This window comes from Scytonema sp. PRP1 (genome assembly GCF_036697665.2).
GTDB classification, from domain to species: domain Bacteria; phylum Cyanobacteriota; class Cyanobacteriia; order Cyanobacteriales; family Nostocaceae; genus Kalymmatonema; species Kalymmatonema gypsitolerans.
Genome location: NZ_JBAHYJ020000098.1, coordinates 1 through 51124 on the forward strand (window position 1 = coordinate 1; position 51124 = coordinate 51124).

At 43.0% G+C, this 51124-nt stretch carries 33 protein-coding genes and 4 pseudogenes; 15 read left to right on the forward strand and 22 right to left on the reverse strand.

Annotated features, from left to right (window positions below):
• From V5G28_RS26110 to V5G28_RS26120, 3 genes and pseudogenes are all read left to right on the forward strand, one after another.
• Positions 1–694 (forward strand): DUF2730 family protein (locus tag V5G28_RS26110; RefSeq protein WP_336231341.1); only part of this gene is annotated, 694 nt, incomplete at its 5' end.
• A gap of 176 nt (positions 695–870) precedes the next feature.
• The gene (locus tag V5G28_RS26115) at positions 871–1047 is read left to right on the forward strand and encodes a hypothetical protein (RefSeq protein WP_332991734.1); all 177 of its coding nucleotides are present in this window, start codon (positions 871–873) and stop codon (positions 1045–1047) included.
• Between the two features lie 492 nt (positions 1048–1539).
• A pseudogene (locus tag V5G28_RS26120) lies at positions 1540–1802 on the forward strand (IS701 family transposase); the annotation flags it as partial.
• Here the strand turns inward: V5G28_RS26120 and V5G28_RS26125 are convergent.
• The 4 genes and pseudogenes from V5G28_RS26125 to V5G28_RS26140 all read right to left on the reverse strand — a co-directional run.
• A complete protein-coding gene (locus V5G28_RS26125; protein WP_332991736.1) occupies positions 1793–2620 on the reverse strand; it encodes an S-layer family protein in 828 nt (275 codons plus the stop codon). The pseudogene V5G28_RS26120 and the gene V5G28_RS26125 sit on opposite strands and share 10 nt — an antisense overlap.
• Before the next feature lie 10 nt (positions 2621–2630).
• The gene (locus V5G28_RS26130) at positions 2631–3566 is read right to left on the reverse strand and encodes an ATP adenylyltransferase family protein (RefSeq protein ID WP_332991738.1); all 936 of its coding nucleotides are present in this window, start codon (positions 3564–3566) and stop codon (positions 2631–2633) included.
• A 277-nt stretch (positions 3567–3843) separates the two neighbouring features.
• Positions 3844–6344: pseudogene (gene pbpC, locus V5G28_RS26135) on the reverse strand (penicillin-binding protein 1C).
• 150 nt (positions 6345–6494) lie between these two features.
• Positions 6495–6716, reverse strand: a pseudogene (locus V5G28_RS26140) (SidA/IucD/PvdA family monooxygenase); the annotation flags it as partial.
• A gap of 116 nt (positions 6717–6832) precedes the next feature.
• On the opposite strand from V5G28_RS26140, the gene V5G28_RS26145 reads away from it, so the two are divergent.
• The 4 genes from V5G28_RS26145 to V5G28_RS26160 all read left to right on the forward strand — a co-directional run bounded on the left by V5G28_RS26145 (position 6833) and on the right by V5G28_RS26160 (position 16305).
• On the forward strand, positions 6833–8029 hold the full coding sequence (locus tag V5G28_RS26145) for a saccharopine dehydrogenase family protein (protein ID WP_332991742.1): 1197 nt from the start codon (positions 6833–6835) through the stop codon (positions 8027–8029).
• Between the two features lie 6 nt (positions 8030–8035).
• A complete protein-coding gene (nspC, locus tag V5G28_RS26150; RefSeq protein WP_332991744.1) occupies positions 8036–9187 on the forward strand; it encodes a carboxynorspermidine decarboxylase in 1152 nt (383 codons plus the stop codon).
• 822 nt (positions 9188–10009) lie between these two features.
• A complete protein-coding gene (locus tag V5G28_RS26155; protein WP_332991746.1) occupies positions 10010–15766 on the forward strand; it encodes an alpha-2-macroglobulin family protein in 5757 nt (1918 codons plus the stop codon).
• A 329-nt stretch (positions 15767–16095) separates the two neighbouring features.
• Positions 16096–16305, forward strand: coding sequence for a hypothetical protein (locus tag V5G28_RS26160; protein WP_073632690.1), 210 nt, complete (start codon positions 16096–16098; stop codon positions 16303–16305).
• A gap of 75 nt (positions 16306–16380) precedes the next feature.
• Here the strand turns inward: V5G28_RS26160 and V5G28_RS26165 are convergent, their stop codons facing one another.
• The 3 genes from V5G28_RS26165 to V5G28_RS26175 all read right to left on the reverse strand — a co-directional run bounded on the left by V5G28_RS26165 (position 16381) and on the right by V5G28_RS26175 (position 22734).
• Complete coding sequence (locus tag V5G28_RS26165; protein WP_332991751.1) at positions 16381–19029, reverse strand: AAA-like domain-containing protein; 2649 nt, start codon at positions 19027–19029, stop codon at positions 16381–16383.
• 50 nt (positions 19030–19079) lie between these two features.
• Positions 19080–20345 (reverse strand): AAA-like domain-containing protein, encoded by a 1266-nt coding sequence (locus tag V5G28_RS26170; protein ID WP_332991753.1) that lies wholly within the window; start codon positions 20343–20345, stop codon positions 19080–19082.
• Positions 20346–20550: 205 nt separating this feature from the next.
• Positions 20551–22734: a HEAT repeat domain-containing protein gene (locus tag V5G28_RS26175; protein WP_332991755.1), complete on the reverse strand. Its 2184-nt coding sequence runs from the start codon at positions 22732–22734 to the stop codon at positions 20551–20553.
• A gap of 652 nt (positions 22735–23386) precedes the next feature.
• Here V5G28_RS26175 and V5G28_RS26180 point away from each other — a divergent pair.
• Positions 23387–24520: a sulfate ABC transporter substrate-binding protein gene (locus tag V5G28_RS26180; RefSeq protein ID WP_442994291.1), complete on the forward strand. Its 1134-nt coding sequence runs from the start codon at positions 23387–23389 to the stop codon at positions 24518–24520.
• Positions 24521–24695: 175 nt separating this feature from the next.
• Here the strand turns inward: V5G28_RS26180 and V5G28_RS26185 are convergent, their stop codons facing one another.
• Positions 24696–24863, reverse strand: coding sequence for a hypothetical protein (locus V5G28_RS26185; protein ID WP_332991757.1), 168 nt, complete (start codon positions 24861–24863; stop codon positions 24696–24698).
• Positions 24864–25329: 466 nt separating this feature from the next.
• Complete coding sequence (locus tag V5G28_RS26190; protein WP_073632674.1) at positions 25330–25536, reverse strand: hypothetical protein; 207 nt, start codon at positions 25534–25536, stop codon at positions 25330–25332.
• Positions 25537–25678: 142 nt separating this feature from the next.
• Here V5G28_RS26190 and V5G28_RS26195 point away from each other — a divergent pair, with 142 nt between their 5' ends.
• Complete coding sequence (locus V5G28_RS26195; RefSeq protein ID WP_336231342.1) at positions 25679–27046, forward strand: GH1 family beta-glucosidase; 1368 nt, start codon at positions 25679–25681, stop codon at positions 27044–27046.
• A gap of 344 nt (positions 27047–27390) precedes the next feature.
• The gene (locus tag V5G28_RS26200) at positions 27391–27675 is read left to right on the forward strand and encodes a hypothetical protein (protein ID WP_332991761.1); all 285 of its coding nucleotides are present in this window, start codon (positions 27391–27393) and stop codon (positions 27673–27675) included.
• A gap of 75 nt (positions 27676–27750) precedes the next feature.
• Here V5G28_RS26200 and V5G28_RS26205 read toward each other — a convergent pair whose 3' ends face one another.
• The gene (locus V5G28_RS26205; protein WP_332991764.1) at positions 27751–28305 is read right to left on the reverse strand and encodes a Uma2 family endonuclease; all 555 of its coding nucleotides are present in this window, start codon (positions 28303–28305) and stop codon (positions 27751–27753) included.
• A 181-nt stretch (positions 28306–28486) separates the two neighbouring features.
• Here V5G28_RS26205 and V5G28_RS26210 point away from each other — a divergent pair, with 181 nt between their 5' ends.
• Positions 28487–28924 carry a HigA family addiction module antitoxin gene (locus V5G28_RS26210; protein WP_332991766.1) on the forward strand — a complete coding sequence of 146 codons (438 nt, stop codon included), beginning with the start codon at positions 28487–28489 and terminating at the stop codon, positions 28922–28924.
• A gap of 124 nt (positions 28925–29048) precedes the next feature.
• On the opposite strand, the gene V5G28_RS26215 is transcribed toward V5G28_RS26210, so the two are convergent.
• The 6 genes from V5G28_RS26215 to V5G28_RS26240 form a co-directional block, all read right to left on the reverse strand.
• Positions 29049–29231, reverse strand: a complete 183-nt coding sequence (locus V5G28_RS26215) for a hypothetical protein (RefSeq protein WP_332991768.1) — start codon at positions 29229–29231, stop codon at positions 29049–29051.
• 18 nt (positions 29232–29249) lie between these two features.
• The gene (locus V5G28_RS26220) at positions 29250–35414 is read right to left on the reverse strand and encodes a tetratricopeptide repeat protein (protein WP_336231343.1); all 6165 of its coding nucleotides are present in this window, start codon (positions 35412–35414) and stop codon (positions 29250–29252) included.
• Between the two features lie 168 nt (positions 35415–35582).
• On the reverse strand, positions 35583–36764 hold the full coding sequence (locus V5G28_RS26225; RefSeq protein WP_332991773.1) for a P-loop NTPase fold protein: 1182 nt from the start codon (positions 36762–36764) through the stop codon (positions 35583–35585).
• 185 nt (positions 36765–36949) lie between these two features.
• Positions 36950–37885, reverse strand: coding sequence for an alpha/beta fold hydrolase (locus V5G28_RS26230; protein WP_332991797.1), 936 nt, complete (start codon positions 37883–37885; stop codon positions 36950–36952).
• Between the two features lie 19 nt (positions 37886–37904).
• Positions 37905–38390 (reverse strand): DUF4112 domain-containing protein, encoded by a 486-nt coding sequence (locus tag V5G28_RS26235; protein ID WP_332991775.1) that lies wholly within the window; start codon positions 38388–38390, stop codon positions 37905–37907.
• A gap of 153 nt (positions 38391–38543) precedes the next feature.
• Positions 38544–39776, reverse strand: a complete 1233-nt coding sequence (locus tag V5G28_RS26240; protein WP_332991799.1) for an RNA-guided endonuclease InsQ/TnpB family protein — start codon at positions 39774–39776, stop codon at positions 38544–38546.
• Between the two features lie 136 nt (positions 39777–39912).
• Here V5G28_RS26240 and V5G28_RS26245 point away from each other — a divergent pair, with 136 nt between their 5' ends.
• Positions 39913–40362 carry a hypothetical protein gene (locus V5G28_RS26245; protein ID WP_332991777.1) on the forward strand — a complete coding sequence of 150 codons (450 nt, stop codon included), beginning with the start codon at positions 39913–39915 and terminating at the stop codon, positions 40360–40362.
• Between the two features lie 77 nt (positions 40363–40439).
• On the opposite strand, the gene thrC is transcribed toward V5G28_RS26245, so the two are convergent.
• On the reverse strand, positions 40440–41531 hold the full coding sequence (gene thrC / locus V5G28_RS26250; RefSeq protein WP_332991778.1) for a threonine synthase: 1092 nt from the start codon (positions 41529–41531) through the stop codon (positions 40440–40442).
• Positions 41532–41827: 296 nt separating this feature from the next.
• Here thrC and V5G28_RS26255 point away from each other — a divergent pair, with 296 nt between their 5' ends.
• Positions 41828–42034, forward strand: a complete 207-nt coding sequence (locus tag V5G28_RS26255) for a hypothetical protein (RefSeq protein ID WP_332991780.1) — start codon at positions 41828–41830, stop codon at positions 42032–42034.
• Positions 42035–42292: 258 nt separating this feature from the next.
• On the opposite strand, the gene V5G28_RS26260 is transcribed toward V5G28_RS26255, so the two are convergent.
• Entirely contained in the window at positions 42293–44767 is a 2475-nt protein-coding gene (locus V5G28_RS26260; RefSeq protein WP_332991782.1) for a hypothetical protein, read from the reverse strand.
• 817 nt (positions 44768–45584) lie between these two features.
• Positions 45585–46808 carry a glycosyltransferase family 4 protein gene (locus tag V5G28_RS26265; protein ID WP_332991784.1) on the reverse strand — a complete coding sequence of 408 codons (1224 nt, stop codon included), beginning with the start codon at positions 46806–46808 and terminating at the stop codon, positions 45585–45587.
• A 181-nt stretch (positions 46809–46989) separates the two neighbouring features.
• On the opposite strand from V5G28_RS26265, the pseudogene V5G28_RS26270 reads away from it, so the two are divergent.
• A pseudogene (locus tag V5G28_RS26270) lies at positions 46990–47936 on the forward strand (glycosyltransferase family 2 protein).
• A gap of 420 nt (positions 47937–48356) precedes the next feature.
• On the opposite strand, the gene V5G28_RS26275 reads toward V5G28_RS26270, so the two are convergent.
• The 3 genes from V5G28_RS26275 to V5G28_RS26285 are packed head-to-tail and all read right to left on the reverse strand — an operon-like array spanning position 48357 to position 50710.
• Positions 48357–49061: a Rho termination factor N-terminal domain-containing protein gene (locus V5G28_RS26275; RefSeq protein WP_332991786.1), complete on the reverse strand. Its 705-nt coding sequence runs from the start codon at positions 49059–49061 to the stop codon at positions 48357–48359.
• The gene (locus V5G28_RS26280; RefSeq protein ID WP_332991788.1) at positions 49058–50407 is read right to left on the reverse strand and encodes a ParA family protein; all 1350 of its coding nucleotides are present in this window, start codon (positions 50405–50407) and stop codon (positions 49058–49060) included. The genes V5G28_RS26275 and V5G28_RS26280 overlap by 4 nt, the downstream gene beginning before the upstream one ends.
• A 60-nt stretch (positions 50408–50467) precedes the next feature.
• Positions 50468–50710 carry a hypothetical protein gene (locus V5G28_RS26285; protein WP_332991791.1) on the reverse strand — a complete coding sequence of 81 codons (243 nt, stop codon included), beginning with the start codon at positions 50708–50710 and terminating at the stop codon, positions 50468–50470.
• 58 nt (positions 50711–50768) lie between these two features.
• Between V5G28_RS26285 and V5G28_RS26290 the strand changes: the two genes are divergently transcribed.
• Positions 50769–50984 (forward strand): hypothetical protein, encoded by a 216-nt coding sequence (locus V5G28_RS26290; RefSeq protein WP_332991793.1) that lies wholly within the window; start codon positions 50769–50771, stop codon positions 50982–50984.
• Positions 50985–51124 lie beyond the last annotated feature (140 nt).

Sequence of the window (51124 nt, forward strand, 5' to 3'; positions counted from 1 at the left end):
TACCGGGCTAGAGCAACAAATTCAGCAGTTGCAAGCTTCTATGATCTCATTGACAGAGGCATTTAACCAGCGCTCGGAGCTACAGCAAATAGAACAGTTAAGCCAAAGCACCGCCCAACTGCAAGAGCAGGTTTCAGCACTGCCGCTAATACCAGCACCCTTTGACCCTACCGGGCTAGAGCAACAAATTCAGCAGTTGCAAGCTTGTGTGAGCTCATTAACTGAGGCATTTAACCAGCGCTCAGAGCTAGAGCAAATAGAACAGTTAAGCCAAACCACCACCCAACTGCAACAGCATGTTTCTGCACTTCCTCCCTACTTTGACACCAGCGATCTGAAGCAAGAAATTCAACAGATCAGAGCAGAACTCCAATCCCTACGCCAACAGGTACAATCCTCAACCCCTCCTGCCGAAACAGTCAACGGTGGTCAAACCCGGTTAGCGCACCCAGAGCTTAATGGCAAACTAGCCAGACTCCCGCAACTGTTCAAGAGTTTCGCTCAGATGCAGCACCAGTTGGTAGAGCTACAGCGCTTAACTGCTAAAAGCGATCGCACAACTGTGCCCCCGCAAGAGCAGTTGTCTGAACTATCCCCAATAACACATCGGGTTGCTTCCTCAAACGGAACGCAATTGACAACCAGTCTGAAAAATGGAACGCTTGCAGTGAGAACGACTCATGGCGATGGCTGAGGCTCGTGGCATTGGCAAAGTAATTTCAGATGGTGATACAAGCAGCCAAGAAAGACCATCTTACACTGAATCCGCGGCCTACTAACCTGATGATTAGTCCTGCGGCTCACTTGCTATGTACTGCGCGAAGAAATTCTCCTCTCAATGTCTGTTTATCATTTCGGGGACAGCCTACGATGGATGGAAAAGTCCGACTCTGGGTATCAACGCATGCGATCGCTGAATTTTATCCGGTTAGGCAACAAACTGTCACATCCCTCCTGGGATTTGATGGGTGGCGCGAGATGGATAAGGCACAGATAGAGGAGTTCGTCGCTAGTCTGAATCGGTTATTTGAAGAAGCCAGCGTTTAAATCAAACCAGGCAAAGTTGAGAAGCCTGGACTTTAATTAGCGCTATGAACCACATAGCAATAGTTTCAGCCTTCCGAAATTCCCCCGCTAAGGGGAGTTCGGCTTAAAGTTTCCGTTACCCATAATTTTGAGTGTTGCTGCTTTGATGCTGGGGCTTGGGGCTGTTGCAAATAGGGTCTAACCCGCTCTAGCGGGAGCACCCCGGTATACGCACCGCAGTCATAGATACTCATAACTGCGATGAGCGCCCAGTGGTTCTGCGGCACATCCTTAAAGGGGTTTGGCAACGAATCTGCTCGGTCTTGAGAAGAGGCTTGCAGAACTTTAGGACTTACGCATTGACAAAATAAGCAAGAAGTGCAGTAAGTATGGATGAGGAAATTTTCAGGCGATTGCGCGGAGCGCAGTGCCCTAAAGGGCAATCGCTAATTAATAGGGACACGCTCAAGACCGATAATATCTGTGTTGTCTTGATGATGTGGGGTTAGAGCTATCAGAGCAACTACTAAGCCTGTCCCCTGCCAAATGTAATTTGGACACGTATACTCTGTTCTTACTGGCAGAGTCAAAATATCCGGGTTGTACCCGCTTGGCAGAGATTTTAGAAGGAATATCTCATGATAGCGTCAATAGATTTTTGTTGAGAGAACGGTATGAACCGCTCATATTTATGTTGGGAGGTAAAACCACATCTTAATTTAAGAGGTGGAACTTTAAGTGGAGACGATACAGTTATTGATAAACCTTATAGTGACCCGCTATTAGTCGCCGGACGCCAAGAACTATGAGGCGTGACGGTGGATGCATCTGCTGTCAGAAATACCTCACCTTTGGCATTTATCACCCACCCGTTAGCTTCTACAATGGGTTGTGGTATCGGCTTGTTAGGATTGCTGCTCACACTTTGTATAGAACGGGTTTCATTTTCAGCATCAATAGCAATCCAATTTGCGATCGCAGCATCACTAACCAGAGGTTCTATGGGACTAGCTGCTAAGCCTCCACGTCCAGTAATAACAAATCTGTTTTCATCTCGATTTGCACCAGCTTGACACACTTGGGATACTTCTGGTTCCACGATATCCACTGGCAAGTTGACTAATCCCTGACTCGGGTCGATGCTGGGATTGTTAATTTCCACAGTACCATTCAACTGAGGACCTGCCTGAGAACTGGCATTAATATCGCTCAAATCAGTAAGTTCAGGACGCTTCTGGAGTCCATAAACTCCAGCAGAGGTAATCGTAATTCTACCTCCCTTCCGGTTTGTTCCCGTGACTCGAGTCAAAATGTTCTCAATGCCAGCAGGATTGGTAAAATAGGCTCCTCGTCCTGAATCAACGTTGAATTCGCGAAAACTGTGGAAGAGATTAACTCCTCGAGTCGCCCCACCAGAAATGACTTCGCTGTTGATACCATTAATATTAAGATTGGGTGTGACTACGCTTGTCTGGGCACCCAAGCTGTTATCAAGTGTGATATTTTGAGCTAGTGCAGATTCCCCTGACAAACTAAGAGCTTCACCAATGACCAAACAAGTTCCTAGGGCGAACCAAAAGCTCTTATACCACATGTGTCTGCTCCTATTTTATTGGTATGGCGACCCTCTCTAGTAGGGTCATAGGTCCGAGGTGTTTGAGAATCTGCATTTGTTGCTCGTTTCGTACGAAAAGGGAACCCGCAAATCCTAGTGAGTTGACGGCGATGGACTCGAAAGATTCATGCGATCGCGGTACAATCAACATCCATTGCCGTGTAGCCAGAAGATTATACGCACCAGATTGCCTGTTTGAACTTATGTCACCGTTTTCTAAGTTCACAGCGCGCAGTAGATTATTATAGCACAAAAGCGTTGCTTGAGCCGCTTGTAATGGAGATTTTGCCCAATCAGGGTCTAGCCTTGTGAAAGCGTGTACAAAAGGAAGTTCCGGTATAGTTGCAACATTTTGAAATTTGGCAGATGCAAGCAGAGGTTCAATAGGTATCTGCGATCCAGTGGGTACGAGTGGAAGTGGAACAAGTTGCAAGTGCTTGTGTCGCTGGCTGGCACCTGCGGTCTTACCACCGTTGTAAAATACTAAACCATCAATTTGGGCTAAACACGCCCACATCGCTGTAAAATCTTCCAACGTCAGTAAGGTTTCTTGTTCCTCAAACGCACGCGTGATGAGCAGCAGGTGATACTCAGCAACGTTGTATTTGTTTAAGATGCATACATGGGTGTCGGAAATATCCGCAACAAATAAATCCTCCTCATAGGGAAGAAAAGGATTGAACTCCTTACCAGAGGGGGTGGTTTGTTTTTCCTGTTTCTGCTTAGCTGCCTCTTTACGCGCAAGGTTAGATAAGATTCGCACCAAGAAGCGAACGCCTCCCTGTTCTACGAACTCATACTCAGTTGGAATTGACACCAACGCTTTGCATCCGATAGCATGCTCAGTCTGCTCTTTGACACGTTTCCACAACGTGCCTGGTTCCAGTAAAATTTCTGTGTGTGCAGTTAGTTTTTGTTCTTGCATAGTGAGATATTTTACCAGTAGAGTGTTTGTTATATCATGTTCGGATAATTAGTTATGATTCCCACGTTAACTGTACCCCACCCCGCAATCATCTGCGCTTTGGCTCCCCTCCCCGCAAGCGGGGAGGGGATAAAGGGGTGGGGTTATTCAGCAATGATAAGCAATCAACCGGGCTTGATATGATACTGCATTTTTTATACAAATTTATGAAACGAACCGCTAAGACGTATAGGTGTCCGGCGGACGGCTTATTTAAGGGTATAATAAAACGTTTTTGTTAAGGATTACCAACAGAAAAGCCCCGACGTGTAGGTTTTACGCTTGCTAATTCTACTTGAAAACTCACCTTGTCGCTCCTGACACCACTTTTCGCTTCCAATGTCCATGTACCAGGGCGCAGAGTCCAAAACACAGAATGAGATGATGTAGCTAGCTTTTCACCATTCAGCCACCACTCCACAGCCACTGCGGATGTTCCTGCAAGCTTAAACTCCAGTCTTTGCTTCGTCTCGTCACCTGGATACACCAAGAATACATCGTCCTGATGAGGAGATAGAATCTTCAGCTTGTTATGGCGGTTTTCATTTGAGTCGAAGACACCGGGCGTGCGAGAAGCTGGTAAATTGTATGAATCTACATCAGAAATTGAAACAGAAGTCAAACTAGATTGCTCTTGCCTTGCCAACCACTCATCATACTCACCAGACAAAGTGAAACGGTTCTGACGTTCGTAGTCCCCAAGGTTTTCTGCGTAAAAATATTCCTGTACCACCGAGGAACAATCTGGTGTTGGTCGTAACCCAGAGTTTGCACAAATAGGTAATTCTACCATAGCTTGTGGAGAGGGAAAACTTGCTGGTTCTTGATGCTCATGTAGGTGTAGTATAATCCGATTCCACAAAGGTGCTGCTCCCGTAACTCCAGAAACCTGGCGCATTGGATCGCCATCGAAATTACCTACCCAAGTGGCAACGGTGTAGTCAGTCGTAAAACCAACCGTCCAAGTATCGCGAAAATTGGAGGAAGTGCCAGTTTTAACAGCAGCGGGAAACGGTAAACTCAACACTGAGTCTACACCAAACGCTGTTGCACGTGCATGGCGATCGCTCAGCATATCGGTAATTAATTGCCATGTCGTTACCCCACCCCCAGCCCCTCCCCGCAAGCGAGGAGGGGAGTAAATGTCCCTTTTTGGGCTTGTGGAGAAAGGGGTTGGGGGGTGAGGTTCTAGTTCATCAAATGTCGTCAATAAGGGCGCAGCTTCTCCTTGTCGTGCCATAGTGAGATAAGCTCTAGCCAGTTCCCATAAACTGACTTCGCCACTACCCAAAGTCAATCCTAACCCGTAGTATTCTGCGCTTTGGTTGAGGTGTTCAAACCTCAACTGGTGGAGACGATCCAAAAAAGCCTGCACACCAACTTTTTCCAGCACTCGTACCGCTGGAACATTCAGGGAATTTGCCAAAGCCACACGCACTCGCACTGGTCCGAGGAAGCTATTGGTATAATCTGTAGGACTGTAGAGTTTTGCACCAGGAATTGCGTAGTGAGCAGGGACATCTGCCAGAATTGTATTTGGGCGAATCACACCTTTTTCCAAAGCCAACTCATACAGAAACGGCTTGAGAGTAGAACCTGGTTGACGCAGCGCCTGAACACCATCATTCCTTCCCTGCTTGGCTTCATTAAAGTAATCAGGCGAACCGACATAAGCCAAAACTTCTCCGGTGTGGTTATCAATTACCAAAGCAGCTGCATCATGGACATTGTTAGCAGCGAGGGTGGAAAGTACCTGTTGCACCTGTGCTTCCACAAACTGTTGCAAGGGACGATCTATCGTGGTGCGGATAGGGCTAGAATTCCACCCCAGCTTTGTCACCCCTCCCTGCTTGCGGGGAGGGGTTGGGGGTGGGGTTATGGGTGGGGTGCTTTGCTGACTCGCTAGCCAAAACAAAAAATGTGGTGCAGCAATAATTCCTCGTTTGCGAGACTGAAACGAGATTTCCTCAGCGTATGCTCGTTCTGCTTGAGAGCGAGTGATGTACCCATCTTGTACCATACGATTGAGAACGTATTTCTGCCGCTGCTTTAAGCGTTGATAATGTTGCAGTGGGTCAAAGTAAGTGGGATTATTAGGGATAGCAGCGAGCAAACTAGCTTGGGCAAGATTCAAGTCGTTCGCGGGTATGGAAAAATAGGTACGAGCAGCTGCTTCCACACCATAGATATTCCCCCCATTGGTAAACGATTGATGTAAGAAGAGAGGATTTCATCTTTGTTCATTCCAGCGACTAACCGCCAAGAAAGCCAAATTTCCTGAACTTTACCCGATAGGCTGCGAGAGACTGGATCTAACATCCGTGCCAACTGCATGGTAATTGTAGAAGCACCGGAAACAATTCTTTGAGTGTGTAGTGCGTCCTTAAGTGCGCGGGCTGCTGCTTTGAGATCCAGCGCCCCATGATCATAAAAGTCCCCATCTTCCGCTGCGAGAATGGCGTGGATAAAATAAGGAGACACTTGATTTAATGGCACCACAGATGTATGCTCTTGGTCACGGGTGAGCAAAGTTCCCAGTGGTAATCCATTGCGATCGCTAAATTCGAGTGCGAGTTGCTGTTGTGCGATATCTGCGGTGTGAATGGGAGCGAAATATGGGAGTAAGCGCACTGTCATGCATATTAGCAGTAAGGCAATGATAACTTTGCCCCTTGTGCGATTACGCTGACGCCAAATTTTCTTTCTCATCTGGATAAGCCACCCCAAAGCTAGTTTCATCAGCGCATCCCCTGCACAGGAAGACAGATCTTAATTTTTGCGCTATGGTTCTGACAGAATCAGGAAATATTTCCAACCTGTAACAATAAAGCTTTGAAAGTCAGACTTTTAGGAACTGATGGACGAATAATATCATGTTCGGCTAATTAGTTATGATTTCCACGTTAACTGCACCCCACCCCTTAATCGTTTCAAGGCTTCGAGCGCAGATAGTAACTGTACGTCAGGATAATTGTCTCCAACAGAACGCTCGTAAAGTAGATCGTATATATTAGCAATGGTGCTGAAGCTAATTCCTTTGTAAAGCAAGTCTTGCCCTGCTAGCAATTGATCCGGCTTGTCTTGTGGTAGGCTGTGGAAATAGTGGATGTAATCGGGAGAAAAGGGATGCCCATCTTATAACATTTGCATTCATGAGCGCTTTGTACTTCATTCGCTTGAAATCTGCTGTACGCCGCTATTGGTCAAATGTACTGTAAGGAGAGAATATGGCAAGAGTAATGATTGTTGGAGCAGGCGGTGTTGGTAGGGTAGTTGCTCACAAATGTGCCGCACAACCAGAATTTTCTGATATTCTGTTAGCGAGCCGCACGTTGGAAAAGTGTAATCAAATTGCCAAAGACATCAATTCCCCAAAAATAACCACCGCTGCCTTAGATGCAGATGTTGTTAGTAATACGGTTAAACTCATTCAAGAATTTCGCCCCGAAATTCTTATTAATGTAGCGCTTCCTTATCAAGATTTAGCCTTGATGGATGCTTGTCTTGAAACAAAAGTCAATTATCTCGACACGGCTAACTATGAACCTCCTGATGTAGCAAAATTTGAATATAGTTGGCAATGGGCGTATCAAGAACGGTTCAAAAATGCTGGAATTACAGCAATTCTTGGTTGTGGGTTCGATCCTGGGATGACGGGAGTTTATACCGCCTATGCCTTCAAACACTATTTTGATGAGATCCACTATTTAGATATAATTGATTGTAATGCAGGCAGTCATGGAGAAGCTTTTGCAACTAATTTTAATCCAGAAATTAATATTCGTGAAATTACTCAAAATGGTCGCTATTATGAAAATGGGCAATGGGTAGAAGTGCCTGCTCTTTCCGTTCATCGCCCAATTGATTACCCAGAAATAGGTTTTCGAGAGTCTTATCTCTTGTACCATGAAGAGCTAGAATCTTTAGTAAAAAATTTTCCCACAATTAAAAGAGCGCGTTTCTGGATGACATTTTCAGAAAACTATATTACTCATTTGCGCGTTTTAGAGGCCGTAGGGATGACACGGATCGATCCTATTAATTATGAAGGAACACAAGTCATTCCCCTCAAATTCCTAAAAGCAATTTTGCCAGAACCTTCTTCTCTAGCGGAGAACTACACAGGACAAACTTCTATTGGTTGTCATATTCGTGGGTTAAAAGATGGAAAAGAACGTCAATATTACATCTATAACAATTGCGATCATGCTGCATCATATAAAGAAGTAGGTTCTCAGGCAATTTCCTATACTACAGGTGTTCCGGCAGTAGTTGGTGCATTAATGTTAGTACAAGAACTATGGAAAAAGCCTGGAGTATTTAATGTAGAAGAGTTCGATCCAGATCCCTTTATGGAATTGGTAGCAAAACTTGGTTTACCCTGGCATGAAGTAATCGATCAAGACTCACCCTTTGAGGCATAGTTTATAATGACTCAAACTAGCGATTTATTCAAAAATATCCCTTCGCCCTGTTTTGTGTTGGAAGAGGCACTTTTAGAACGAAATTTGGCTATTTTTGAAAGAGTACAACGGGAAGCCCCTATCAATGTATTGCTGGCATTAAAGGGGTTTTCCCTCTTTCATAGTTTCCCCATTATTCGTAAAACGCTTCAGGGTGTATCAGCAAGTTCATTATGGGAGGTGCAATTGGGGGCGCAGGAATTTGGCGGGGAAGTTCATGTCTATTCCCCTGCTTATCGAAATGAGGATTTACCGCAGATTTTACCCTTAGCTTCTCATCTTACCTTTAATTCGGTGACGCAGTGGGAAAGATTTGCGCCTATTATTGCAAAATCATCGTCTCATCTGTCGATAGGCTTGCGCATTAACCCTGAATATTCCCCAGTGAAAACCGCGCTGTATAATCCTTGTATGGCGCATACACGTCTTGGGGTCTCACACAATCAGCTTGGAGATACTTTACCAAAAGGAATTGAGGGGTTTCTGTCTCACAATTTATGTGAAAGCGATTCTTATGCGTTGGAGAAAACCTTATTACAAATAGAGCAGTTATTTGGGCGTTTTCTACCTCAATTAAAATGGCTAAATCTTGGCGGCGGTCATTTGATGACTCGTAAACATTACAATGTGGCTCATGCGATTGAGGTTATTAAGGCTTTTCACGATCGCTACCCCCATATTAAGTTAATTATGGAACCAGGTTCGGCGATCGCTTGGGAAACTGGGTTTTTACTGAGTACAGTGCAAGATTTAATTCCTACTCCTGCACTTATTAATGTTATGTTAGACATCTCTTTTACTGCTCATACACCAGATTGTTTAGAAATGCCCTATAAACCCATAATTCGGGGGGCGCACGAGCCTCAAGACAGCGAAAAAGTATATCGCATGGGGGGCTCGAGTTGTTTAGCAGGAGATTTTCTCGGAGATTATGCTTTTGCTGAAGATTTATCTATCGGCGATCGCTTAATTTTTGAAGATATGATGCACTATACAATGGTCAAAACTTCCATGTTTAATGGAGTAGTGCATCCTTCCATTGGCATGATCAAAAAAGATGGTAGTTTCGTTTTATGGCGACATTTTTCCTATCAGGATTATCGTGCTAGATTGGGATAAGTTGCTACGCTCTGGAACACAGAGAGTAATTAACGAATGATTACAGCACAATTAAAGTCAATTTTGTAAAATTCAATTATACGTATAAGCCGCTTTCCCTTGCAAAATCAATATTGCAATGGGTAAAGCCGCAAGGAAAAAGGGGAAAACCTTTACCCTTTCCCCTTTACCGGAAAGACGGCGAGAAAGCCCGCCCCACGTGCGGGGTGGGATGATTTCTCGTTAAGCGTCTTAGAGGATGTTTTAAAAGTCCTACTGTCGGTAGCAAAGTGTTCTAGATCCCCCTAAATCCCCCTTAAAAAGGGGGACTTTGATTCCGGTTCCCCCTTTCCAGCGGTGGTTTTGCTTGGCATCAAACTAAAAATATTTTTTGTAAAAGTATGATAGTTGGATATTTAGAACCACAGATGGACACAGATGGACACAGATAAATAATATCAAGTTCGGATGATTAGTTATCATTGCAGTCCTCGCGTTACCCCTCCCCAATTCTCCCCAAGGCATCGGGGAGGGTGCTTGATGTGCGCGGGTGGGGTGTTTCGGCATTTATAAGTGATTAAGCGAACTTGATATAATTAGTTTTAATCTGTGTTTATCTGTGGTTTAATTTTTACTCTTGTTAATGTTGCAATAAATTTAATATTTACATAATACTTCATATAAAAAATCTAGCCATTTCCGGAACAATGAGACTCGCTTGGGTATCAATGTAAATCATCCTTATATAGCTTTGTCGCGTGGGCATTGTCCACGATACTTTCGCTTGTCATAATTTTTAAAATTTTAATTGCTTAAACTTTAATACTATACGTCGTGCTAAATATGTTCATAAGAATTTTTCTGCAGTCTCTGCTATTCCTAACACTTATGCTAGGAATAGCAAACTGTCATTTTGTTAACATCTCCCCAGGAAGAGAGCAACTTCCTACGGTTTCCCAACTCGCACCGCCGCAATTACCAGATTGGATCGAACAAATTAGTCCATTTGCAGACACAAAATCTCTCAACCAAATCCGCATCCGGTTTAAAGAACCTTTAATTCCGGTTGAAAGTCTTGACAGCCCTAGTCAACAAATTTTGTTACAAAAATTTGAACTTTTACCACCTATACCCGGTCATTTTAGATTTTTGACACCGCGTCTGGTGGGATTTCAAGCTGATGAAGCAATGCCAAAAGCGACGCGGTTTCAAGTTACCCTGAAAGCAGGCTTGGCGGATTTAAGAAATCACCGTCTCGACAAAGATTTGGCTTGGACTTTCAATACTGAACCTATCCAAATAACTAATTTACCTGGTAAGAATCCTATAGAAAAGTCTGAGGTTGAACCAATTGATTTACAGCAAAAGTTGCAATTCACCTCGAATGTGGAACTAGATTTACCTTCGGTACAGAAGCATTTACAACTGATTCCCCAAGGTAAAAACAAGGGTGTGCAGTTTAAGGTAGAATTTGCTAAAGAAGAAAAACCATCGGAACCTCTAGACCCTTTGGAAAAATTCGATTCTTCAACACGTAAATGGATTTATAACTTAAGTCCGCAAGAAAATCTCCAAAAAGCTGCAAATTATCGCCTAGAATTTTCTCCCGGGATACGTCCGGCTTATGGTAATTTACCCAGTGAGCAAACATTTGTTAGTAAGTTATCAACTTATTCTCCCTTACATTTTCAGGGAATTAAGTTTTATGGTCAACCAGATGCTGGGGGAACTTATGGAAGATTTGTGAATGGTAGCCCTCAGCTTGAATTTAATAATGGCTTAGTTGCTGAATCAGCTATTGAAAATATTAAAATTAATCCTGCACCAAAATCTATTGCGCGAATCATACAAGCAATTGACCAAGAAAAAATTATTACTATCAATCCTTATGCTTTAGAACCTGCAACGACTTATACATTTACTATTGATGGGAATCTCAAAGATAAGTTTGGGCAAACTTTAGGTAAGCCTGTCACAGTTAAATATGACACTGGAGATTTGGCAGGAAATCTTTGGGTTCCTGAAGGTTTAAATATTTTCCCATATGGGAAAGACTTACAGTTAAATATTGCTACAACAAATTTACCAGAATCAAAATACAAAGCAGCTTATAAAGTTGTTCAACCAACAGATTTAGTTTATTTAAATTCTGCTTATCCTAGAGGCAATGGTAATGATTTATTACCAAAACCAAGTGACTGGCAAAATTTTAATGTATCGGGTAAGAAAAATCAGCAAGTTGAAGTTGCTGTTCCTATCAGAGAAAAACTTGGTGCTGCTACAGGAATGCTTGCTTATGGGGTGCAAGCACGCACGAATACTTATAAAGAAAATGGCAAGGAACTATGGCGTGAACCTACGACTTATGGAATGGTTCAACTGACAAATTTGGGTGTGTTTACACAGTGGTTTCCCGAATCAGGCTTTATTAGAGTTCATCACCTTGCTGATGGTTCACCAGTCAAAGCTGCTGCTGTCGAAATTTATGAATCAAAATTAGAGTCAAAATCTCGCCCTCAACCTGTACCTTGTGCTTCTCTTAAAACTGATGAGAATGGCACACTTAGGGTAAATCGTGAAAATTTGCGCCAGTGTTTTGCGGGAAATCAAAGTTTTACAAAAGAACCCCAATTGTTAGTTATTGCGCGTGAAAATCAAGATTGGGCATTTGCTCGCACGGAAGAATATAGCGGTGCTTTTGGCTATGGACTTGATACAGGTTGGGAGAATGGTAAGCCTGTGTCGCGGGGAATTATCTTCTCAGATAGACAGTTGTATCAACCAGGAGAAAAAGCTTCGTTGATTGGTTTCGCTGACTATTTGCAAAATGGCGAAATTAAGCAAGATAAAAATGCTGTTTACCAATTAACGCTTGTCAATCCGGATGGACAGAAGACAGATTTAGGTACGAAAACAACAAATGAATTTGGTACGTTTTCTTTAGAATTACCAATTAATAATACCCAACGTTTAGGCTACTATACCATCCAGGCGAAAGGGAAAAACGCACAAGAAATTTCCGGAGAGTTTCGCGTGGCTGAGTTTAAGCCGCCTAATTTCAAAGTTGAACTGGATTTGGATAAAGAATTTGTCTTAATTAACGACAAGGTAGAGGCGAAATCTACAAGTCAGTATTTATTTGGTTCTCCTGTGCAAGGGGGACAAGTGAAATATTTTGTGACTCGTCAGCAAACTCGTTTTATCCCGAAAGGTTGGGAGGAATATTCTTTTGGCAGACAGTGGTTATTTCCTGAAGAACCGCCTTCTGTACCAAGCGATGTGTTGCAAACGAATGCAGAACTTGATGCAAATGGTAAAAGTAACCAAACGCTAACTGTGGCGAAAGATTTGCCTTATCCGATGATTTACCGCGTTGATGTGCAAGTCGCAGATGTTTCTAATCTATCCGTGGCGAATTCTAAAACTTTTACAGCATTGCCAAGCGATCGCCTGATTGGTTTAAAAACTCATTTCGTTGCTGAAGCTGGCAAGGATATTCCCATCATAGTCATCGTCACTGGTTCTACAGGAAAACTACTTCCAGGTCAACGGGTGCGTCTGGAACTGCAACAGATGAAATATAGCAGTGTGACTCAACTTGTAGAAGGAAGTCGGACAGGGAAAAACCAAGTTGAATACAAGACAGTCGGACAAACAGAAGTTACATCTACAAATAGTCCTCAAACTGTAACGCTGACACCAAAAGAATCTGGTTCCTACCGTATCCGTGCCAATTTTAGCAATGTTAGGGATGATTTAGGCGCAACAGATTTGCAGATTTGGGCAACTGGTGAAAATCCAGTGTATTGGGGTGAGGGAGAAAAAGACCGACTGGAAATTAAACTCGACAAAACAACCTTCAAACCAGGCGAAACTGTCACGGCGTTGATTCAATCTCCTTATCCTGAAGGAGAATTGTACTTTGCTGTCGTTAAGGACAAACCCCTTTATCAACAGATTACCAAAGTTAAGGGAGGCGCACCGCAAATTAAATTCCAAGTCACACCAGAAATGTTGCCAAATGCAGCAGTACAAGCTGTGTTGGTAAGACAAGGTGCGCCTCTTAACCAGTTGGAACCAGGAAGTTTAGATAATCTGGTACGAATTGGCTTTGCTTCCTTTAAAGTTAACTTGGAAGACAAGTATTTGAAAGTGCAAGTTAGCCCAGTGCAAGCATCGCTGGAACCTGGTGCTGAACAAACTGTACAACTAGAACTCAAAGACAACCAGGGAAACCCCAGCAAAGGACAGTTCACAGTCATGGTTGTGAATGAAGCGGTGTTACAGCTTTCTGGTTATCGTCCCCCGAATTTGGTAGATACAGTTTACGCTGAACAGCCGATATCTACCCGCTTTAGCGATAACCGAAAAAATGTCGTAGTCGATCAACAAAATATAGCTAAACCCAAAGGTTGGGGTTATGGCGGTGGGTTCTCAGCAGCTACAGAAAATACTCGCGTCCGTACAAATTTTCAGCCTCTAGCTTACTACAATGGTTCTGTCCTCACAGATGCTACGGGTAAAGCACAAGTCACGTTTAAATTACCAGATGACTTAACCACATGGCGCGTGATGGCGATCGCCACTGATGGAAATCTGCGTTTCGGCAATTCCGAAGCGACTTTCATCACAACTAAGCCGTTGATCACTAACGCCATACTGCCACAATTTGCACGTCCTGGCGATAAATTCCAAGCTGGCTTATCTGTCACTAACAACACTGGTAACACAGGAACTCTCACAATTCATGGTGAAGTAGGCGGTACTGTCAAGTTTGCTGAGAATAACCCCACAACTGCGAATTTGCAAACCCAGGTTGAAACGGCTACCCGTGCATATCGTTTTCCGATGGTAGCAGGTAGTGTGGGAGAAGGCAAAGTTCGCTTTACGACTCAATTGAATCGTACAGCAGCAGATGCTTTTGAAGTGCCTTTGGAAATTAAGCCATTAGAAATTACAGAACAAGTGATTGAGACAGGCGTCACTGCAAATCAAGCAAAGATTCCCCTCAATGTTGACAAAAACACTTTCCCTGATGGGGGAGGTTTAGACATTCAACTGGCGAGTACCCTGATACCGGAGATTAAAGCACCAGCGCAACAAGTTTGGGAAGATGATGATTTGCCTTTTGCTGAACCTGCGGCGAGTCAGTTAATGATTGCTGCAAATCTGCAAACTTTATCTCAAAAATACAGCCAGACTTTTGCAGAATTTAATCCTAGCAAACGTGCTTCCCAAACTCTTGGGCAATTGCAAAAACTTCAGCTAGCGGATGGTGGCTTTGCTGCTTATCCTGGACAACAAAAGTCAGATCCTTGGGTTTCTTCCTATGCAGCGGAATCTCTAGCTAAAGCGAGTCAGGCGTTTCCGGATTTGGTAGATACTAAAATGGTATCTCGTCTCAAAGGATATTTGCAAAGAATTCTGGCGAACCCCGCACAATACGAGTTTTGCAAACAGCAGCCATGTAAAAGTCAACTGCAACTCAATGCTTTGATGGCTTTGGCAGAATTGGGAGACAAGCGCAATACATTCCTTGCAGATATCTATCGCCAACGCGACGCCTTTGATGTCGTGACTCAGATTAAACTGACGCGATACTTATCCCAGTTCCCAGAATGGCAGGATGAATCGAAACAACTGTTGAGCCAGTTGCAACAGAATATATATGATACTGGTCGTACAGCTGTTATCAGTTTACCCCGCAGTTGGGGATGGATGAGTTCACCGACGACGGCGCAAGCACAAGCTTTACGCCTGTTTGTTACCCAGCAGTACAAACCGGAAGTTATCGATAGGTTATTGCAAAGTCTGTTGGCACTACGTCGGAATGGGACATGGCAAACTGATTATAACAATGCCCAAGCGCTTACAGCTTTGGTGGAATACAGCCAACTGCAACCAACACCACCGAATTTTGTTGCTACAGTGGAATTGGCGGGTAAGAAGTTGGGAGAAAGACGCTTTGAAGGTTACAGCAATCCCAGCTTAGAAGTAAACTTACCAATGTCTAGTTTACCACGTGGGCGTCATGATTTGCAACTGCGAAAATCTGGACAAGGCACTTTGCACTATTTAGTCGCTTATCGCTACCGCTTGCAGGGAAATCAACCAGGGAGATTTAACGGTTTACGGGTTACAAGAGAAATTCGCCCTGCCGTTCCCAGCCGGAGTCAGGGAACGAGAGATAAAGTGTTGCAATTTGGTTTATACGCTTCTGATAAACCATTGACTGTAGAAACTGGACAGGTGTTTGATATTGGTTTGGAAATTATAGCCGACCATCCTGTGAATCATGTAGTGATCAGTGATCCGTTACCAGCTGGTTTTGAAGCGGTGGATGCGAGTTTTCAAACTACGACACCTGCATTACAAGCAAAAGCAGACAGTTGGCAACTTGGGTTCAGGACTATCTATCGCGATCGCATTATCGCCTACGCCGACCACTTAGAACCAGGCGTTTACAGCCTTCACTATTTAGTGCGTTCTGTGACGCCGGGTACATTTCTCTATCCTGGTGCTGAAGTCCACCTGCAATATGCACCAGAAGAATTTGGGCGTACTGCTGATTCTACAGTCGTGTTGGAGGAGAAGTCATGAGAAGGAGTCAGAAGTCAGAATTCAGGAGTCAGAATACCCCATGTCCTAGTCCCGGAGTTTCAATAAAGTTACTTTGCTTTTCTATTTCTCCACGATTCAAATCGGGGGATGAGCGACCATTATTCATCCACCAGTTGCACACGAGTTCATTCTGACTCCTGGGTTCTGACTCCTGAATTCTTCTTCGGTGATGTTAGCGCAAGTCAGTTTCAAACCAGTTTCAAGTTTTTCGTTGCCCACATTTTCCAGTCTTCATGTCAGTTATGGCTCATGTTTAATTTAACTAAGCGTTAGGAAACGCATCATCAAATATCACAGGTCAAAGTCATATGAAACGTAACTTGACACCTTTACAAACTGACAGTTGGATTTACCGGATTGTAGTTAGCGCCCTGTCATTAACCTTGATATCTTCTATTAGTGGTGCGGTATGGTTGCAAGCCAATGATAAAGAAATTCCAGAAATTCTCATAGGATTAGGAACTGGGGCGTTAGGCGGTTTGGCAGGACTGTTAGCACCGACTCCAGGGAAGGAATAATAAGTAAGTTGGGTGGAATGACAATAACACCCGACAAATAAATGTTGGGGTGGGGGTAAAAGCGCAGCAACTGCTCTAATGAGAAACCAGTTCAAAACAAAATTGTTCGCCTGGTGGACAACGCTTACCTCCAACTACTTTGACTATCACTGGTTTTTGTTTCCGTTCACCTTTCGAGAAATTGAGTTCATCTCCTGAAGTGTCCTTCGGTTTAAGTTGAACTGACTTCAAGTTTTTATGTACAGTCTCTCTATTAGGGTTATCAAACATAGATATAGCTTTAATAAAAGCCTTTGTCGCATCATAACTAGTAGCGGTGTCCCAGCCAATTTGACCGCTCCATCTTGCACTAGCTTTTTTTGTAAATTCTTTTTCTTTTCCGTTTTCTTCTTTTTCAAACCAAGCTGGAGCTAGAATCATGCCTTCAAACGATTTCTGCAAAATTTTATCTCCATACAAACCATCCCCTGCGAGTAGCTTAAGCCTTTTTGGCAAGTTCGGTATATCATTTTGAGCTTGAATAATTTTTAAGACGACATCATATACCTCTGTATTTGTACAAAATATAGCAGCATCGGCTTTATCTTTTAAGATAACATCTTTAACTATACGATCATATTCATCTGGTTGTAATTGCATTAAATCTATTCGTTCTCTTACAATTTTTCCTCCTAGCTCCTCAAAAAGAAGTTTAAATTGCTCACTCAAGCTTCTACCATAGGGATCATTTCTATAGAAAATAGCCACTCGCTTAATACCATGCTTAATAGCATAATCGGCTAAGTTTTTACCTGTTATTCTATCAGAATTAACTGTTCTAAAAAAAACATTGCCTCTTAGTTCAGTACTGGTGCTACTTGGAGAAATAATTGCTAAATGAGCTTTTTGATACTCAGGTAGTGCTTTCTTAGTAGAGCTGCTAGTAACGTGTCCAATCACTCCTATAACATTTGAATCTTTAATCAATTCTTGAGCAACTTCTTTAGCTTGATTTGGGTCATCATTATCCTTAGCAATTACTATATTCAATAATCGATTAGCTAATCCTCCATTCTTGTTAAACTCATGTTGTGCTAGCGCTACTCCTTGTAATACGCGTTTAGCAAAATTTTTTTTCTTATCTAGAGGTATAGTAACTGCCAGAGTTAGAGTATTATTGCCCCTTACTTTGGCTTCTGCCTTTGCTTTTGCATTGTTGTAGTAAATCAGTACCTCTGGATCATTAGGGTTAGCATCGATAGATCTTTGAAAATTTATTTTGGCTTTCTCAAAATTCTTGTTTTTGAACTCTTCAATCCCCTTAAGTTGACCAGAATTTTCATCACTTAGAAAAAAAGTACGTTCTCCTTGGCTAAATCGTTCTTGATTTAATATGTAAGGAGTCCTACTTAGCCATACTAGCCCTCCGCTTATTCCAGCCAAACCAGTGAGAATTATAGCCCAGCTAGCGTGCAGCAACTGTTTTCGTCGCTTGTTCAGTTCTTCTTGGCTAGCTCTCAGAAATTGCTCATCCTCATTTGTTAAACCTTTACCATCTGCCCAGGCTAGTGCATCCTGCAATGCCTTTCCTCGTAACAGCCGTGATTTATCCTGACAATAAGAATTTAACCAAGCTTTAAGTTGCTCAGCATAAGGACGTTGCTGTGTTAATATCTGATTAACCCAATTCTGGTCAAAAATAGCTTTATAAATGCGGTTGTAAACTCTTAACTTGCCCTTTTGCTTGACAACCAACCCTGAAAGCCGCAATTCCATTTGTTCAGGACTTTTATCTGCTGCCATTTCCTCCTGTAGCAGAATCTGCTGATATAGTCCTAATAACCTAGGAGTACGTTGCTCATCTTTTAGAATGCGATCGCGTATCGTCCGCAAATGCTCAGGTTCATCTTGTGATTCCCAATTCTCGATAACATACCTTTGCACCAATTCTTCCACACTCAACCCTTCATCATTTGTAAGGATGAGTTTACAAAGCTTTTGAGTCAGAAACGGTTGTCCGCCTGTCCAATCTAAAACTTCTTTCAGCACTGCTTGGGGATTGCTAACTTTTCCTTCAAATCCCTGAACAAGTGTTTGGCATTCCTCAAACTTAAACCCAGTTAATTCAATCGCTCGACCAATATTAAAGGATGTACGATTTTTATCACTTATTAAATCCGAAGGTGTTGCCACACCCAACAAGGCAAACGTTAAACGCTTGTATTCTGGATTTTCTGTTCGTTTGTTGTAACAAGCACGGATACCAGCAAAAAAATCGTCTTTAAAATTGATACTTAAGAGACTGTCAATTTCATCAATAAAAATGACTATTTGCTTGTGAATATGGTGTAGTAGTACCCGTTCCAAAAATTCCGTCCAGCCTTGCACAGGGGCAATACTCTCCCTCTGTTCCCACCAAGTAAAGAAATCAAAATCTGCTGGCAGTTCAAATTGTAAAGCCCAATTATAAATTAATCCACCATACCATTCGCGCGATGTTACCCCTTGAGTACCAATGGCGGTAATATCAATTGCAGCACAGGCAATACCCTCCTGTTGCAATCTTTGCATAACACGCACCTTAAGCGAAGATTTGCCCATCTGGCGAGAGTTGAGGACGTAGCAAAACTCTCCCGTCTTTAGAGCATGATAGAGTTCATCATCTGCTTGGCGCTTGACATAACTAGGCGCATCAACAAAGAGACTTCCCCCAACTTGATAGTTGAAATTGGTTGTAATATTCATAGAGAGTTAAAAATGAAAAATTAGAAATCGTGATTTGTAGGTTTTGTTGCTTATGAGGAAATGCGATCGCTAAAATACTGACGATACAAATTGCAACTCATCATCACCTCATTGCCCACTAACTTAACTAACCCCAATTTGCTTAACCAGTAGCTTTGCTTTGGTTCAAGGCGTACCTTGTCAGTTGCCGTCACTACGGTTTTGAGCGCTTGCAAAGACTCTTGATGACGTTGCAGTATCTCCCAATACCGCCGCAAATAATTAGCATAAATTCCTGCTTCCGTGGGGGCAGTTTGTAACAATGCTTCTAATGTCATATGAGAATCTCTTTGCAGAGATTCACAAGCTTGCCTGACTAAAAAAGGATGTCCCCCTACCAATGTCATTAACTGGTTTACCTGTGCCATCTCCCAATCCAACCCATATCTTTGGGCTAAAGCTTGCACTTCTTGGGGTGTAAATTCTGGTAACTCTATCGGCACTCCTACATTAAAAGGTGACTCATTGATATTTAGCTGAATATAATTTTCTGTAGAGTGAACAATGACTAACCTCAGTCGTTTCCAAATTGGTATGGTTCTTGCAGTTTCGTGCCATGCTCGTAATAGCACCAAGAATTCTTTTCCTACCACTTGATGGTTAAATAATTGTTCTACCTCATCAATACAGATTACCAAGGGGCTTTCTGCCTGGGGCAATAAATACCGCTGAAAATAGCCAAAGCAATTCATTTTACTGGTAGATAATTTCTCATTCCAGTATTTATCTAGGCAGTTCGGCAATCCTAAAAGTTCCCCAACACTAATGCAAAACCATCGCAAAAAGCTATTTAGGTTACTCAAATCTTCTTGTTCTGCGTAACCTAGATTTAAGCAGACTGTGCGGTGTCCTTCTTGTCTAAGTTTGTTCACCACCCTAGTCATCAGGAAGGTTTTCCCCATCAACCCCGGTGCTTTTATCCGCAGCAGCGCACCTGGTTGACTTAGTGTCTGATAACATAGTGTTTCAATTGGCTGACGTTCCACATCAATGAACCCTTCTACCTCTGGCTCATCTGCATACGGCTCAAACCTTGCCTCTATATCATTGCTTATGCGATCAGTAGCGGCTATAGCTTTCCAATCCTGTCCCAACCTGTCACAAATCTCTATAAAATTCAGATAATCTACGGCATAACCGTTCAAAAACTTTCTAACAGTGTCACGAGACATCCGTAAATGTTCCGCCAAATCTTTTTGGCGCGGATAACCTTGACGTTGGACGGCAGCTTTCACTTTGGTGATATATTCTTGACCAACTTTAAGTGAGCGTGGCATTGGAGTTAGAGTAGTAATTATGCTGAATCATATTATGATTTCTCTGATACCCCTAAAAATCAGTAATAAGTCAGTCACCAGTCAGTAACCACCAACACCTCCCTGTGTCTCCTCGATAGGGCATAGGGCGATCACACTTCTGTAACGGTAACAACAGGAAGTGAAGTTTGCTAAATGACAACGCTCTTTATAGTAATTTTTATTACTAAAATTTCTCAAAAATATTACGCAATTTTTCCAACACCTTAGCTGCCTCCTCACGCACCCAAGAATCCTGATCTTGCAGCAGCGCCTGTAGCCCTTGCAGCACTGGTTCTGAGGCATTACCTAACTTGCCCAACGCCTCGGCAGCGCAAAGACGCACATAGGAATCCTCATTTTGAAGCAGCGCTAGTAGTCCTTGCAGCACTGACTCTGAGGTATTGCCTAACTTGCCCAAGGTAGAGGCGGCAATGGCACGCACCTCAGAATCCTCATCTTTCAAAGCTCTCAGGAGAGTAGGAGCTGCAAATTTAGCTGCTACACCAATCTTCCCTAATTCTTCAGCAGCACGTCGCCTATCTTCTACTTCTGGAACAAACAGATCATCCGTTAAGCGTCGAATGCGTCGCTTCAGTTGTTCTTGTTTTAGCGCTTCCAGATCCAGCCCTGCCAGTTTACCCAATTCCTCTGCAACAAAACCGGGTACTTTGGCTTGTGAGCCTTTTGCCAGACAGCAGTCTCTCACTGCTAGCAAAAAACCTTTAATTTCTTCCTGTGGTTTGCTTTCTGCTTGTGCCAGAAACTCCCGCCAGGATGTCTCGTTTTCGCGGTAACTGTCTACCAGATATAGCCCAGCCAAATACTCAGCTAACGGATCGAGGGCAAAGCTGATTGTGTCTTTATTGTATCCAGACTTGATCAGAAGGAGCTTTCCCTCAAAATACTGAAGGGACGCATCAGCTTTATTTTCCCCCAAGGCTTTAACCACTGCCTCACGCTCTACATAGCTTGGTTTATATTCGCGTTCCAGGCATTTCCAAGCAATCACCTTAGCATCGTCTTTGACTGTGGGATATTCTTGCCCGATGACTCTTTCTGCCTGACGGTTGAGCTTTTCTAGGTGATCAAGCATCAGATCTGGAATGTTGTCAAGCGAGCGAGCAGATGCTGATATATTCTCTTTAGCGTTAATCATCCGCTCCGCATATAATTTAGCCAGCAAAACTGTAATCGTTTTCTTGTCACCCACGATGCGTTGAAGTTTGGCACACTCTTGCAACAACTCCCCTGGCTCGTCCTCGTTCTCAAACAAATGCCACTTTTTGAGCTGCTTGAGGTAATTCTTGATAAAGGAAACCAACTCCTCTCCATCGAAGCGGAGAGTCTCAATCTTGGTGTCAATTCCTTTGAAATTTTCCTCGATTCGCGAGGTAATTACCAAAGCATTAGCGGGAAAGTCTCGGAAAGCGGGTTTAATCTTGTTACGGGTGTGTGTACTCATCTCTGAGAGATGATCCACAATTACCAGTATCCGGCGCTGTCGGAGAAGTTGTTCGAGTAATTCATCAGAAATCAGTTGTTCGTTGTCGCAAGCATCCTGGATCTCTCCAGCAATTGCTTCCATCAAAGGCTTCTTGCCTTCCCCAAGATCGGAGTCAAGTTCTTGCTCAATCAGGATTGGTAACATCTTGTGTTCTGTCAGGCGTTTGGACTGTTCATCTTCCATTGCCCATTTAGCAATCTGACAAGCAAGGGCTGTTTTACCCGAACCTCCCTCTCCCCAAATCAGCAGTCGCACTCGCTTTTGTTTAAAAGTTTTCCTCAAGGTTTCTGCAGTCAGTTCCTTAATCTCCTCAGTGTCTAATCGCACTGGTATGGAAACGTAATACTTGCGTTCAGCAACTGTCTCATTCTTGACAAAGTTCAGGGCGAAAGTGTCAATGTGTTTCTTCACCCAAAAATCCAGCACCCTGGGTCGATATTTCAGCCAAAGCAACACAGGAAGTGGTAGTTTGAATTCTGGGATGATTCCTAACTTAGGCAGCTTCAATTCCCCAGGTAGCCACAGCAACCAAAGCGGACGCAACCAGAGAACTCCCAGGTACACAACCACGACTTCCCCAAGCATTACCCCCAGGACAATCAAAGACAGATCCTGCATTTTCTGTTGATCAGATTTTTTCCTTTCCTGCTGCTTTTTCTCCGGAGTCGGTGGATTTGTCTTGTTTGCTGACTCTGGTTGACTCGGTTGGAGTGGAGACTGCGCTGGTGTTTGAGCGTATACCAGACTATTGTCCTGCTTAGATGCCTGCGCCCAATTGTGACTTGTCAACAGCAGGGGAAATGAAACTCCCAAGAGGGCGACTTTCAGCAATGCTAAGAAAGGTTGTCTAGGATACTTGGTCATGAATTAGACTGAGCAAAGAAGAAGATAGCAACGAGAAGTTGTGCTTATTTTAGCGTTTGAAAGATGTCGGCGTCGGTGATTCTTCGCTCTAATCTTTGAAAGGGAGCCCTAACTTACAATACGACCAAGAGACTATTGCCCTTTGTCCATTGTGATAATTGATAGCGTTCTGCCCTATTTTGTTCTCATTTTAGACAAATTTTTGACAAAATTCTGAATTTATGCTGTAACTAAATATTTGCTACAAAATCACAATGGTTATTTTTGCGATTGACTTTGCCACTACCCCGAAGAGCGATTGGGCTTTAGCCCACTGCGCTCCGCGCAATCGCTATGCGCGGACACTGCGCTGCTTTGTGATGGTGCGGATCGCACGCCACGCAGTCTAGTACATTTTGGTTGGTTAAAAAATATTTAAGGATTTATTAAGTAATAGTTATTACATAGCTATTTTGTCGTATTAGTAAATTAAGTACGGTATTCTTACAAAAATACCGTATAGATTTGCCTTGAGTAAGTACAGCAAAAACGTTGTGTTTATTAATGGAAAAAATAATAACTACTACAGACTGCGTATAGGAGGAGTGTAGTGAGCAGGCATCTAACCCTTAATATCGATTGGATAGCGGTTCCTTTTTCAGCTTTGGGGAGAATTGGACAGTGGTATCAGCAACTGTCAAAAGGTAGATTTAAGCTGAGGTTTTTTAAAAGTTTTATACCTCTATTTTTTGTAGGCGTCAGCTTGAGTGTCGTGCTTGCTGCTAACGCCGCAAGTAGTAGCAATGTTTCAAGCACGACTTATTTTGGAAAGAGCGGCAATCTTATCGCTCAACAGAACAATATTGAACTGAACCTTGTTTCCTTCTCTGTCACCAAAGCTGCCCATGACAAGATTATTCCCAAATTTGTAGAAAAATGGAAAAAAGAGCGTAACCAAAATGTCACCTTTAAGCAGAGTTATGGCGCTTCTAGTGCTCAAGCTCTTGGGGTGGTTGAGGGAGGACTAGAAGCTGATGTAGTACATCTATCCCTTGCTCCAGATATTCAAAAGATTGAGCGAGCAGGATTGATTCAACCAGGTTGGGAGAAAGAGTTTTCTAACAACAGTATCGTTAGCAAGTCTGTAGCCGCAATTGTCACCCGTCAGGGCAATCCCAAAGGCATCAAAACATGGACAGACTTAACAAAAAATGGAGTCAGTGTGATTACGCCGAACCCCATAACCTCTGGAAGCGCACGCTGGAATTTTCTAGCGTTATGGAATGCAGCAATTAAAGCCGGAGGAGACGAGTCTAAGGCATTAGAATTTGTCACTAATGTCTTTAAAAACGTTCCTATTTTGCCTGAAAGTGCCCGTGAAGCAACCGATACCTTTTTCAAGGGGGGCAAAGGAGATGCTCTGATCACTTACGAAAATGAAGTGTTGTTGAAAGCTGTAAGTGGCGAAAAACCTCCATACGTTGTTCCTGATGTCAATTTCTCGATTGACAACCCAGTTGCTATTGTTGATAAAAATGTAGACAAGCACGGCACCCGCGAAGTGGCACAAGCGTTTATTCAGTATTTGTACACTCCGGAAGCTCAACAAATCTTTGCTCAAACTGGTTACCGACCAATTGATTCGAGTGTAGCGCAAGCAAAAGAGTTTGTTGATAAATACCCTCAAGTCAAAATTGCAACAGCTAATGATTATGGCGGTTGGGCTACGATTGGGCAAAAGTTTTTTAGTGATAACGCCATTTTTGCCAAGATTCTGCGTAGCGTCAATACAGCTAAGAAAGGTTAGATCCCTACAGCAAGTATTCAAGCGCTAATCGAGGACAAGGAGACTAAGGAACCAAAAGCTATAACTTTGGTTCCTGCACAAGACTCAATAAACGTTTGTGGAAGTTGCGCGGAATTACATTCACTGATATCTACTTAAATATATAAAATTTTACGAGCTTTAAGGCTTGTCAAAATCAACTTGCATGTTCCCAATCGCTCAGTAGCTCAGGCTCCTGTTGTTTTGTCTGACGTGGGCGTAAAGGTGCTTGAGGAGTACCAATATTTGTGGGAGGAAAAGACTTTTGTTTTTTCTTAGCGGATTTGTGTTCCTGTTTCTTGGAGTCCATTTCTACAGTAGTCATGGCATTCACCTCTATGTTGTTGTTTCGGGGTTTGTGATTCTTGAGGCATCGATAAATCTGCAATCATTGCCTGTATTTGAATCTATATGGCTAAGTCTCTATTAATATCATCACTCTATGAGCAGTAATTTCCGGAAAAAGAAAAAACGACAAAGACAGACTCCCAAAGCTGCGTACAGAGTCTGTCTAATTCCCTGATATTTCATTAAGTGACACATAATATCAAGTTCGGTTGATTACTTATCATTGCTGAAGAACCCCACCCCCGTAAAGCTACGCTTCACGTCCCCGGACCGCGAGCGGAGAGCAGGCGACTGGCGTGTGGGGTGCAGTCAACGTGGGAATCATAACTAATTAGCCGAACATGATATAACAATGGTCACTTTTAAGCTCGCCCGATTGCAACGATCACATGAAATGGCGATCGCCCAGCCGTAGCACTGGCACCTTTGCGATCGCCCATCAATTATCGCACCTGCTGCAAGTCACACCTCAATTCACGGGACTCCTGCCGAATCCTCCCTGAACAAGCAGCTTCTTGCAACCTCATGAAAGCATCTAAATCTTCCAACTCATACTTTTTCTTCAGAAGATTTCGTAATTGTTCTTCCGCTGCAATGCTCAGATATCCAGTTGTTATAGCCTCTTGAACGAGGTCACGGATTAACATCATAACCGGAAAAATCTATGTGGTTCTGTCGAATACAACTTCTTCATGAGAAATTTCGGGCTCTGTTATCAATCTTTACAATAACTTGATTTAGCACGTTTTGTCATTCTCCCCGAGAATAGTGAAGTTGCCTAAAATTATCACTATGTATAAATTTCCAAAAGATTTTTGCTGGGGTGTTGCTTCTTCTGCCTATCAAATTGAAGGAGCAGCTCGAGAAGGGGGACGTAAACCCAGCGTATGGGATACCTTCAGCGCGACTCGGGGAAAGGTTGTCAACGGTGATACTGGTGCTGTAGCCTGCGACCACTATCATCGCTACAAAGCCGATGTGCAGCTTATGGCAGAATTAGGCATCAAGCATTATCGCTTTAGTATCGCATGGCCTCGCATCATTCCTGATGGTCGTGGCAAAGTGAATGAAGAGGGCATTGATTTTTACAAGCGCTTGGTGGATTACTTACACGAGTACGGCATCACTCCCCACGCTACCCTATTTCACTGGGATAGCCCCCAAGCGCTGGAAGACTTGTACGGTTCCTGGCAAAGTCGGCGGATGGCATATGATTATGCTGATTATGTTACGGCAGTTGTCAAGCGGTTGGGCGATCGCATCACGAATTGGATGACTCTCAACGAAATTCCCTGTTTCACTCATATGAGTTATGACGAAAAGCAGCAACCACCCCACGCCCCAGGAAAGCAACTTAGGAGTCGAAAGGAAGTTTGGCAAACTTCTCACCACGCCTTACTTGCTCATGGGTTGGGGTGTCAAGCTATCCGTGCAGCTTCACCCGTTCCGTGTAAAGTTTCTTTGGTAGATAACATCGCCGTTACAGTTCCCATCAATGAATCCCTTGTCAATATTGCAGCAGCAAAAAGTGCCTTCCACACCTGTGGACAAAATGGCGGCATTATTTTCCCAGCCCTGACTGGTACGTACAGTCCAGCAATGTTGGAAAAGTTGAAACAAGATGCCCCAAGTATAGAGCCTGGTGATTTAGAAATCATTCACCAACCCCTGGACTCCCTTGGTCTTAACATTTACACTGGCACTTATGTTCGTGCTGCCAGTAATGAAGATGGTTACGAATTCCTCAATTTTCCCAAAGGCTACCCGCAAATGTATATGCCCTGGCTAAATATCTTGCCTGAGAGTATTTATTGGGGTATCCGTCATATCAGCGAAACAGTGGGGCGCAACGACTTACCAGTGTACATCACCGAAAGTGGTTGTGCGGCACAAGATGAAGTGAATTCTAATGGTGAAGTCATTGACACTGACCGAATTATGTACCTACGCCAGCACCTAAAGTCAGCTCATCAAGCCATCAGTGAAGGGTATCCTTTAAAGGGTTATTTCTTGTGGAGTTTCATGGATAACTTTGAGTGGGCTTGGGGATACTCCCGACGCTTTGGGATTGTTTATGTAGACTACAAAACACAAAAACGCATCCCAAAAGCCAGCTTTGAATGGTACGCAGAATGTATCCGTCAGAACCGAGTCGTTTAACAATCGGACTTACGCAGAAGAGATCCCCCAACCCCCTTAAAAAGGGGGCTTTTAAGATTCCCCCTTTTTAAGGGGAGCCAGTGCGTTGCGGGGGTTCCCCCGTTGAAGCAACTGGCGTGGGCTAGGGGGGATCGAGGTTTTGGGTTTTCAGTGCGTAAGTCCTGAACAAAAAGTACTCCGCAGCTAGTAGTTCATGTCATTAGTTTTGATGGTTTGTAGAATTTGTAGAGACGTTGCATGCAACGTCTCTACGAGATTTATCCCTCAGCATAGGCGATTATCCTTTAGGCGAATCGCTCTGGTAAAAAGCCCTCTGTTACACTTGTAATAACTGCAATACACGTATGACAAAAGCCATGGTTACTGTCAGACTAGACGAAGAAACAGAACGCCAACTAGCTGATATCTTGGCTCACGAGAAAACAGACAAGAGTGAGTTGATCCGACGCTTGATTGCTGAGCGCTGGCTTAACTTGCAAGCAGGTAGAACTTTGGTTGATAGGCGGGGTGGACACCCTCAACACCTCCTGCAAGATGCACCGACAGACTTATCTGAACGAGCAAACCGCAAAAAGGCGATGCTCCAAGGGAGTCGCGCCTTACGCATACGCACACTCCTCCCAAGCTGACTCCTGACTCCTGACTACTTCTTGGTCATTACTAGCATTAAGCGATCGCTAAATATCTCACTTCCCGCCTGCAAATCACCCCTCCAATAATCGCTGCACAGAAACCGTAATTTCTGGAAATGCCAAAGGGCTAATTTCTCCATCTCTCAAAGTGAGTTCAGAGCGATAATCGCCATCGACTGGTTCACGAAATATTTTGACTTGTCGATGTTTTAAGTCTACAATCCAATATTCCTTAATTGCCGCAGCAGCATAAGTCTTGCGTTTAGGATCTAAATCCTTACTCAAACTGCTGTTAGCATACTCAATCAGCCAAAAAATGTTTTCCGGGTAAGGATGACGGGTTCGATATTCAACTCGGCGCGGTTCAACAACAGCCAAATCAGGTTCTGGCTCAGAACTGCTTTCGGGGAGAGTAATAGGTTTGGCATCTCGCACCAGGGCTTGCTGACCGAGCAGTTCGCGCAGGTAGTCAGCAGCATCAGTGCTAAGTTGGGCATGTTCTGGCCCCTCTGGTGCCATATTGATAATTTCCCCGTTCAATAGCTCGACGTGACGACCTACTAAAAGACCGACTGAAATCATGCGATGATAGTCTTCTAGGCTCCATTTAGCGGTGGTCACTGTCATGGTGGTGAGTCTTCTTCTTTGAGAGCAGTTTCTCTAATTTTCGCATATTTACCAAGTCGCGCCCAGCCCAACGTCGATTCGCAGACTCAATGAATTTTTTTCAACGGAATAATCAGGCTTTTGGCTCATACTGGAGCGCGAAAGTTGTGTAGATTCTAGTCGAGGAGATATATATAAAGATATGAGAATTCTCACCAAACGACCGCCTACACATCCCGGCGAAATATTACTCAAAGATTTTCTTGAGCCACTCGGGTTGTCACAAAGTGACCTTGCAAACGCAATTCATGTTTCTTATCAACGAATCAATGAGCTTGTGAATGAAAAGCGTGGTATTACCTATAGTACCGCTTTACGATTATCAAAGTTTTTTGGGAATAGCCCACAGTTTTGGTTGAATCTTCAACAGAATTGGGATATGTACCATGTCTTTAAGGAAGAAGAGGAGGAACTTAAGACTATTAGGGACTTCCAAATAAAAAAGTATCCAAAAATTTCTTGTGGAACGGGCGTCTCGCCCGTTCAGATTGAGGGCGGGCGGGGACGCCCACCCCACAAAATGAATAATTTATTTCTTGGAAATCCCTTATGCAATTTACATCAGTTTTCACGTATTTGAACCACACTGTAAGGGCACAGCAATGCTGTGCCTCTACGGCAAATGTGGTCTATTTACCTGAAAATAGCTGTAATAGTAACGATGATGAGGCTCGCGCCCACTTTCCAAGAGAACCAAAAACCTGTTAACTACTTTTAGCGCTCATACTGCGATGGCACGAAGTGCCCGCCTTAGGCGATCGCGCAAAGCGCAGTGCCGTAAGTCCTGCGGAAGCTTGTGCCAACGCGTAGCGTCTCCGCTCTTGAGAAGGCGATCGCGCAAAGCGCAGTGCCTTCTTGCAATCGCTGAATATTTTAAAGAGCGCCATATCCTCGCTTTGCACTTGCTACGGGTTTGATGGATGCATCAACTGCTTTACCTCCACTGCTTCTTTTTGTAAATCCAACTCTCGGTATATTTGCAGACTTTCAGATAAAAACTGAGTCGCAATTGGCTCTGCATCAGGCTGATTTTGTTGTGTACGTTTTTGGTAAATTTCGCCCAAGAGCTTGAGTGCTGCGGCTTCCCGTTTGCGGCGGTTATACTCCTGAAAGATTTGCAGACATTCTTGAGCGATTTCTTCCGCACGATTGAGATTTTCTAAAACTTCCACCTCTAAATAAGCACGAGCCATATCGAGAGCTTCATTGGCTCTATCCACTGTTTCCCCTAGTTCAGTAAGATAAGTTAAGGCAGTGTGGTAACATTGCTCGAACAGGACGACTTGTTCTTGTATTAATGAGTTATCGCTAGGTAAGAGGCTCAGGCGTTTTGAGTAGAGTAAACCGAGAATGGTGTAGTCATAAGCTAGATTATCCTTATAATCGCCTGTCGTATTAAGTTGAATTGCTTGATGGATATTATTTTCAGCTTGTGTTAATAGATTGAGAGCTACAACGTGATCTTGATAAGTTTTAGCTAAAAGTGTTTGAGCATAACCAAGTCTCCTAAAAGTCTGAGCTACATTATTATCTCGGCCTAACTGTTGGTAAGCTTCCTTGCTTTGTTGATAGGAATTGATTGCTTGCTCGTATTTATTCCACTCTTGATAAATTATTCCTAACTGATAGTAAGCATCGGCAATATTGACTTGGTCATCCAACTGCTGACGGATGGCTAAGTCTTGATTTTCACATTCAATAGCTTGCTCATATTTCCCCCATTCACTGTAGCAGTCAGCCATCCAGTACCACTGGTTAGCTACACTTTTATTTCGACCTAACTGTTGGTGTATTTCTCGGCTTTGTTGATAATAATTAATTGCTTGTTCGTATTTACTCCACCCTTGATAAATCCGACCTAACTGATAGTAACCATCGGCAATACCCACTTGGTCATCTAACTGCCGACGAATGGCTAAGTCTTGATTTTCACATTCAATAGCTTGCCCATATTTCCCCCATTCTCTGTAGCAGTCAGCCATCCAGTACCACTTGTTAGCTACACTTTTATTTCGACCTAAGTGTTGGTGTATTTCTCGGCTTTGTTGATAATAATTAATTGCTTGTTCGTATTTACTCCACCCTTGATAAATCCGACCTAACTGATAGTAACTATCGGCAATACCAACTTGGTCATCTAACTGCCGACGAATGGCTAAGTCTTGGTTTTCGCACTCAACTGCTTGCCCATATTTCCCCCATTCTCTGTAGCAAATAGCTAACCTATACCACTGGTCAGCTACACCCTTATCTCGACCTAACTGTTGGTGTATTTCTCGGCTTTGTTGATAGTAATTGATTGCTTGCTCGTATTTACTCCACCCTTGATAAATCCATGCTAGTACTAAGAAAACATCAGCAATACCCACTTGGTCATCTAACTGCTGACGAATGGCTAAGTCTTGGTTTTCGCATTCAAGTGCTTGCTCATATTTCCCCCATTCTCTGTAGCAAACAGCCATGCAGTACCATTGGTTAGCTACATTTTTATCTCGACCTAACTGTTGGTAACCTTCCTTGCTTTGTTGATGGTAATGGATTGCTTGTTCGTATTTTTCCCACCCTTGATAAATCCGACCTAACTGATAGTAACCATCGGCAATACCCACTTGGTCATCTAACTGCTGATGAATAACTAAGTCTTGGTTTTGACATTCAATAGCTTGCTCATATTTCCCCCATTCTCTGTAGCAGTCAGCCATCCAGTACCACTGGTTAACTACACTTTTATTTCGACCTAAGTGTTGGTGTATTTCTCGGCTTTGTTGATAATAATTAATTGCTTGTTCGTATTTACTCCACCCTTGATAAATCCGACCTAACTGATAGTAACCATCGGCAATACCAACTTGGTCATCTAACTGCCGACGAATGGCTAAGTCTTGGTTTTCGCACTCAACTGCTTGCCCATATTTCCCCCATTCTCTGTAGCAAATAGCTAACCTATACCACTGGTCAGCTACACCCTTATCTCGACCTAACTGTTGGTGTATTTCTCGGCTTTGTTGATAGTAATTGATTGCTTGCTCGTATTTACTCCACCCTTGAGAAACCCTACCTAACTGATAGTAAGCACCGGCAATATTAACTTGGTCATCCAACTGCTGACAAATGATTAAGTCTTGATTTTCGCACTCAACTGCTTGCCCATATTTCCCCCATTCTCTGTAGCAAATAGCTAACCAGTTCCATAGACCGGCTACATCCTTATCTCGACCTAAGTGTTGGTTAAGTTCCTTGCTTTGTTGATAGTAGTTGATTGCTTGCTCGTATTTCTCCCACCCTTGATAAATCCTACCTAACTGATAGTAAGCACCGGCAATATTAACTTGGCCATCCAACTGCTGACAAATGGTTAAGTGTTGATTTTCGCATTCAAGTGCTTGTGAATACTTCCCCCATTCTCTGTGGCAATCACCTAATCGGTACCACTGATAGGCTACATTTCTTTCTCGACCTAACTGTTGGTAAAGTTCCTTGCTTTGTTGATAGTAGTTGATTGCTTGCTCGTATTTGCCCCACCCTTGATAAATCCTTCCTAACTGATTGTAAGCATTGGCAATACTAGCTCGGTCATCCAACTGCTGACGAATGACTAAATCTTGGTTTTCACATTCAAGTGCTTGCGAATATTTCCCCCATTCTCTGTAGCAATCACCTTGCCAGTACCACAGGTTAGCTACATCCTTATCTCGACCTAAGTGTTGGTAACGTTCCTGGCTTTGTTGATAGGAACTTATTGCTTGCTCGTATTTGCCCCAGCCTTGATAAATCTTTCCCAAGCGAAAGTAAGCACTGGCAATACCAACTTGATCATATAACTGCTGACGAATGGCTAAGGCTTGGTTTTGGCATTCAATGGCTTGCTCATATTTCCCCCATTCTCTGTAGCAATCACCTAACCAGTACCACATGTTAGCTACATCCTTATCTCGACCTAACTGTTGGTCAAGTTCTTTGCTTTGTTGATAATAAGTAATTGCTTGTTCGTATTTTCCCCAATCTTGATATACTCTCCCAATATTGTAAAAAATACTTGACTCATATTGAGAATTTAAGAGTTCCTTGGCAACAGCTAATGCCTTCTGGTAATAGACTAATGACTGTTCATATTTTTTGTCCAACCTTTGACACCAGCCCCAATGTCTCCAGAAAATAAATAAAGTATTTTGTTGAGGATAATCAGCCATTTTTGATCGATTGTAATAGCCATCAGCCTTTTCATACTCTTCCTTCTCTTCATAACACTTGGCTAATGCCCAACAAACAAATGGTCGAAGGCTACTATCTAATTCCTCTTCTCTCTCTCCAAAAATATCACTTGCTTTGTCATATTTATCTTTCCGAAGATAAGACATTGCTGTGAGAAAAGTTAACGCTTTTTGACATACTGCATCATGACTATACCGCTGTTGATAGGCTTCAAGAGCAGGTGTTATTTCTTCACCCAATTCTGCCATTAAATCCGCAATACTACAAAACAGTGAAGGCTCTAATTGATGAACAATTTCTGTAGCGCAATTCACTAATTCTGCTAATTCAACACAAGCAACATAGAAGAGAGCAGTTTTTGCCTTGACACGAATTTCTTCTGAGAGCGTTGAATCATTGGCTTTTTGTCTCAGGAACTCTATGACTTCATTTTTTTGGTTAAACAGTTCAATTTTCCGAAGCAGTCTCAGGAGTTCTTTAGTGATATCATCTTCAAAATCAGCATCTACACCAAGATATGTAAGAACTAACTTACGAATTATCTTCTTACGTAGAGAACTGCTATTAACTTCAACTTCAGCAATAACTTTTCCTGCAAACAATAAATCTTTCAGTTGGAATTCCAATTGTCTCAAATTGCTTGCTGATTCATCTTCAGCTTTTAACCAGACAAGTTTTACATCATCAGGTGAAAAACTTTTAATTTTTATTTCTCCATGTTGCAGCACAGGTTCATAATCTTCCAGATTGATAATCTTAAATAAGTTGTCGATAAGTTTCTTAACTTGTGAGGGAAAATTGTCGCCATAATACCCCAAAGCTAACAAAATCGGCTCATTCCATCGTGGTTCATGCAGATGTTCCTGAATAAGACGCAAAATCTCACTTTGGTCATTATCAGCAATATGACGAGCAGCAAAATACTCCTCAAACGTCAGGTGCATAAAGCCATAAACCCCAGGCATACGTTCCACAAATAAACCTGTGGTTTCCCGCACCTTCCGCAAAAACTCCGCAACTGCTTGACGGATAGAGTCTGACTCCGGCTCAGCATCATTTATTTCCGCCAGTTCAGTTGCTAGTTTCTCTTCCACTTCCGCCTGCGTCACCAAACCGGAAGGTTTTGTCTCATGCATCCAGTACGCTAGGGGTGCTAAAAGTTGTACAACCTCGCTTTCCTTTAACATCACTCTCGGTGCATCAGGTAATTTCTTACCGAGTTGCCAATCTTCAGTTAATGTTTGCACTGCCAACTCGTAAAGTTTCACCCGACGGTTAGGTAGACGTTCGCCATTCCGGTGAATCAGCGCCAAAATTGTCAACAGCAACGGGTTCGCCGTCAATCGCTTCACACCTTCATTATCTTCAATCGCCTTCAATATGTCCTGCGCCTGCTCATCTCCTCTTCTTTGCCATTGCTCCTCGCCAGCGTCTGGCTGCTGTGCTTCTTCAATCACTCGACACCAGCGATACAGGAATCGCTCAACCTGTTCGCCGTCCATATCTTCAATGGTAAACTCTGCAAACCGACTGCTAAGTTGCACATCGCGGTAGCCAGCAATGCGGCTGGTAATCACAAATTTATTAGCGGGGAACTCTTCGACAAACTGATTGATGTGTTCTACAATATGTTCGCGGCTTTTTTGGTCAAAGACTTCATCTAACCCATCCAGCAGCATCAAGCACTGTCCTTGGTGCATCGCATCTAACAACAGCTCTGTCACCTCAGTTCCCACTTCTTCCTGTGCTTGAAAATCAGCTTCCCACTCGCGGTAGAATTGGCGCAGATATTCCCGCAAAGTCAACTCTGGTTGTTGTTTCAGTCGCTCTGCATAGTCAGCAATACGAAAGAAAATTGGTAACAGAGTTTTACCTAACTCTTTCTTCTCTTCATCAACAATGACTGTTTCCTGATTATCTCTTTTTGCTGTTGCATAATGCAGTGCTAAGTACCGCAGAAGCGTAGTTTTTCCTGCACCAGGAGCACCCAAAATCACACTATAAGAATGCTTCCGCACTGCTTCGGATAAATCTACTTTTTGTATAACAGTTCTAGCACTTGAATGAGCACTTGAAACAGATACAAATTTTTGACTCGGTGGTTCATAATCATAATAACCAGGTTCATCCCAATCATCGAGACTGGTACCCATCATCTTCAATCTGGAACTATCCCCAGTCATCGACTCAAATTCTCGTTCACTGCGTTCAAAAGTTTCCGTAATTTCCTGTCGCCGTTGCGCTTGCAGGGAAACATAAATTTGGTCAAGAAAAATATCAACTTGGCGATTGACCTGCATCACACCGCTCATTTTAAGATAAGAATTATCGGCAATCAGCCACTCTAAATAGGGATAAAGTAAAGGATTACGTGTCTCAAACTGCACCACCTTTTCACGCCAATCCCAAAAATCAGGCGCACGATGACGAAATTCATCTAAAAACTGACTTTTATTTAACCAAAAAATGAGTACTAAGTTTCTACCAAATAGCTCTTCTCTACCTAAATTCAACCGCTGCATCTCTATCACTAAGCGTGGCGTAGGTAACTGATCAAGCCCAAACGCCATCACTAATTTGCGTTCTTCTTGAGAATTCTGCTGTTGACTGTCATCTAAGCTATAAAGAAAATTATGGAACGAGTTCTGACTATAAAAAAAATTCTCATACTGAAAATGTTCTTCACTGGTTTCTAAACACTCCTGCAGCTTCTTTACCACTGGATGCTGGGGACTACTCTCTGGTGCAATGGCGAAAATAATTGTCGTCCCACTGGAAAGTTCCATTACGCTAACTAATTTCTCTAATTCTGCTTTGTCAGATTCGCTCAGAGAATAGTTGGACTCATAAGAAATCATATAGAAAACCAGTGTTAAATTGTTTTTTTTAATGATAATACACCTAGTTTATATAGTCTTATTAACAGCTTGCCAACGCTGCAAATCTTCAATTAGGATAGGATTAATATCAAACCAAGGTTCCTGTCTTGAATTGTAGTAACCTAAGACTAATTTGTTCTGTAAAAGTTAATCACAAATAATAAATTCACCTTTGTTAGGTAAGCTATGCGTTTTAGTTGTTAGCTTGCCAGTGCAATGTACAGAATCAAGTTCAGGATAGTGGTAGTCACTCAAATTATATTCCTTACGGACTTCTTGCACTGCCTCTTGAGCAGTTTTTAAATCTACTAAAATCAATTTATTCCGCAACCCAATTTCACAAGCAGTACGTGCTAATCTAACTAAATCTCGCATCACACCGCCGCTTTTCTCACAAATGAGTTCCAGTGCATCAGGATTAAATAAACCTTTGTAACTATCACCTAAACTACGAATACGTTTGTTAATAACATCATTGAGAATCTTCCTGCCACTGGAATTAGGATGAGTTGTCGGGCATAAATTTTCATCACATTCAAAAACCGGAGGATTATGTAAATCCAAACATTTTTGAAAGCTTTCCATAGGCTGACGAAAGCTTGGAGAATATCGTAGAGCAATGGGAATAGAATAGATAATATGACAGTTTAATTCTGTCAACAATGGACTAGAAAACATCTCCAAAGCTGTTTCTAAATCATGCCGATCCAATCCATCAACAATAATTAGTAATTTTTGTCGTGTTTCTTTTTCTGCTTCGTCAATAATGGTATTAACTTGGTTAATAATCTCACTTAGCAAAGGGCGAACATTGAGAGTTTTTGTGACTTCTCTGGTTAAACCGCGTTTGAGAATTAGTCCTACTTTGTCTAAAAATTTTGGCAATCCTAAACCTTCAGTGTAGCTATCTTTATCTTGATAAACTACAGTTTTTAGGCTTTCTTGCAAATCTATTAGTAATTTATCTTTGGTAAATAGCCAATCAGATTCAAAAGCTTGACGCGCAATTTCTAACCCAATTAATACTACAACTTCCGCATAGCCAATATTGTAACGGTCAAGAGCCGTTTGTGTATCTATCCAGATAACTGTATAATTATCATTTAACTTTTGTTGCAGTCGCCGCAACTCCGTAGTTTTTCCCCCACCACGATGTCCAGCCAGTAAAAATTGTGCTGGATCATCTTCCATCGCCAATAAACTTGCAAGCTTATCTACTGGACTGTTATCTCTCTGGACATAAAAATTTTTCAGTTCTTCAGGTGTAGCAAGAGGTTCTTCTGGCTTGAATAGCTGGTAAGCAGCTCTCCAAAAATTAGTATTGCTCATGCTGATAATAAACTGATCAGAAGACTATATTTTTAAGTATAGTCGCTGTTTTTGAGTATCATCGCTGTTTATCAGCATAAAGGCGATCGCGTGGACACCACTAAGTACTCAGAACTCCGCAGCGCTTGGACTCAGAATTGAACTGAGTTCTGTGTTCTGACAACAGAGTTCTTTTTAATCCTTGTTCAACAAAAATTGGTTTCTTGCAAGAAATTAAGAATCGCTGCATTCACCGCTTCCGAAGCACCTGTGGACGCATCATGATGGCAGTTAGGCAGAATTTGTAATTTAGCATCGGGAAGGCGCTGACGCAATTTTTCCCCATCGCTAGCAGGAAACCAACTATCTTGTTCGCCCCATAAAATCAGGGTAGGACATGTTACCGCACCGAGATTATTCTGAAGTTTACTGATAAAACTTGGTTTATTTGTTTGCAAGTGTTCAATTTCCCGCGCTGCTATTTGTAACTCTTCCGCCACCTTCGTAAGCGTCCCAGGAATTTCAGTGTAAGGGTAAGTTATCCAGTAAACATCATCCTGCGTCAGTATTGATGGATCGTACAAGACTCCACGCCTTTCTATTGCCATAATTTCTCTCACCAGTGGTGCAAATAGGTGCGCTAGACGAGAGGAGTCAATTGCCTGCACGATTTCTAAAGGTAGCTGAGAAAGCAACCACATTCCCCAATGAGGTAACTGTTGAGGAAAAATAGGTACATTTACCAGCACAAGCCGCGCTATTAACTGGGGATTTGCTTGGGCAAGACCAAGGGCAATTAATGCACCTAAAGATTCTGCCACAAGAACCACGGGTTCATCACATAAGGAAACAATGACTCTTTCTAACTCAATGATTTGATGACCAGGCTGTTCTCTGCGAAACACAGGTTTTTCGGAAAACCCGTAACCTTTGGCATCAAAACAAATAACCCGAAAATTTTTTGATAGCGGCTCGACGCTGTGACGCCAATTGTAGCTCCAGCTGCCAACACCATGTAATAAAAATAAGGGTTTACCTGTACCTTTTTCACCGTAAGCGATTTTTACAGGATACCCATTAGCATCGGTAATTATCAGACTTTGCCGCCCTTTGGGAAAAGTCTCTTGCCACCAGTCTTTCATTAATTTTGTCGTCACTTATCTAACCGCCCGTAAACAATCCAAGCAGCATTCCAAGCAGTTTCATGAGCATCACGGTAAATGCGACTAATCCAATAGCGACTATAAACAATACTGTCATAACCGCAAATACAAACCACTTGTCTGCCCTCTTCCTCTGGCTAGGAAACTTTAAATGATCTTCCAATAGCTTGATATTATACTCGTTAGCTTTCCAGCCGACATCAAACAAGTCCCCTGCGATCGGTATTGCACCTACTACGCCATCAATGATGATATTCAATACCATTCTACTTAAAGTAGATGCTGGCGCACCTAACCGGGCAGATTCTAGGACAATGTATGCCGAAAGCATAACTCCCAAAAAATCACCCCCGACAGGTATAAGTCCCAAAATTGGATCTAGACCAATACTAATCTCTGTTCCTGGAACGGTAATGACTCTATCCAGTAAGCGGCTTAGCTGACGCAGTCTTCTTAAAGTCGGTGCTTTGGCATCAAGTTCCATTGTGGGATAATGAGGGGGAAATTCAGATATTAGCGCGTTTGCGTTTGAGTTGTTAAACGCCTAAATATTCTACTCTCATCCTGAGAAAGTGAATGGCTGACCTCTGGTATATGTAACAATATGTACTAATTTTTTGCTTTGACACTCCTCGGGCTAAAGCCGCGAGGATTCTTGGTTCGTTGACTCGCCGTTAGACGACAGGGTTGCCCCAATCGCCCAAGAGGGCAAATCTCCCCAAGCGTAAGTTCCCGTGTGCCCCACGGTACTGAGTCCTTTTTTTAGGATGTTGATAGCTGCGTTCACGTCTCTATCCTCCACAAATCCACAATGTGGACAGACATGAGTCCTGGTGGATAGAGACTTTTTCACTTTCTCGCCACAGTTAGAGCAGTTTTGGGTTGTGTTATGGGGAGGAACGGCGACCGTTACCTTTCCATATTTATGACCAAAGTATTCTAACCATGCCCTGAAAGTTGACCAGCCTGCATCAGATATTGATTTTGCCAGTTGCGGGTTACGTACCATCCCTTTGACATTTAAGTCTTCATAGGCTACCAAATCGTTAGATTGGATGACGGAGTATGCAACACGCTTACAATACTCTTTTCGCTGCCTACTTACTCTTAAATGCTTGCGGGCATATCGATTTCTGGCTTTATGGTAGTTGGCGGACTGTGCTGCGCGGGCTTTTTTCTTGTTGGAGTCGTACTTTTTGGATTTCTTGCGGTTAGCACGATTCAATTGTTTTTCAGACTTGCGGTAAAACTGGGGAGATTGCTCAACGTTGCCTTTATCATCAGCAATGAAGTACTTCAATCCCAAGTCGATACCAACCATTTCCTTTGTTGGTTGAGTCTCAACCTTAACGTCAATATCAATTGCAAATTGGGCGTAATACCCATCAGCCCGACGTACTAATCGAACACGCTTAATTTGCGCCAAGTCGTAGTAGTTTAGGTCATAGGTTCCCTTTAATTTTAAGGTTCCTATTCCTTTTTTGTCTGAAAACGTTATGGCTTTACGGGTATTTTCAAGCTTCCAACCACTAGTCTTGTACTCGACTGAACGACAGTGTTTTTTAAACTTTGGAAATCCTTTTTTACCCTTAACCTTCTTTTTGCAGTTATCGTAAAACCGAGCTATTGCACTCCAAGCACGTTCCGCCGCAGATTGCCTAGCCATTGAATTAAGTTCATCCGCAAAGGAAAATTCAGCCGCTAGTACAGCACAATGTTTATTTAAGTCGTATCTATTCAAACTAGTACCCTTGTTGTCCATCCAGTAACGCAAGCATTTGTTCTGAATGAATTGACTAGTCCGAATAGCGTCGTCTATCGCTCTATACTGCTTATCTTTCCCTTTGACTTTGAACTCGTAAATGATCACTGGTTTCGACCTAACCAACTACCTCTTTATGTTAGCACATTGACATAAAGCCGCTCCTTTAGGACGGGGTTTTAGACCCAAATTCCTGATAAACTATGTTTTCAGGTTTTGCGGGTGATAAATTATATCAGCTTTTATGACTCAAGAATTAACTTCCCAGTGGTTGGCAGAAATTAAAGCACTCAAACAGCAGATAGCGGAACTTCAAGCAGAACACGATGCAGGGTGGCAAAGTGCCGAAAAATGGCGGAAACTCTACAACACAGAAGCAGAACAACGCCGTACAGATGCTCAGATGGCGCAACAGACGATCGCCTCTTTAAAAGCACAGATACAGCAAATGCAGGGTATTGAGGCAGCACAACTAGATGATCCCACAGCCACAACAGCCATTCAACAAGAAGTCGAACAACTCGAATCAGTGGAGGAATTGAAAGCCAGACTGATTGCGGTAACGAAAGAACGCGATCGCCTGCTGCAAGCTTTGAAAACAGAACAAGACAACCACTCCCAAACGCGCAAAAGCCTAACCACCGCCTTAGGTGATGCTATAGATGGTTTAACAAAGGAGAGAGGTAGTCAATAAGTAGGGGAGCAGGGGAGCAGGGGAAGCAGGGGAAGAAATGACTCCCTCATCTCCCTCATCCTCCCCACTCAGCACTTCTAAAACCCCATCGCCTCTGCGACTGCCAATAATTCTGGCGCAATGCCCTGTTTAAATTGACTTTGACTGTGTTTGATGGCAGTATCTGGGTCTTTTAAACCGTTGCCGGTGAGGACACATACCACAGTCGCGCCTGTGGGAACTTGGTCTTTCACCTGCAACAAACCAGCAACGGAAGCGGCGCTGGCGGGTTCGCAGAAAATCCCTTCTTCTGATGCCAAAAGGCGATAAGCATCAAGAATTTCCGCATCAGTGACGGCGTGGAAACTGCCCATACTGGCTTGTTGAGCGGCAACTGCTTTTTGCCAGCTTGCAGGGTTGCCAATGCGAATTGCTGTGGCTATGGTTTCTGGATGTGCCACTGGCTGACCATTCACGAGGGGAGCTGCACCTGCTGCTTGGAATCCCATCATCTTCGGTAGCCGATCGCACTTTCCGGCTTGATGGTATTGACAAAATCCCATCCAATATGCTGTGATGTTTCCCGCATTACCCACTGGGATGCACAGCCAGTCTGGAGCATCGCCCATGACATCAACAATTTCAAATGCTCCTGTTTTTTGCCCTTCTAGGCGGTAAGGATTGACGGAATTTACCAAGGTGATCGGATAAGTTTCTGCCATTTCGCGCACAATTTCCAGCGCTTGGTCAAAGTTACCTTTGATTGCCAGGACTTCTGCCCCATACAGCAGCGCCTGTGCCAACTTGCCCAACGCCACATAGCCATCAGGTATGATCACAAAGGCACGCATTCCCCCACGCCGAGCGTAAGCCGCTGCTGCTGCTGAGGTGTTGCCCGTACTGGCACAAATGACCGCCTTTGCCCCAGCTTCCTTTGCCTTAGAAATTGCTAATGTCATTCCTCGGTCTTTAAAGCTACCAGTGGGGTTCAGACCATCGTATTTAACGAAGACACGCACTTGTCTGCCAATGCGTTCTGCAATTGAGGGAACAGGTATTAAAGGTGTATTGCCCTCCTGCAGTGTGACAACTGGTGTTGTTTCGTTGACAGGTAAGTATTCGCGATATTGTTCTATCAGTCCAAGCCAGGGTTGGCGATGAGATTTAGCAGCAGACAGGCTCAAAGTCACGGTATTTTAAAGCTCTTAGCTCCAATTGAAAACAGCATCTGGTATATATTTTGCACTCCAGATGCCACCTACGCGCAACATGTTATCAATAAGTTACCAAACAAAGGCATTTTGCCTCTTGCGGGGTGCAGAACGAGAGAGTGTTTTGTTGGAACAAAACTATTGTATGTGCAGTCTCCTAGTACACAACCTGAGACATATTTCATTTGTGGTAGAAAAGTTTATAATTTTTTAATGATTCTTAAAACTTGGCTACTATAATATCTCTAGTGGTGTGAGTTAAGTTCTGGATAGATATGGCAATGTCTACATCTAGTGTTTCTGAATCTAGTGTTTCTGAAAATGAGTCCCGGGCTATCTGGGCAAACAAGTTGAACAAATGTTATTACCAAGCCGAGCAGTTAGATAAGTTTATGCATCTACAGGCAGAGGTTGATTGCTTGCTACAGCAACTGCAAAGTATGAAAACGCGAAAGGTATCTGCTACACACAAGGAGGAATAAGTCGCCAATATATTAGCGATACTTATTTAAAGTTAGTCATGAAGCGCGAAAAACAAGCGGACTAACATGGATTATTAATTGAGAATTTTCTCAATATACACGTAGGAGCGGCTAGCTCCGATAGCGCAGCGTGGCGAAGCCATAGTAACGCCTGTGGACAAGTAAGAGGCGTCTCTCTTGGTAGAAGCACGCCCAGCAGACAAAGTAGATGTCATGGACAACTATGGATAAGTTGTGTGTAGCAGTGTGATCAGTTTACTATTCAAAGCGCTGATTCTTTTGTGACCAAACTTTCAACCTATAACCGTGGGCATTCTCTAGAAGCAAACCTACAGATTGTCCTCCCGAAAGCTTGGCGATCGCCCTTAACAAAGCTGGGGAATCTTGCTTAAAATCAGTATAAATGACTTGACCACTATCAGACAAGATCAGCGTGTGAGGACGGGATTGATTATTGTCAGGACTTCTGAGTGTTGGCTGTTGCGGCGGAAAACTTCCGTCCTCGCTGGTATCTTGCATATCTAAAGATGCTATTGCCTCTGGCGAAATGGTTAGCACAGTTTCCGGCATCGCATCATCTGTTAAATCAACCTCTTGAACGGGCAAACTTCCTAGCTTTTGCAAGATATATTGCGAGTCTGGAACGGCACCACCAGGCAACTGACCAGATTCTTGGAGCGATCGCCACAATATTGGTAGCATGGCTTTTACCCTGAGCGCGTCTTGTTGGTACAGTTCTTGGAGCGTCATTGGTACTGACTCAACCCATTCTAAAGCAGAATTTGTCATTGCTAAAAGTGGTTGTTGTAGAGACGTTGCATATAAAGTCTCTACACTCTCATCAGCAGCAACGAGTAACCGCAAGACGCCATCGCGAAATTGCACGGCTTTGATGGTGGCTGTTGTCGTTACCTGTTCTCTGTTTGCCAGCCAGACGACTATTTGAATTTCCGGGTCAGAATCTATACCTAAAGCCTTCCACAAAAATTTTTCTTTTGAAGTTTGAGGAGGCTTTAAATTTGTAAACGGGAAATATAGCCAGCGTCTTCCATCATGAAATGCAGAGACTTCCACCTGATACCAAACCTGGTTATCAGCTTTTTGTAGAGACACGTCTTGCTGCGTATCTACAAAAATACTATGGCGCTTATCTTCAAAAACCCTATGACGCGTCTGTTGTGAGGGAGGTTTTAGCCAGTCAGCGGCGTTAACTTCAGCGATTGATTGTACCGAACCAACAATCTGGCTGTCGTGAGTAGGGATTTGAGATGCGGCGTCACCATTGAGTTGTCCTAACAACCCTTGAATATAGGTAAGGGTGTCTGTTGTGGTTTTGGATTGCCCGTTTAACCAGGAATTCGCCCGTTGTTGCCCATACTTGGCTGCTAAAATCAAGGCACCCCAAGCTTGCACCGACTGTTGATTTGGGTTCACCCGCAATTGTGCTTCTACACGACTCCACAACCGTCCTTTATCTGCTTTTAGTAAGGTGGCAATTTCTTTGGCATTTTCCAGCGAAGCCTCAAACACTTGTAAAGCTTTGTCCCAACGACCATCTATTAAATCTGCCAAAACTTGTTGGCTGGGACTTGTCGAAGTTGTGTCTGCTTGGGTTTTGGTAACTTGGGAATGCAAGCCAATCACATCCATTTGCGCTTGTGCGGCTTCTGGAAGCTTTTCCGTCAGCTGTTTTTTGAGAGATTCCAACTGTTTAAAGGCTGGTGTCCACAGTCCGCTACGGGCTAACATCAAGGCATTTTGGTACTCTGAATCTTGAAGGGCTGGTGAAGTCAGGGAAATTTGCTCTAGTTGAATAGGGTTGAGGACAAACTTGACAGGGTTGACTTGATAAACGCGTAGGTGCGGTTCTAAACCAACTGTTTGATCCACGACTAACTCTTTTGCATCACCACCAGTGACTTCCCGCCATTGAGGGAGTTGTCCACTCGGACTTGTCCAAGGCAGCATGAGTTGTAGGTGAGTGCCTTCGGGATTGTAGTAAACTATCTGACCATAGGCGATGGACTTTGCCCCGCTTTCGGCTGTCGCACTTGTTCCTTGTTGACGCTGTCCTCGTAAATAGAACCATACACCTGGCGAGGGTGTATCGCCCTCAAAACGACCTACTTCACTTAAAGGCAAGGGTAAACTGGAACCTTGGTTGTCATCAGTAGCATTGACGATGGGGGCGACAACAAAAGATTCTTCTGGTCCAGTCACTTTAAGTTGAGCGGCTAGATGATAGTATGCCTTTGATACAGATTGCAGTTCTGGGTTTCCTGCGCGTTGATAAACCCTAAGTTCAACTATATACTTGCAATCAGATTGACAATTAGCACGCTGCTTAAAAATAGGGAGTAAAAAAGAAGTTGTTGTGTCGCGTTCCAAAGGTAAGATTTGTCCCGCTATTTGTCCTTGTTTGCTGAGGGAATCTTGAATTTCTCTGAGGGTTTGGGAGCGTTCTAGCTTACTGTCGGAAGTATTTCCCCATCCTGGTAAAGATTTATTTAACCAGCTTACCTGCTCTGGATTAAGTATAAATTGAACGCTAATCCAAGCAAAAGTTGTAATTAAACCAGCGCTGCATAACAAAACCGTCATTGCTACCATCGACGCTAGCCAACTTCCCTGTTGAGGCTTTTCCTTGAATTTTTCAGAAATGCCCTTGAGTGGACTTGAATTCGGCTCATTTGGTCTGCATGGTTTTGGTGCAGGATTTGAAGGGTTTGCCATGCTACTTGTGCTGTAAATCCAATAGGTACTTTGGCAAGAGTATTTTCCTTTATACTCGTGTTCCTTAAATGTTGGTTAGAAACATTTAATGTTGGTGAGTGTGGAAAATTTTTCAATTTTCACTTTTGATTATTCTTTTCTTCTTTATTTACATTTATCAGGATACAATCCCTGATTTCCGCACATTTTTCCTCTTAACTTTCTCTTTTCTTTACAAAATCAGTAAATTCACCAATGCCAGAAAAACCACTCCTTAAATAGACTCTCATTATGTGTGTGTGAGTTGAGTGTAAAAAAAACCGAGAAACAAGAATGAACGGTTGCGGCTTTGTTGGTCGCGGCAATGAGAAACGGAGACATAAAAAGACACAGAGATAAGTTTTTCTGCGTCGTAAGTGTCTCCGTGTTTTCTTTCTTTTCTGATGTATCTATAAATCGTGTTTTTTTTAACTGAAGAAAGAAAAGCTATTTCATTAATTTTTTAAAGCAACTTTGTTTGGATAAATTTTCCAATTAGTTATTTTGATTACTGTTAAAAATGTTCCTAACAATGTCTTCATATATTCATAATTTGCTAGCGCTTTTCTTAGCGCTAACTTCTGCTGCGATTGTTGCCCAAGCTTCAAAAATTTTGATAAAACAGGACTTACGCAAAAACTCTCTGAAACTCTTATCCCTTCGTGTCCTTGGCGTCTTGGCGGTTCGTTTTTTCATTAATTTGCGTAAGTCCTATAAAATTTGATGACGAAAATCAACAAAATAATCATCGCCTCTTCGTCATCAATCAAGTCCTAAATCTTGAAGCTTGAGTCAATACTTAGGATCCACCACCTGTAAGGACTTCCTCATAGCGTTTACCAGCGCTATCCCAAGTGAATTCTGTTTCTACCAATTGTCTACCGTTACGAGACAATTCTGCTCGCAATTGCGGATTTTCAAATAATTGACAAACAGCAGTCACATATTCTGTAGGTTGATTTGCTCGTAATGCCCTCAGTGGTACATTTGCACCATCTACAGCCAGTCCTTCTAAACCGCGATCGCTTGCGACGACTGGTACACCTGCAGCGATCGCCTCTAAAGTTTTATTTTTAATCCCAAATCCCGTCCGCATTGGCACGACGCAGACAGTCGCTTTGTGCAAATACTCTACCATTGAAGGCACACGCCCTGTTACAATAATGCCAGGTTTTTCTTTAAGTGCTAAAACTTCTGGTGCAGGACGAGAACCAACAATATCGAAAGTCGTATCAGGGTAAAGTTTTTGAATTTCTGGTAAAACTTCGTTGCTGAAAAAGCACACAGCATCGATGTTTGCCAAATTATCCATTGCACCAATGAAAATTAAGCGGTGTCCCCCTGGATCAGTGGTACGGTTGGGAAACGAAACCAAATCTACGCCATTGGGAATGACTACAATTTCACTATTAGGGTGAAATTCTTGCATCTGAACCCTATCTTCTTCTGTTGTTACCACAATCGCCGAGAATTTAGAGCAGTAGCGTTGCTCGTAACGACGCAAAAGTGGTAGATACAGTCTATCTCGAAATCTATTTTCAGAAATACCAGTGTCTAGCTGGTTGCGACAGGTACCGTAGACAGAACTATGAACGTTGACTACAGTTCTGATTTGTTTTTGAAAGTAAGGGCGCACATAAATTTCATTCACGCTATGTTCGCAGGTAATGACATCACATTTCCCCGCCTCTATAAAGTTCTCAACCCAGATTTGCATTTCATCTGAGTAGCGGTTTAACACACTTGGGGGTGTCCCTTGTCGTATAAAAGTCATGAAGCGCTGAATTTTCTTGAGTATCCCTCCGTATCTACCTGAGTCTTTTGGGCGATTAAAAAGAATTAAGTTGTCAACACAATCCCGTAATCCTAGTATTTCTGCATCTGTAACATCAGGCTCCCGTTGAGTAACCAGGGTGATAGCATGGTGTTGACTGAGATACTTAAGTAAATTAAACGTCCTCACCTGCGTTCCACCTCGTGTAGGCGGATAGGGAAATGTAGACGATAGCATTAAAATTCTCATAGTGTACCGAGTAGCAAAAATAGGGAACTACAGCGATGATATACACATAATAATTTTTTTCCAAGCAAATATTTCAGTATTTGTACGTAATTGATTGTAAAATTATCATTTTTTTTCTGAAAAGTAAGAATGAAAAAAATTACATAATCCTACTATTCTTGCTTCTTCTAACTAAAAAAATATGCCTAAAATAAGTGTTTGCATTCCGACTTTTAATCGTGTAAATCTGCTACCTTTCGCCATTGAAAGTGTACTACAGCAGACTTATCAAGACTTTGAATTGATTATCTGTGATGATGGTTCTCAGGATGGGACACCTGAACTTATTTCGCAGTCTGCGGACAGGCCGCATCAAATACATCCGTCATCCGCAAAATATTGGTAAAAGTAATAATATGCGCTCTGGCTTTGATGCCGCAACGGTAATATTTTATGAAATTTGATGATGATGATAGGTTAACTCCAGTTTTCCTAACACGTACGGCAGCGATTCTTGATAAGGATTCTAGCATTGATTTTGTTGGAACTGACCACTGGGTGATTGATATTAACAACATCCGAGATAAGGCGAAAACCCAAGAAAATTCTCGCCGCTGGGGTAGGGCGAATTTACAAGCAGGTGTTGTTGATAATTTGTTAGAAGTTGTGTTTGTTAACCAAAGCTTTCAAATAGGCGCAACCTTATTTCGCCGTTCCACCTTGCAAGAGTTGGGATTTATGCAGCCCAATTGGCAAAATTGCGAGGATAATGATTTATTTGTCCGGTTGGCTTTAGTAGGAAAGAAAGGTTATTACCTACCAGAGTTGTTAATGGAATATCGCTTTCATGACCAACAGCAAGGTATTGATCGGGCAGTTCCTTATTTAAGAGATAAATTGCGGTATTTAGAAAGTTATAAGTTTCCATCAGACAAGCTAGAGAAAATTAGGCAACAGCGTCTTGCAGAAACACAGTTATTGTTAGGGTTACGCTTGATTGAAAAGGGTGAAACGCAAAAAGGTAGAGAATTAGTTTTGGCAGGTAAATCTTTTTCTCCTGCTAAGGCGTGGACTGGGTTAGGGTTATCGCTGTTACCTGTGGGGTTGCGTCCTTGGGCGTTTGGTTTGGTAAGAAGGGTGAAGGGGTAGGAGGTTAGCCAAGCGTTATCAATGGTATGCCCCCTTATATCATGTCCGCCTAATTAGTTATGATTCCCACGTTGATTTTACCCCACCCCCAACCCCCTTACAAAGGTAGGTATTTTGTATTTGGTCATTTTTTGACTATTTGAGCCGATGCTTAAATCCTCAAACAACCAAACCACGTTAAGCAATTGAGAATTTTCTCAACTATTTTCGAGATTCAAAAAAACCTACCCTTGAACCAACCCCTCCCCGCTCGCGGTCCGGGGACGTGAAGCGCAGCTTTACGGGGGCTAGGGGTCCCCTCTGGGGTTGGGGGACTGGGGTCCCCTTTGGGGATAGGGGAAAGGGGGTTCTTAGGTAATGATAAGTATTTAACCGGACTTGATATTACATAAGGTTAAGGAGGCTTTGTTTTTTTTAAGGTCAACTTTTCGATAGCAACTTAATTAAGTCTGGCTTTCTCTTGCCACTATATCCAGGAATTCCTCGTTCCCTTGCCATCTCTTTTAGCTTTGCAACTGTCAGAGTTTTTAATATTTCAGGTTCTATGATGACCCCAGAATCTATGACGGGTTTAATTGTTGTTGGCTCAGGAGTTAGGTAAAAAACTTCCTTGAGTGCATCTAACTTCTTTCCCCTAGTTATGCCGCATGACAACTTTGTGACTGGCTCGAAGTTTTTCCACTGGTTGCGGGGAGCCTCATCAATACGATTGGTGGCGATCGCCAGTTTCACCCCTTTCAATTCACTATTTGGCTTCTCAATGAGGTACTGCAACGCCGATTGAATTTCATCTCTGGTTGCGGTCGATAGGTTAACTTTCGGTACGAATTCCCCAGCGAGAATTTTGGTCACTTGAGATGTCTGCTCACTGGGGTCAGCAATAATACACCACACTTTCTCCAGCCCGGCTTCCTCTGCAACCGCGAAAATGAACGAGTTGCCGATAACTTCGTACTGGTCTTCACCAGTTTCTTTAACAATCACCGGAACCCAGTTGCGACCACCTGACTCATTAAGCGCTTTTGCAGATGCTTTGATTAAAAACTCTGGTGCGTTTGTACCTTTGCCTGGGTTAATTCCATCTTTATCAAGGCACATTAAATTCCCAATATCGCTTAAGCTCATTGTAGAAAATACTCCTTGGCTAATGCAAAATAGTAATCATATGCTGTTTTATTTCTATACACAGATGGCGTACGTGCAAAAGCAGCGTTCGCAATGTGGGCATAACTCGGCAAGTTGAAAATGTAGTGATCTGGTTTCGCTTGACTGTAACGGGAGTAAAAGTACGGCGTTAAGTCAAAGGGGTTAGTTTTATCCTTTTTCGCCTCTTCGATGATTTCATCCAATGCTCGGTCAGCCGTAGCTCGTGCTGCTGGGGTAATAGCTTCTCCGTTAAAGAAGATAGGCAGAGCTATTGGTCCCCCATCCTTCCTGAAAGTTTGGACTTCTGGAATGAATTGTTTGATAACAATTGCCGCATTCTGTAGAGAAAAGATGTTGTTGTGCTTGGTAGGAATTAAAACTACATCTGAAGCAGACACCGCGCTCTGGCTGAAGAAGTTCCAGTTGGGTGGAGAGTCAATTAAAATGTAGTCGTATAGAGATTTTAACGGGTCAATCACCTGCCTTAATTTACGTATACTAAAAACTTGCCGCAGTTTGTCTTCTCCTAGATCCGTCAGCTTTTTGTCACTTGGAATAACATCAAATGTTATTGTGCCAGTGGATTTTGTCGGGAAACTGAACCTGAACATCACCCCTGGAGGAAATGATGGACTCGGCTTATTTTCCAACCAGGAATACAGCGCATCTTCCTTTGGTTTCACATCTAGGGAGTTGGTTAAATCCTGCTGGTTCGGGTCAAAGTCAATAATTAATACTTGTTTTCCAAAAGCTGCCAATGTAGCTGCCAGATTTACCGTGGTTGTAGTCTTTCCCACGCCACCTTTATTGTTGTAAATGGCGACTGTGAGCGCTTTGGGAGGGTTGTCGATTTTAGCTTTGATAGCCGCCACAATCTCGTCAACGTTGTCAGGTGTAATTTCCAGACAGGATGACGCTGGGTGGATAACCTTGCCATGCTTCCTAAACAATTGAATGTGTCTGGAGTTTGTAATAATCCCCCATTGGGCAGATTTGCAATTTGAACCACGTAAATAACCGTGAAGCTGCTTAACTGCTGACCTATACTGTGCAAAATTTCCGCTTAGGTTAATATCTCTACCTTTTATTTCCAACAGTAGGTAGGGGTTAGACTTGGTGTTGACGAAGATGTCGTTCTGAGCATTCTTGCGAACAGCGTAATCAACGGCGCCAAAGCTATTGCCAGTAGCAAACTTGGGGACGGTTTCAGTTGCATCAAAACCTAGCAGCTTTAGCAGAGATGGAATGAATATGTTGCCAACTATTGGCTCTTGGGCATTACTCGGAAGATCCAACAGTACTTGCCTAAGTTTAGAAGAATTCATAAAATCAAGTAAGTTTAGTACAAAACCGCCACTTAGTAGGCGGTTTTCTGTTTAGTGCAATTAATAATTTCGCTGATGACCTGCTAATTGACAACCATTGACATAAGCATTTGCATAAGCCAGTTTTCGCCAACGCTCTACAAAAAGCGATTGCCCAAGGGCAGTGGCAAAGCCAATCGCTATTGCTACAATACTTTTTGCTTCATAGGTTGATATTAAACAGCGTACTTTAAGGGTGTCATATAAAACACTTCGGGAAATAAAGCGGGGCTGAAGAAAAAATGAAGTGATTGCGATCGCCAACGCCGATCGCCATTGTCCACCCTAGCTATCCATCCACCTCGGTACGCATTTATTGTTGATGTACAAAAATCCGGGTACCCAGACTTATAAAAGGCAAAGGCGATTACAAGGGAAAGCACTGCCCAAAAGGCGATCGCTCAACTGCATAAGTCAACTTCACCCGCATCTAATAATAATCGTCTGGTTAGGCTTAAGACCTATCTACAACACACCGTTGGTTGCCCCTTTCTACCTCATGGAAGGGGGTTTATTTTTGGGAAGGCGATCGCCGTAGGCGGGCACTTCGTGCTATCGCGCAAAAGTAACCGAGCAAAACAGCTGTTGACCTCTCCCCGATCTAAAGACACGGGGATTCTAAACTGTTGCTACAGGGAGGGCTGAAGCCGCTCCCTTCCGCTTTTTAGTTTTAGTTTC

What these genes read in the sequence shown, in the direction of transcription:
- V5G28_RS26115 (WP_332991734.1), top strand. Translation starts at nt 871, where the DNA reads ATGGATGGAAAAGTCCGACTCTGGGTATCAACGCATGCGATCGCTGAA.
- V5G28_RS26125 (WP_332991736.1), bottom strand. Translation starts at nt 2,620, where the DNA reads ATGTGGTATAAGAGCTTTTGGTTCGCCCTAGGAACTTGTTTGGTCATT.
- V5G28_RS26130 (WP_332991738.1), bottom strand. Translation starts at nt 3,566, where the DNA reads ATGCAAGAACAAAAACTAACTGCACACACAGAAATTTTACTGGAACCA.
- V5G28_RS26145 (WP_332991742.1), top strand. Translation starts at nt 6,833, where the DNA reads ATGGCAAGAGTAATGATTGTTGGAGCAGGCGGTGTTGGTAGGGTAGTT.
- nspC (WP_332991744.1), top strand. Translation starts at nt 8,036, where the DNA reads ATGACTCAAACTAGCGATTTATTCAAAAATATCCCTTCGCCCTGTTTT.
- V5G28_RS26155 (WP_332991746.1), top strand. Translation starts at nt 10,010, where the DNA reads ATGTTCATAAGAATTTTTCTGCAGTCTCTGCTATTCCTAACACTTATG.
- V5G28_RS26160 (WP_073632690.1), top strand. Translation starts at nt 16,096, where the DNA reads ATGAAACGTAACTTGACACCTTTACAAACTGACAGTTGGATTTACCGG.
- V5G28_RS26165 (WP_332991751.1), bottom strand. Translation starts at nt 19,029, where the DNA reads ATGAATATTACAACCAATTTCAACTATCAAGTTGGGGGAAGTCTCTTT.
- V5G28_RS26170 (WP_332991753.1), bottom strand. Translation starts at nt 20,345, where the DNA reads ATGCCACGCTCACTTAAAGTTGGTCAAGAATATATCACCAAAGTGAAA.
- V5G28_RS26175 (WP_332991755.1), bottom strand. Translation starts at nt 22,734, where the DNA reads ATGACCAAGTATCCTAGACAACCTTTCTTAGCATTGCTGAAAGTCGCC.
- V5G28_RS26185 (WP_332991757.1), bottom strand. Translation starts at nt 24,863, where the DNA reads ATGACTACTGTAGAAATGGACTCCAAGAAACAGGAACACAAATCCGCT.
- V5G28_RS26190 (WP_073632674.1), bottom strand. Translation starts at nt 25,536, where the DNA reads ATGATGTTAATCCGTGACCTCGTTCAAGAGGCTATAACAACTGGATAT.
- V5G28_RS26195 (WP_336231342.1), top strand. Translation starts at nt 25,679, where the DNA reads ATGTATAAATTTCCAAAAGATTTTTGCTGGGGTGTTGCTTCTTCTGCC.
- V5G28_RS26200 (WP_332991761.1), top strand. Translation starts at nt 27,391, where the DNA reads ATGACAAAAGCCATGGTTACTGTCAGACTAGACGAAGAAACAGAACGC.
- V5G28_RS26205 (WP_332991764.1), bottom strand. Translation starts at nt 28,305, where the DNA reads ATGACAGTGACCACCGCTAAATGGAGCCTAGAAGACTATCATCGCATG.
- V5G28_RS26210 (WP_332991766.1), top strand. Translation starts at nt 28,487, where the DNA reads ATGAGAATTCTCACCAAACGACCGCCTACACATCCCGGCGAAATATTA.
- V5G28_RS26215 (WP_332991768.1), bottom strand. Translation starts at nt 29,231, where the DNA reads ATGGCGCTCTTTAAAATATTCAGCGATTGCAAGAAGGCACTGCGCTTT.
- V5G28_RS26220 (WP_336231343.1), bottom strand. Translation starts at nt 35,414, where the DNA reads ATGATTTCTTATGAGTCCAACTATTCTCTGAGCGAATCTGACAAAGCA.
- V5G28_RS26225 (WP_332991773.1), bottom strand. Translation starts at nt 36,764, where the DNA reads ATGAGCAATACTAATTTTTGGAGAGCTGCTTACCAGCTATTCAAGCCA.
- V5G28_RS26230 (WP_332991797.1), bottom strand. Translation starts at nt 37,885, where the DNA reads ATGAAAGACTGGTGGCAAGAGACTTTTCCCAAAGGGCGGCAAAGTCTG.
- V5G28_RS26235 (WP_332991775.1), bottom strand. Translation starts at nt 38,390, where the DNA reads ATGGAACTTGATGCCAAAGCACCGACTTTAAGAAGACTGCGTCAGCTA.
- V5G28_RS26245 (WP_332991777.1), top strand. Translation starts at nt 39,913, where the DNA reads ATGACTCAAGAATTAACTTCCCAGTGGTTGGCAGAAATTAAAGCACTC.
- V5G28_RS26255 (WP_332991780.1), top strand. Translation starts at nt 41,828, where the DNA reads ATGGCAATGTCTACATCTAGTGTTTCTGAATCTAGTGTTTCTGAAAAT.
- V5G28_RS26260 (WP_332991782.1), bottom strand. Translation starts at nt 44,767, where the DNA reads ATGGCAAACCCTTCAAATCCTGCACCAAAACCATGCAGACCAAATGAG.
- V5G28_RS26265 (WP_332991784.1), bottom strand. Translation starts at nt 46,808, where the DNA reads ATGAGAATTTTAATGCTATCGTCTACATTTCCCTATCCGCCTACACGA.
- V5G28_RS26275 (WP_332991786.1), bottom strand. Translation starts at nt 49,061, where the DNA reads ATGAGCTTAAGCGATATTGGGAATTTAATGTGCCTTGATAAAGATGGA.
- V5G28_RS26280 (WP_332991788.1), bottom strand. Translation starts at nt 50,407, where the DNA reads ATGAATTCTTCTAAACTTAGGCAAGTACTGTTGGATCTTCCGAGTAAT.
- V5G28_RS26290 (WP_332991793.1), top strand. Translation starts at nt 50,769, where the DNA reads ATGTACAAAAATCCGGGTACCCAGACTTATAAAAGGCAAAGGCGATTA.